Origin of the sequence: Dactylosporangium sp. NPDC050688 (assembly GCF_040654515.1) — a bacterium.
Lineage (GTDB): Bacteria > Actinomycetota > Actinomycetes > Mycobacteriales > Micromonosporaceae > Dactylosporangium.
Genome location: NZ_JBFAIC010000001.1, coordinates 168,735 through 216,028, shown reverse-complemented (window position 1 = coordinate 216,028; position 47,294 = coordinate 168,735). Strand labels below are relative to the sequence as shown.

The following is a 47,294-nucleotide window of genomic DNA, read 5'->3' as shown; positions in this document are numbered from 1 at the left end:
GCCAGGCAAGTCGGCCACGCCAGGCAAGTCGGCCACGCCAGGCAAGTCGGCCACGCCAGGCAAGTCGGCCACGCCAGGCAAGTCGGCCACGCCAGGCAAGTCGGCCACGCCAGGCGAGTCAGGCGCAGCGGGCGGGCCAGCCACGCCGGGCAGGTCAGGCGCGCCGGGCACGCCGGGCAGGGTCGCGACCAGGACCATCGCGTCGGGGGCGGTCAGCTTCTCGCGGATACGGGCCAGGCGTTCGGGGCTCGGCGGCAGGCCGCGGGCGATGTTCGCCGCCTGCCAGACCTCGACGGCGGCGGGCAGGTCGCGGGGCAGTGCGGGGCGCACGTCGAGCATGGCCACCATTGCAGCAGCCCGGCCCAGCCTGCGCAGCAACCAGTCACGGAACGGCAAGCACCCGGCCCAGCCGGCGCAGTAAACCAGCCGGCACAACAACCAGTCATGCAGCGGAAAAGCACCCCGGCCCAGCCGGCACAGAAAGCAGCCGCCGCAGAAAGCAGCCGGCACAGAAATCAGAAGCCGGCCGGCGCAGAAAGTAGAAACCAGCCGGCGCAGAACTCAGTCACGCAGCGGCCGCCGGCGCAAAGAAGCGCGTCACCACTGCAGGACCTGGCGGGTCATCGGCGTCAGTTGCTGGCACAGTGCCGGGCGGGGCCAGGTGACGTCGCGGATCTCGTCGTCGTACGTGCGCCAGTAGTGGCCGCTGCCGTCGTGGTCGAAGTACGCGTGGGACTCGTACGCGACGCGGTGCAGCGGGTCCTCGACCCAGGCGCGGGGGTGCATCAGGCCCCACGACGGCGGGCCCATCGGGATGTAGCCGCTGACGAGCAGGGCGCGGCGGTCGCCGGTGGCGCGGATCGCGTCGACGGACTGCTGGGCGGCGCGTTCCCAGAGCAGGGCGCCGGGGCGGCCGTCTGCGGCGAGGCGGGTCGGCTCGTTGAGCAGGCCGAGGCCGATGACGGCGGGGTCGTCGGCGGCGGGGGCCATCCGGCGCCAGAAGTCGGCGAGGGCGGTGGTCGGCAGGCCCGGGCTGCCGAGGCGCAGCAGGGTCTGCTGGTGCCGGCCGCCGCCGCGGGCGAAGTCGCCGTACCCGTGCAGGTCCAGCACGACGAGCAGGCCGGCGGCGCGGGCGTGGTCGAGGGCGGTCCGGACGCGGTCGACCTCGGCGGAGGACAGGGGGCCGAACGGGACCGGTTGGAGGCGTTCCCAGTTGACCGCGAGGCGGACCAGCCGGACGCCGCGCCCGGCGAGGAACTCGTAGCTCTGCGGGGTCTCGTACGTGTAGTCGTGGCCGTACCGGCCGGGGTTCGCGCTGCCGAAACCGCCGTTGACCTCGGAGGTGGCGAAGGAGCCGGCGGCCAGGTTGACGCCGCGCAGGTAGCCGGTGGTGCTGCCGTGGCGCTCGACGACCTTGGCCTGCGGGCCGGCGACGTCGACGTCCATGCCGTGCGCGACGGGACGGTAGACGGCCATCGGGTAGTTCGCGGGCCAGGTGCCGGCCGCCCAGGCCGTGACGGGCAGGCCGATCGCGTCGGCGGCGTCGTACCAGGCCTCGGCGACCCCGGACCAGCGCTGCGCGTCGCGGTCGGCGGGCCAGCCGATCTCGCCGATGAAGCCGGTCGCGTCGTTGCGGCGCAGCCACGCCGAGAAGTTGGCCAGCCCGGCGACGGCCCTGGCCTGCACGAGGTCGGTCGTGCACACCGTCTGTTCGGGTCTGGGCCACGTCACTGGTACGAGCAGCGCCGTCACGAGCAGCAGCACCATCGCCAGCGCCGGGGCTTTGTGCACCACCGCACGGCACTGCCCGGCCGGGGCCGGGTCATGCCTGCGTCGGGTCAGACCTTCCTGGCGACGCCCCCGTAGACGGAGACCTGCGTGTCGGTGACGTCGGGCGACACCTGCGCGTCGGGGCGCCACTTCGTGACCAGGGGCAGGCCGGGCTCGACGAGCTCCAGGCCGGTGAAGAACCGGGCGATGTCGCCGTGCGGGCGGACCTGCATCGTCACGCCCTGGCGGGCGTAGATCGCGGCGACGTGCTCCCAGGCGACCGGGTCGAAGTCGCCGGTCAGGTGCGACAGCGCGAGGTAGCTGCCCTTCGGCAGCGCGTCGACGAGCTCCTGGACGATCGCGTACGGCTCGTCGGCGTCACCCACGAAGTGCAGGATCGCGATCAGCAGCAGCCCCACCGGCTGGTCGAAGTCGATGACCTCGCGCAGCTGCGGGGAGTCGAGGATGCGGCGCACGTCGCGCAGGTCGGCGTCGATGTACTCGGTGCGGCCCTCGGGCTTGCTGGTGAGCAGGGCCCGGGCGTGGGCGAGCACGATCGGGTCGTTGTCGACGTAGACGATGCGGGCGTCGGGGGCGATCGACTGGGCGACCTCGTGCACGTTGGGTGACGTCGGGATGCCGGTGCCGATGTCGAGGAACTGCCGGACACCGGCCTCCGCGGTCAGGTACTCCACGGCGCGGCGCAGAAAGGCCCGGTTCTCCCTCGGGGGGATGCGGCTGTTGGGGTTGGCCCGCAGGCCGGCCTCGGCCGCGCCCCGGTCGGCGGGGAAGTTGTCCTTGCCGCCCAGCAGATAGTCATAGACCCGGGCGGGGTGCGGCCGGTCCGTCTGCAGGTCGACCGGTTGGTGGGTCTCGTCCGGCTTGGGCTTCATCCAGTCGGCGCCTGACATGTCCACTCTCCGCCATGTGTGATCCGCTTGGGCATCCCCGTCCGGCTCGGATCATATGCCCGGCATCACCCTGCGTCACTCCCGAACACGGTCAGCGTCGTGACCCGTACGGATGGTCACGAGGTCGCCGGCCCGGGTGCCGAGCAGGGACGCGGCGCTGCCGCCGTTGACCGCGACCGCGAGGTGCCCCGCCGAGTCGGTGAACACGACCAGCCCGCCGGGCGCGGCGTCGCCGAACGTGCCACCGGCGGTCGCCGGCCGGCCCTCGACGGTCACGGCGCCCGGCCCCGGCACCGCGTCCGCCGGCGCGGCGAGCTGCAGATTGCCGAACCGGTCGACGGTGAGCACCTCGGCCGTCACGCCGTCGGGCAGCCGGCGCAGTTGTGGTGGCGGCAGTCGTACCAGATCCGCAACGGCACTTCCGGCGGACGCCAGGTCGGCCCCCTGGGCGAGGCGGGCGGCCACCGGCGCGAAGATGTCGCGGCCGTGGAAGGTGCGTGACACGACCGGCGCGAACCACGCGCCGTCGGTGAGGTGCACGGCGCGGCGGATCCCGCCGAGGGCCTCGGCCGCCGGGACCAGCAGGCCGTTGTCGGGGCCGACGAGGAACCCGCCGCCGGCCGCCTCGATCGCGATCGGCCGGCGCTCGGTGCCGACCCCCGGGTCGACGACGGCGAGGTGGACCCCGCGCGGCAGCGACGGGACCGTCTGCGCGAGCACATGCGCGCCGCGGGCGACGTCGCCGGGCGGCACGAGGTGGGTCACGTCGATCACCCGCGCCTCGGGGGCCAGGCGGGCGATGACGCCGTGGCAGGCCGCGACGAACCCGTCCTCGAGCCCGTAGTCGGTGGTGAAGGAGATCCAGTGCCGGTCCATCAGGATAGTGTCGGGTCCATGCGGCTCTGCGTGTTCATCGAACCCCAGCTGGGCGCCACGTACGACGACCAACTGGCCGTCGCGCAGCGGGCCGAAGGGCTCGGCTTCGAGGGCTTCTTCCGCTCCGACCACTACACGGCCGCGCGCGGCGGGCCGCCGGGGCCGACCGACTCGTGGGTGACGCTCGGCGCCCTGGCCCGGGAGACGTCCACGATCCGGCTCGGCACGCTGGTGTCCTCGGCGACGTTCCGCCTCCCGGGGCCGCTCGCGGTCGCGGTCGCGCAGGTCGACCAGATGAGCGGCGGCCGGGTCGAGCTAGGGCTGGGCACCGGCTGGCACGAGCAGGAGCACAAGGCGTACGGGATCCCGTTCCCACCGGTCGCCGAGCGGTTCTCCCGGCTGGAGGAGCAGCTGGAGATCCTGACCGGGCTGTGGTCGACGCCGCAGGGCGCCACGTTCAGCTTCGAGGGCCGCTATTACGACCTCACCGACGCCCCGGCGCTGCCGAAGCCGGTGCAGCAGCCCGGACCGCCGGTCATCATCGGCGGCAAGGGGCCGAAGCGGACGCCGAGGCTGGCGGCGCGGTTCGCCGACGAGTTCAACGTGCCGTTCTCCTCGCTGGCCGACACCACCGCGTCGTACGACCGCGTCGTGGCCGCCATCGAGGCGGAGGGGCGCGACGGGCGGGCGCCGATCGTGTTCTCCTTCGCGCAGACGATCGTGTGCGGCGCGAACGACGCCGAGGTTCGCCGGCGGGCGGAGGCGGCGGGGCTCGACCCGAACGGCCCGTCCGCGGCCGGCGGGCAGCTCTACGGCACCCCGGCGCAGGTGGCGGAGCAGCTGTCCGACTTCGTGAAGGCCGGCGCGTCGCGGGCGTTCCTGCAGGTGCTGGACCTACGGGACCTGGAGCACCTGGAGCTGATCGCGGCCGAGGTGGCTCCCCTACTGCCCTGACGAAGACGGCGGCACGCCACACCCGCGCGGCGACGCGCGGGCCAGCGGCGACACGGGCCTCGCGGCCGGAGCGCGGTGCCGGTTCGGCGGCGGGCGGAGCGGGCAAGATGGGGTGGTGCCCGAAGGCGACACCGTCTGGAACACCGCCCGCGTGCTCGCCACCGCGATCGAGGGCAAGGTCCTCAGCCGCAGCGACTTCCGCGTGCCCAAGCTCGCCACCGTCGACCTCTCCGGCTGGCTGGTGGCCGCGTCCGCCAGCTACGGCAAGCACCTGCTGCTGCGGCTCACCAGCAGCCAGGAGCCGGTCCGGGCGATGACGCTGCATTCGCATCTGCGGATGGACGGGGCGTGGCGCACGTACCGGCCCGGCGAACGGTGGACCGGCCGCCCCGCGCACCTGGTCCGGGTCGCGCTGCACACCGCCGAGGCCGTCGCCGTCGGCTTCCACCTGCACGAGCTGGCGATCGTGCCGACCGCGGAGGAGCACCGGCTGATCGGGCACCTCGGGCCGGACCTCATGGGCGACGGCTGGAACCCCGCCGAGGCCGTCACGCGGCTCGCCGCGAGGCCCGACCGGCCCATCGCCGACGCCCTGCTCGACCAGCGCAACCTCGCCGGCATCGGCAACCTGTACAAGGCCGAGGTGCTGTTCCTGCGCGGAGTCAACCCGTGGACGCAGACGGGTGCGGTGCCGGACCTGCCGGCGATGGTGGACCTCGCGCACCGGCTGCTCAACTCCAACCGGGGCCGCTGGACGCAGACCACGACCGGGTCGCTGCGTCGGGGCGAGACGAACTGGGTGTTCGAGCGGGCCGGCCGGCCCTGCCGCCGCTGCGGCACGACGATCGAACGCTGGACCGGCGGCGACTACGAGCGGATCACGTACTGGTGTCCGCACTGCCAGCCGGTTGTCCCACCGCCACCTGGCCCTTAGGCTGCGAACCCGCTGGTCAGGCGAGGAGAGAGCGGACGTGCAAGGGGTACACCGGCTGGGGCGCACGGATCGGACGCTGCTGTGGGGCACGGCGGCACTGATCGCGTTCACGCTGGGTGCCGTCACCGCTGCCCGGACGCACGGCGGTGGGACGGTGACGGGCGCCGGCGATGACCGGCTCTGCTACAACTCCGCGGGCGTCGGCGCCGCGTGCCTGCCGCCTGGCCCGACCGGCTTCGACGGCGTGACGGCCGCGACGACCCCGGCCCAACCGTCACCCACTGCGCCCGAGCCGGCACCGGGAAGTCCGGCGAAAGCACCGGCGACGAGCGGGCCGGCCACCACGCCGCCACCCGTAAAGCCGTCAGTGCAGCCGTCAGTGCAGCCGTCCGCCTCCGCGAAGGTCGTCACGACGCCGGCGTGGGCCGTCGGGGTCGCCTACGCCGTCGGCGCGCGGATCTCGTACCAGGGCGGCGTCTATGTGTGCAGGCAGGCGCACACCTCGCAGGCGGACTGGCCACCGGACCTCACCCCCGCGCTCTGGGGGCGGGTGTCGTGAGGTTTACGCCCGGGCACTGATCATTGCGGACACGCGGTAGGGTCTTGGGCGTGACGCTGGGTGTGGTGTTGTATCGGTGGATCACCGGCTGAGCCGGCGGGGCCTGTTCGTCGGCTCGGCGGCGGCGCTTCTGGCGTCCGCGCTCGGCGGCTGCGACGGGTCCCCGCTCACCGCCCCGACAGGCGCCCCGACGCTGCGACCGCCCGACGGCACGCCGCTCGCCGTCTGGGAGCTGACCGGCGGGCTCGTCGGCACGGCGATGCTCGCGCTGCGCCCACCCCGCCTGGTCGTGTTCGGTGACGGCGACGCGATCGCCGACGCGACGTACCGGTCCCGCCTCGACGCCGACGAGCTGCAGAGTCTCGCCGCCGGGCTGCTCGCCGACCTGCGCTCCAGCGACGCGCAGAAGCCGCGCACCGCACCCTCGCCGATCGCCGACGCCGTGGTCACGAAGATCTCGACGTGGTCGCCGTCGGGGATGCTGACGTTCACCGCCGAAGGGCTCGACGAGTTCAAGACCGAGCACGTGTACGCCGACGTGTTCTACGACGCCCGCGACCGCCTCGCCGCGGTGCACAAGAAGGTGTCGGCGACGGCTCAGCCGTACCTGGCCGACCGGGTCCGGCTGGTCGCGATGCCGGTCGATGGCGAGCCCGCGACCGTGAACACGTGGCCCGCGGACGTGACGCTGCCGGCGCCGGACCGGGGCGCGCTGCGCAGGGCGGACCTGTCGGGTGACGCCGCCCGGGCGGTCGTGCGGACGCTGACCCGCGACCTGGACCAGCGCGGCGCCTGGCCGGCGTACCGCACCACGGCCGGCGACATCGTCCGCGCCAGCTGGCGTTATCTGCTCCCCAACGAATAACCCGACCGGATCCACCGACCGAATCACCGACCGGATCCACCGGCCGAGCAAGCTGGACCAGCAGGCCGGCCGAGCTGGCCGGCACCGGCCGGCGAGGAACGGCCCGGCGGAACGGTGGGTCAGGCCGGGCTCGGCCGCGGGTTGGTGGTGCGCAGGTCCGACAGCGCCTCCGCGACCCCCTTCAGGAACGCGGTGGCGTCGGCGAGGTTGCCGATCGTGGCGCTGTCCTCCGCGACGCAGCCCGCCGCCGCCGTGACGAACTGCTCGTACGCCGCCACGCCCTGCTCCAGCTGCGCGGCGAGGACGGCGTGCGCGGGGCGCAGTGACTCGCCGGCCGGGCCGAGCCCCATGGCCCGCTCGACGGAGGCGGTGCGCTGCGCCAGGTCACGCAGGGACTGCTCGGCCACGGTCGCGTCGAGCACGGCGGCCTCCGCGTGCGGGCCGAGCCGCCCGACCAGGCCGTGCAGCATGGCCGAGGCCCGGTCCAGGCGCCGCCACGGCTCGGCGACGGTAAGGCCGCGCAGCTTGAACGACTCCCGCTGCCGCCCGAACTCGGCGATCGCGGTGCGGCCCGCGGGCATGCGGGCGACGATGCCGACCAGCTTCTCCTTGGTCTGGGCGCCGATGACGGCCGGGTCGGGCTCGGGCGGGACGGGCAGGGCCTTGAAGGCCCGCAGGTCGATCCACCGCCAGATCGCCACGGCGATGGAGCCGCCGGCCCCGGCCGCCCAGAACGCGTCCGGCAGGCCGAGGCCGCTGTACGGCACGAGGACCGCCGTGGCGCCGGTCAGCAGGCCGGCCCGCACCGACCAGCCGCGCGCGGAGCGGTGCAGCCGCCGCAGTCGCTTGAGATGCTTCGTCCGCTCCGACGCCATGACCCGCTCTCCCCCACTGTCGACGACGTCAGCTCGCGCTGGCGGCGTCTCCCGCCTGCTTGTCCTTGTTCAGCCCGGCCCGGATCTCGTCGAGGCGGGCCACGCTGGCGTCCTTCGGTCCGGTCGACGCCGCGGCCGGCGTCGCGCCCGGCGTCGCGGGCGCGGCGGCGAGCTGGTCGCCGGCCATGCTCGCGCGGATCTGCTCGAGGCGGGAGCTGCCGGCCATGTCGAGCGTGGTGCGCTGGACCTCCAGCATGCGCCCCTCGACGGAGTTGGAGGCGAGCTCGGCGCGGCCCATCGCGTTCGCGTACCGCCGCTCGATCTTCTCCCGCACCTCGTCCAGCGACGGCGTGTTGCCGGGTGCGGCCAGGCCGCTCATCGACTCGAGGGACTTGGCGACGGTCTCCTGCATCTTGGCCTGCTCCAGCTGGCTGAGCAGCTTGGTGCGCTCGGCGAGCTTCTGCTGCAGCAGCATCGCGTTGCTCTCGACCGCCTTGCGGGCCTGCGCGGCCGCGTTGAGCGACTGGTCGTGCAGGGTCTTGAGGTCTTCCATGCCCTGCTCGGCCGCGACCAGCTGGGTCGCGAAGATCTGGGCGGTCTGCTCGTACTCGGTGGCCTTCGCCTCGTTGCCCTCGGCGCGCGCCTTGTCGGCGAGCACGAGCGCCTGCCGGGCGGAGCCCTGCAGCTTCTCCACCTCGCCCATCTGCCGGGACAGCCGCATCTCGAGCTGCCGCTGGTTGCCGATCACGGCCGCGGCCTGCTGCACCAGCGCCTGGTGCTGGCGCTGGGCATCCTCGATCGCCTGCTGGATCTGCACCTTGGGATCGGCGTGCTCGTCGATCTTGGCGCCGAAGAGCGCCATCAGGTAATTCCAGCCCTTAGCGAACGGATTCGCCATCTCGCGGTCCTCTCTCGGCCGGCACTACGAACGTGCGGCTTCCATCGTGTCAGGCGAGCGCTAGAGCGTCACGCCCAGCGTGCGGACAAACCGTAGGAGAAATCGGTCAAACGGCAACAAACCCCGCGCGACTCAGGGTGATCTCAGGGATGCGCACTACTGCGCCTGCCCGCCGGTCGGCGCCGAGCATGACAGCCGCTCGGCTCCGGCGAGACCGCGGCGCATGCCCCCGAGGTCGCTGGTCAGCTGCTGTCAATGATGCCCCGCCGCCGGTCGCGGCGCGCAGTGCGAGCAGCCCGGCCCGACCTGCGACGGCCTGTGACAAACCTGTGACGGCCGCGCGACGGCGGGGAGGTCGGCGCGGGCCACGCTCCGCCATCCGCGCGACGAGCCTTGCAGGCCGAGCCCGCAGGCCAAGCCCGCAGGCCCGAACGCCGGCGCCTGGATCCGCGCCAGCGACATCTCGCAGTCCTCCATCCAGCCGGCGCGCCACATCGAGCTGGCCGGTCACGGCACGCACCCGGCAGGGCGACGCGTCGCAGCCGCCCGGGGTCGACGTCGACGTGCCGATGGGCCGGGTCAAGCGGCGTAGACGACTTCCCGCGGGTTGCGGGTCGCGCGCAGCGTGGTGCGCAGCGGGCCGTCGTGGTGCACCGCGACCGACAGCTTCGCGTCCGCGCTGACCTTGGACCTCGGCGCGCCGCGCCCGATCCTGGCCTCGGCCGCTGGCGCCGCGGCCGGAGCGGCGGGCTCGGCGGCGGGTGCGGCCTCCGGGGCGGGCTCCGACCCGGGCGCACCGACCGGCACGAGGACGCGTGGCAGGTCCTCGGCGGTGGCGAGCGTGTCGCTCACATCACGCAGGACCTCGGACAACGCGGCCCCGAGCGCCTCACAGATGGCGGCCAGCAGCTCGCTGGACGCCTCCTTCTGCCCGCGCTCGATCTCGGACAGATAGCCGAGACTGACGTTGGCGGCGGTCGACACCTCGCGCAGGGTCCGGTGCTGGGCCTGCCGCCGCGCACGCAGCGCGTCACCGATCACTCGACGAAGCAGCACCTTGGCACCCCCTCTGAGGCAGTCCGCGAATGGCTTGCCGCGAAAACTGGTACCCGCCACGGTACCTGGTGCGGCGCCGATCGACACCCTGCCCCGCCGTTTATCGGGAGGTGATGGTGATCGCCAGCCGCTCGGCGAGGAGCGTGACGGCCGCGTCGACGGCGCCGGCGCGCACCGCGGCACGGTCACCCTGGAGGGTGAGCTCCCGGACCGCGGCGTGGTCGGGCAGCGGTCCGGCGACGGCCACGTAGACCCTGCCGACGGGCTGGCCGTCCTGCGGATCAGGGCCCGCGACGCCGGTGGTGGCGGCCGCCCAGTCGGCGGCGCAGCGGTCCCTGGCCCCGGCGGCCAGCGCGGCCGCGACGGAGGGATCCACGGGTCCGTGCGAGTTCAGCAGCGGCAGCGGTACGCCCGCCAGACTGGACTTCAGGTCGGTCGCATAGGCGACGAGCCCGCCACGGAAGACGACGCTGGCCCCTGGCACCGCGACGAACTCGGCGGCGAGCAGCCCGCCGGTCAGCGACTCGGCGACGGCGAGCGTCTCGCCCCGCTCCCGCAGCACCGACAGCACCTCGGCTGCGCTCATTGCCTGCACCTCCGCTTCCCGGGGCTCACCTCGTCACCTCCGCTGCGCTCCGGCGCCGCCGCGAGCCAAACACTGCGCCCATGGTTCGCGGCCCCTCCGCTACGCTCCGGACCGCTCACGCCGCCACCTCCGCTACGCTCCGGCACCGCCGCGAGCCAACACTGAGCCCATGGTTCGCGGCCCCTCCGCTACGCTCCGGACCGCTCACGCGACCGGCTCGTCGGCAACGGGCGCGACGGCGGGGGCGGCGGCCGGGGCGCTGAGCATCTGGTCCGGTAAGGACGTCCGCGCCGCGTCGCCGAAGCCGTCCGGCCCGCCGCCGCCCGGTTGCCCGCCGGCGCGGCGGCGCAGGGAGTCGCGGCGGACCCGGTACGCCCGCAGCACGTAGTCCAGGCCGGTGACCACCGTCACGATGACCGCGGCCGCCATCAGCCACGGGCCGACCGCGGCGAGCCCGTCCGGCAGCGGCGTCAGGTACCAGCCGATCGCGAGGATCTGCAGGGCCGTCTTCGCCTTGCCGCCCCGGCTCGCGGCGATGACGCCGTGGCGGAGCACCCAGAAGCGCAGGGCGGTGACGCCCCACTCGCGCACCAGGATGAGGACGGTGACCCACCAGGGCAGCCGGTCGTACAGCGACAGCAGCACCAGCGCAGTGCCGGTGAGGGCCTTGTCGGCGATCGGGTCCGCCACCTTGCCGAAGGAGGTGACCAGGTTGTGGGTCCGCGCGATCCACCCGTCGACGTAGTCGGTCGCCGACGCGACGACGAAGGTGATGCCCGCCGCGACCTGCCAGCCGGTCTCGGTCATCCGGCCCGCCACGACGAACACGACGAAGACCGGGACGAGCACCATCCGCACGACGGTCAGGACGTTGGCCGCGTTGAGCAGTGGGACGGGCTTCAACCCCGTCATGAGTCCGCCGGACTGATCATCTCGATCGGCACGGCGACCAGGTCGACGCCGACGCTGTCGACGACCTTGGCCCGGACGAGGTCACCGCGGCGCAGCGCGAACGGGTCGAGCCCGTCGCCGCCGACGAGCGTCGTCGAGCCGTCGACCTCGGGCGCCTGGTGGGCGGCGCGGCCCTCGACCGAGTCGTCGAGGATGTCGTCGACGAGGACGTCGACGTGCGAGCCGATCCGGTCGGCGGCCCGCTGCGCGCACAGCTCCTCGGCGAGGGCGCTCATCCAGTCGTACCGCTTCTTGATGTCGCTCTCGGAGACCTTGCCGGGCAGGTCGGCGGCCTCGGTGCCGTCCTCGTCGCTGTAGTCGAACACGCCGACGGCGTCGAGGCGGGCCTCGGTGAGGAAGCGGGCCAGCTCGTCGACGTCCTCGCGGGTCTCGCCGGGGAAACCGACGATCACGTTGCTGCGGGCGCCGGCGTCCGGGTCGAGCCGGCGGACCGACTCGAGCAGCTCCAGGAACCGCTCGGTCGAGCCGAAGCGGCGCATCCGCCGCAGCACGGGCTCGCTGGAGTGCTGGAACGACAGGTCGAAGTAGGGTGCGACGCCGGGGGTCGTGGCGATCGCCTCGACCAGGCCCGGGCGGGTCTCGGCGGGCTGCAGGTAGGACACCCGCACCCGGACGATCCCGGTGACCGCGGCGAGCTGCGGCAGGAGCCGCTCCAGCAGGCGCGGGTCGCCCAGGTCCTTGCCGTACGACGTCGAGTTCTCACTCACCAGCACCAGCTCGCGCACGCCGCTCGACGCGAGCCACTCGGCCTCGGCGAGGACCTCGTCGGGCGTCCTGGACACGAACGCGCCCCGGAACGACGGGATCGCGCAGAACGTGCACCGCCGGTCACAGCCGCTGGCCAGCTTCAGCGGCGCGACCGGGCCGGACTCGAGCCGCTGCCGCATCACGCCGCGCAGGTGCGCCGGCAGGTTGCCCGCGCCGTGACCGGGCACGACGACCTCGGCGGCCGCCTGCCGCGCGACCGGGGTCAGCGGCAGCAGCGTGCGCCGGTCGCGCGGCGCGTGCGACGCGATCGTCTCGCCGGCGAGGATCGCGTCGAGACGGGCCGCCATGTCCGGGTAGTGGTCGAAGCCGAGCACCGCGTCGGCCTCGGGCAGCTCACCGGCGAGCTGCTCGCCGTAGCGCTCGGCGAGGCAGCCGGTCGCGACGACCTTGGCGCCGGTGTCGGCCGCCGCGAGCAGCGTGTCGATCGAGTCCTGCTTGGCCTTGGCGACGAAGCCGCACGTGTTGACGACGACGACGTCGGCGTCGGTGCCGTCGGTGGTGACCGACCAGCCACCGGCCGCGAGGCGCGCCGCCAGCTCCTCGGAGTCCACCTCGTTGCGGGCGCAGCCGAGGGTGAGCAGGGCGACGCGACGCTCAGCGTTGGTGGGCATGCTCCGAGGGTACCGGGCCGACCGGGGCAGGGACTGCGGGGAAGGGGTCACGGAAGGTGAAGGCCTCGGGTGACGACCCGTTGCGGCGCAGCAGGTCAAGGCGCTCACCCGCCTCGCCGGACGTGGGGAGGTGACCGGCCGGAACCCACCACATGACGGTGTGCGCCTCGCCGAGTGGCACGAACCACTCGCGGCGCCTTCGCAGCACGTCCAGGTGGCCGCTGCGGAACGTGAAGTCGCGCAGCGACTCGAGGTCGTGCCAGACCGACAGGTTGACGATCAGGTCGTCGCCGAAGGGCCGCAGCGAGGTCGCGTCGGCGCCGTCCTCGTCCACGAGCCGCCACACGAAGCCCGGCCAGCCGTCGGCGAGGGCGTTGATCCGGTCGAGGTCGCCGTAGAAGCCCGCCATGCGGGGGTCGTCCTTCGGCCCGACGGTCCGGCCGATGTTCAGCTGCGCGAGGTGGAAGCTCATGCGCGGATTCTAAAACCTATCCACATTGTCTTTGGTACCGGCATCGCCGCGCCGGACCGTCACGCAGCATCCGTCCGGCCGCGGATCGATCGCGACCCGGGCGCCCAGCGCCCCCTCCAGCAGCGCGAGGTTCGCCCCGCAGACGAGTGCCGCGTGGGTGCGCGCCACGCCGTCGAACGGGCAGTTGCGCAGCCGCCACACCGGGCCGTCCTCGTACGGCTCGTAGCCCATCCGGCGCAGCAGGTCCTCCGCGGGCGTGTCGCCGTCCCGGCGGAGCCGGGCGCCCTGCCGGCGGGCCGCCTCGAACAGCACCGGCTCTACGCCCGCCTCCTCGACGGCGTCGGCGAAGACCGTGGCGAGGATCCGGTAGTCGCGCGGCGGCAGGCTCAGCTCGTGTTCGGTGGCGGTGCGCCGGTACAGCTTCGACGGCCGCCCCGAGCCCGGCCCGCTGCGCCCGTTGACCCGGGCGAACGACACCTCGAGCAGCCCGGCCTCGGCGAGCCTGTCCAGGTGGTGCGCGGCGAGCGTCCGCCCGATCCCCAGCCCGTCGGCGACGGCGTTGCGGCTGACCGGCACCCCGGCGGCGGCGACGTGCTCGTACACGGCCCGGCGCTGCGGCTCGGCGAGGGCGGCGATCGCTGCGGCATCCACCCCACCAACTATCCCAGCAGGGCCGCCGCCACCGTCAGGGTCACCATCGACGCCGCCGTCGAGGCAACGACGGCGTCCCTCGGGAAGCGCCCGTCCACCCCGTACGCCCTCGCGAAGACGAACGTGTTCTGCGCCGTCGGCAGCGCCGAGCACAGTACCGCCGCGAACAACGCATCCCCGTGCAGCCCGAACGCGAACCTGGCCAGCGCGAAGCACACCACCGGCTGCACGCACGACTTGAGCAGCACCGACAGCGCCACCTCCGCCGGCCGCCCGGGAACCTGGTCGCCGCCGCCGGTCGGCACCAGCGACAACCCCAGCGCCACCAGCGCCGACGGCACCGCCGCGTCCCCCAGCAGCGTGACGACCCCGGCCACCAGCGGCGGCAGGTGCACCCCCACCGCGCCGAGCACCACCCCGGCGACGCAGGCCAGCATGACCGGACTGCGCAGCGGCACCGTGGCCAGCCGCCGCCACCGCCGCTCGGTCCGCGCCTCCCGCGCCACGTCCAGCGCGCCCAGGATCACCGGCGTCAGCACCGTCGTCTGGATGAGCAGCACCACCGCGATGAACGACGCGTCGCCGAGCACCCGCACCGCCACCGGGATCCCGAGATTGCCGGCGTTGACGTACCCCGCGGCCATGGCGGCGATGGTCTGCTCCCCCAGCGGCCGCCGCGTCCCCCAGCGCGCCACCCCGAACGCGACCGCCCCCACGACCAGGGTCCCCCCGGCGAACGCCGCGACCCCTTCCCCGGCCAGCCCGGTGATCGGCTGCCGGGTCAGCGTGTCGAGCAGCGCGGCGGGCATCGCCACGTAGAACACGAACCGCCCGAGCACGTCAACGGCCCCGTGCCCGAGCACCCCGGTGCGACCGGCGACGAAGCCGACGAGGGTGAGCGCCCAGATCGGGACGAACGCCGCCAGCACCGCCGCTTTCGCTCCCGCCCCGGCCTCGACCCCAACCGCTCAGGTCACCCTGCCGACCTCACCCTCTGGCGTCAACTCGACCACCCCGCCGCTGCTCGGAGCGCCGGGCCGAGCCGACAATCCGCCGTCACAGCGCATCAAGCCAGCATGCGACCTGCCAACCAGTCAGTCGTCGTCCTCGGCGGCTCGCAGGGCGCCGAGGACCTCGGGGAGCTCGTCGGGCTTGATGAGCACGTCGCGGGCCTTGGAGCCCTCGGAGGGGCCGACGATGCCGCGGGTCTCCATGAGGTCCATGAGGCGGCCGGCCTTGGCGAAGCCGACCCGCAGCTTGCGCTGCAGCATGCTGGTCGAGCCGAACTGGCTGGTGACGACGAGCTCGATCGCCTGGAGCAGCAGCTCCATGTCGTCGCCGATCTCCTCGTCGACCTTCTTCTTGGTGTCCTCGGGTTTGGTGGTGACGCCGTCGCGGAACTCGGGCTCGCGCTGGTCCTTGCAGAACTTGACGATGTCGTTGATCTCGGTCTCGCTGACCCAGGCGCCCTGGATACGGACCGGCTTGGAGGCGCCCATGGGCAGGAACAGCCCGTCGCCGCGGCCGATCAGCTTCTCGGCGCCGGGCTGGTCGAGGATGACCCGCGAGTCGGCGAGGCTGGAGGTGGCGAACGCGAGCCGCGACGGCACGTTGGCCTTGATCAGGCCGGTGACCACGTCGACGCTGGGCCGCTGCGTGGCGAGCACCAGGTGGATGCCGGCCGCGCGGGCCAGCTGCGTGATGCGCACCACCGAGTCCTCGACGTCGCGCGGGGCGACCATCATCAGGTCGGCCAGCTCGTCGACCACGACCAGCAGGTACGGATACGGCCGGATCACCCGCTCGCTGCCCGGCGGCGCGACGATCTGCCCGGCCCGGACCTTGCGGTTGTAGTCGTCGATGTGCCGGACCCCGGCGGCGGCCAGGTCGTCATAGCGCATGTCCATCTCGCGCACGACCCAGTCAAGGGCGTCCGCGGCCCGCTTCGGGTTGGTGACGATCGGCGTCACCAGGTGCGGGATGCCCTCGTAGCTGGTCAGCTCCACCCGCTTCGGGTCGACCAGCAGCAGCCGCACCTCGTCGGGCGTGGTGCGGGTCAGCAGCGACACCAGCAGCGAGTTGAGGCAGCTGGACTTGCCCGCCCCGGTCGCGCCGGCGATCAGGATGTGCGGCATCTTCGCCAGGTTGGCCACCACGTAGCCACCCTCGATGTCCTTGCCGAGCGCCACGATGAGCGGGTGGTGGTCGCTGGTCGCCGCGCGCGAGCGCAGCACGTCGCCGAGCGCCACGTTTTCCCGGTCGGGGTTGGGGATCTCCACACCGACCGCGCTCTTGCCCGGGATCGGGCTCTGGATCCGCACGTCGGGCGACTTCACCGCATAGGCGATGTTGCGCGACAGTGCCGTGATCCGCTCGACCTTGACGCCGTGGCCGACCTCGACCTCGTAACGGGTCACCGTCGGGCCCCGGGTGAAGCCGGTGACCAGCGCGTCGACGCCGAACTGCTCGAACACGCCCTGCAGCGCGCTCATCACCTCGTCGTTGGCGCGGGTGCGTCCGCGCGGCGCGTCGCCGGTGCCCAGCAGGTCCGGCGGCGGCAGCTTGTAGTCGGCGTCGGTGAGCGCCAGCTGCTCCGCCCTGGTCGGCAGCGGCGAGTGCTCCGGCGGCTCCTTCTCCCGCTCCTTCGCCTTCTTCCGCGTCCCGGCGGCGGCCGGCGGGCGCGGCAGCACCACCGTGTCGTGGACGATCGGGTCGTCGCCGAGGCCCGGGCCGAGGTCGGGCGGCGAGGCGTCATAGCCGTCGAGCGGCCCGTCAGGGTCGTCGAGCGGGTGCGGCAGCGCGGCGGCCTGCCGGCGGCGGGCCGGGGACCGGCGCGCCGGGCGCGGCTCCGGCTCGTCGTAGAGCTCCTCGAACTCCTCGTCGACGTCGAGGGTCGGGTCCTCGACCCGGCCGAGAGCCAGGTCACGCAGCTGCCGCCAGCGTTGCGGGATCCGGCTGATCGGGGTGGCGGTGACGACCAGCAGGCCGAACCCTCCGAGCAGGAGCAGCAGCGGCACCGCGACCCACGCGGTCACGCCCTTCTCCAGCAGGCCGCCGCCGGCCCGGCCGAGCAGGCCGCCGGCCTCGTCCATCAGGTCGGGCTTCTCGGGGCTGCCGGCGGCGAGGTGCATCAGGCCGGTGCCGCCGAGGAACAGCGCGGTCCAGCCGACGAGGCCGCGGCCGCGGTGGTCGTCGTCGGGGTCGGAGCGCATGACGCGGATGCCGCCGATGAGCAGCAGCACCGGCAGCACGGCCGCGGCACTGCCGATGAACGTGTGGCAGATCCCGGCGAGCCAGTGCCCGACCGGCCCGGCCGACTGGAACCACACCGCGGCGGTGAGCAGCACGGCGAGGCCGATGAGGGCCAGGCCGGCGCCGTCGCGGCGGTGCGCGGGATCCAGCTCGCGGGCGCCGGCGGCCTGGCGGCCCACGGCGCGGGCGGCCCAGCCGACGCCGTGCGCGACGCCCATCCACAGCGCGATCATGCCCCGGCCGAGCAGCCCCAGCGGCGTGGCGACCACCGCGCCGCCGCGGCGCCGTGCCGTGGTGGTGCGGCGCGCGGTGGGCCGCGCCACCGGGGTGGCGCGCTTGGCCGGGGTCGTGCGCCGCGCCGGGGTCGCCGCCGGGGTCGCCCGTTTCGCGGGAGTTGTCCGCTTGGACGGCGTGCTCGATCCGCCGCGGGCGCCGGGGGTGCCGCTACCGCGGCCGGCCTGAGAGGTGCGGCCCGCCATGGTCACACCGTAGCGGTAGGCTCCGACATTTCTTCGGAGCCACGGGTCGTGTTCCGGCGCTTTCTGGAGCGCACATAGATCCCGGCATAGGACACCGCGACCAGTACCCCCACCAACACCTGCAACAGGTGCGTGTACCGCTCCGGGTAGAGCACGCCTTCGATGTACTGGTCGATGAAGCCCCGCCCGACGCCGGTCTCGCCGGCCTTGCGGCGGGCCCAGTGTTCGACCAGCGTCAACGGGCAGGTGAGCGGGATGCTCACCACGGCGAGCCCCCAGGCGGCGGCCGCGAGATGCGGCCACAACGCCCTGGGCCATCGCCAGGCGAGGAACCCGCCCAGCACCACGTACGCGAGGAAGCAGAAGTGCAGGACAAGCACGGTGGACGCCAGCACCTCGTACATCTCGCTACACCTCCACCACCGTAGGCACGATCATGGGCCGGCGGCGGTAGGCCTCGTTGACCCAGCGCCCGACGGTCCGCCGCACGATCTGCTGCAGCTGGTGCGGGTCGGTGATCCCCTCGGCCGCGGCCTTGTTGAGCGACTCCGTGACCAGCGGCAGCACCGCGGCGAACACCGCGGGGTCGTCGGAGAAGCCCTTCGCCGAGACCGTCGGGCCCGCGACGACCTTGCCGGTCACCGAGTCGATGACCACGGTCGCCGCGATGAACCCGCCGTCGCCGAGGATGCGCCGCTCGGTGAGCAGCGACTCGCCGACGTCACCGATCGCGAGGCCGTCGACGTAGACATACCGGGACCGGATGTGGCCGACCAGGGACGCCTTGCCGTCGACGAGGTCGACCACGTCGCCGTCCTCGCAGAGCACGACCCGCTCAGCGGGCACTCCGGCGTCGCGGGCGAGCTGCGCGTGCGCCCGCAGGTGCCGCCACTCGCCGTGCACCGGCATGAAGTTGGCCGGCTTGACCACGTTGAGCAGGTAGAGCAGCTCGCCGGCCGGCGAGTGGCCCGAGACGTGGACCTTGGCGACGTCCTTGTGCACGACGATGGCGCCGGCCCGCGAGAGCTGGTTGATCACCCGGTACACGGCGGTCTCGTTGCCCGGCACCAGCGACGAGGCGAGCACGATCGTGTCGCCCTCACCGATCTGTACGTGCCGGTGGTCGCCGTTGGCCATGCGGCCCAGCGCGCTCATCGGCTCGCCCTGCGAACCGGTCGACATGAGCACGACCCGGTCCTCGGGCAGCCCCAGCGCCTCGTCGATCGGCACCAGCAGCCCCGCCGGGATCTGCAGCAGCCCCAGGTCGCGGGCGATGCCCATGTTGCGCACCATCGACCGGCCGATCAGCGCGACCTTCCGCCCGTGCGCGTGCGCGGCGTCGAACACCTGCTGGACCCGGTGCACGTGCGACGCGAACGACGCCACGATGATCCGCCCGGTCGCCCGGCCGAAGATCCCCTCCAGGACCGGGCCGATCTCCCGCTCGGGGGTGACGAAGCCGGGGATCTCCGCGTTGGTCGAGTCCGACAGCAGCAGGTCGACGCCCTTGGCCCCGATCCGGGCGAATCCGGCGAGGTCGGTGACGCGGCCGTCCAGCGGCAGCTGGTCCATCTTGAAGTCGCCGGTGTGCAGGACGATGCCGGCGCTGGTGGTGACCGCGACGGCGAGCGCGTCGGGGATCGAGTGGTTGACCGCGAAGAACTCGCACTCGAACGGCCCGAGCCGCTCGACCTGGCCCTCCTTGACCGTCAGCGTGTACGGCTCGATACGCCGCTCGGCGAGCTTCGCCTCGACCAGCGCGAGGGTGAACTTGGACCCGACGAGCGGGATGTCCGGCTTGTGGGCCAGCAGGTAGGGCACGGCGCCGATGTGGTCCTCGTGGCCGTGGGTGAGCACGATCGCCTGAACCTGGTCGAGCCGGTCGAGGATCGACGAGAAGTCGGGCAGGATCAGGTCGACGCCGGGCTGCTCGACGTCGGGGAAGAGCACCCCGCAGTCGATGATGAGCAGCTTGCCGTCGTGCTCGAACACCGTCATGTTGCGCCCGATGGCGCCCAGGCCGCCCAGCGGCGTGACCCGCAGGGCTCCCGGAGACAGCGGTGGCGGTGGTTCGAGCTCGATGTGTGCCACCGTCATAGGGCCACTCCGAGGTCGTTGTGATGGGCCATCTGGTCCGCGGTGCCGATCGTGCGGCCCGCCTCAGCGCAATCCTCCCGCAACCGGCCGAGCTCTGCCGCGTTCGCCGGCACCAGCGGCGGGCGCACGGGCCCGGCGGGCAGGCCGAGCAGAGTCAGGGCGGCCTTGGTGAGGATGACTCCCTGCGTGCGGAAGAACCCGCAGAACGCCGGGAGCAGTTGCAGGTGCAGCGCGCGGGCCCGGGCGACGTCGCCCTTCTCGTGCGCCAGGATCATCCGCTTGGTCTCCAGGCCGAAGACGTGCGTCGGCACGCCGACGACCCCGACGGCGCCGACCGAAAGCAGCGGCAGGGTCAGCTTGTCCTCACCCGAGTAGTACGCCAGGTCGGTGCGCTTGATCACCCAGGCGCTCTCGCCGAGGTCGCCCTTGGCGTCCTTCACGGCGACGACCCGCTCGTGCTCGGCGATGCGGCACATGGTCTCGGTCTCGATCGCCACGCCGGTGCGGCCGGGGATGTCATAGACCATCACCGGCAGGGCCGAGGCGTCGGCGATCGACCGGAAGTGCTGCAGGATCCCGGCCTGCGGGGGTTTGTTGTAGTACGGCGTGACGACGAGCAGCCCGTCGGCGCCCGCCTTCTCCGCGGCGCGGGCCAGCTCGATCGTGTGGTGCGTGTCGTTGGTGCCGACGCCGGCGATCACCGTGGCCCGGTCGCCGACCGCCTCGATGACGGCCCGCAACACCTGGTCCTTCTCGGCGTCGCTGGTCGTCGCCGACTCGCCGGTGGTCCCGTTGACCACCAGGCCGTCGTGCTCCTGGTCGTCGACCAGGTGAGCGGCCAGCCGCGCCGCACCGTCGACGTCGAGCGAACCGTCAGCGCGAAATGGCGTCACCATCGCGCTGAGCAGCCGGCCGAACGGCCGGCCGGGGTCGGAACCGGTGCGTGTCATACGCACAACCTAGCGGACGCGTTCAGGTCGCTCAGCTCAAGATTCCCAGCTGTACTGAGCGGCCGCAACCTCGGTGCCGTCAGCCAGGGTACTGATGGTGAAATCGGCGAATACGTTGGGCGCCACGCGCTGCAACTCCCGCAGGCAGGCGATCGCCACCTCGCGGATCTCCACATCGGCGGCCTCCGTCGCCCGCATCGCCACGAAGTGCCGCCAGGCCCGGTAGTTGCCCGTCACGACGACCTTCGTCTCGGCCGCGTTGGGCAGCACCGCCCGTGCCGCCTGCCGGGCCTGCTTGCGCCGGCTCGTGCCGTTCTCGACGTCGCTGAACTTGGCCTCGAGGCCTTCGAGCAGTTCGTTGTACGCCCGCAGCGCCGCCTCCGAGGCCTCCACGAACACCTTGTGCAGCGCGGGGTCCTCGGCGATCACGTCGGGCTCGACCATCGGCGCTTCGCGCCCCGGCACGTACCGCTGCGACAACTGCGAATACGAGAAGTGCCGGTGCCGGACCAGCTCGTGCGTGAACGACCGGGACACGCCGGTCAGGTAGAACGTCACGGTCCCGTGCTCGAGGACCGACAGGTGCCCGACCTCGAGGATGTGCCGCAGGTAGCCCTCGTTGGTCGCGGTCGCCGGGTTCGGCTTCTTCCACGACTGGTAACACGCCCGGCCGGCAAACTCGGCCAGCGCCTGACCGCCGTCCGCATCCGTCTCCCACGGCACGTCGGCGGGAGGTTCGAAGTGCGTCCAGGCGATGGCTTTGGCGGAGAGCATCCGAAAAGCCTAGACGAACAGCCAGTCGAACGGTGCCCAGGGCAGATTCCGTGCGACGGAAAACACGAGCCACGCCACCAGGAAGCCGATGAGCGCACCGTTGGACAGCCGCATCGTCGGCAGCACCTTGCGGTTGGCGAGCCGGTTGACGGTCCAGCTCACGTACAGGTACACGAGGAACGGCGTGGCGAACACCAGCATCGCGTGGTGGTGCGCGGCCGCCGGCACGTCACCGTGCAGCAGATACCAGGCCGCCCGCGTGCCGCCGCACCCCGGGCAGTCGAAGCCGGTGAAGAGCTTCATCACGCAGGTCGGCGCGGCCGTCGCGCTGGACTCCGTCGGCCGCATCAGCAACGTGTACGCCACGCCGCCGGACAGCAGCGCCGTCACCCCGAGCGGCGACACCCACCGCGGCGTCCGCTCGACCAGCCGGCCGATCCGCCCTTTCGGCCGGGCGACGTAGGTGTACTGGTAGCCACCCTGCGGGGGCAGCTCGTGACCGGCCGCGGCGGGCTGCTCAGCGCCGGCGCCGGCCAGCAGGTGTGCCGCCAGCCCGTCACTGGCGGGCGCGGCCTGAAGGGGTGACGTCACGCTCTTCACGCTACACGGTGCATGCCGCACTGCCACCGTGCCGCCGGACCGCACCGAGCACCCGGACGGCCCACCCCCGCGCCGCGACGGACCAGGCCACCTTCGGCTCAGGCCGTCATCGCCTTGGCCAGGTCGGCGGCGAAGTCCCCCGCGACCGGCAGATCCACCCGCTCCAGGCCCAGCCACCCGGCGAACCGCTGCAGCTCCACCCACAGCGCCGCCGCCACCTCGCCCTGGGACGGCGCGCCGCGGCCGGTCAGGGGCTCGACCCACGCGGCCGGGACCAGCAGCGTCCCCGAGCGGCGGTCGGCCTTGAGGTCGACCCGGGCGACGAGCCGGTCGCCGAGCAGGAAGGGCAGGACGTAGTAGCCGTAGAGCCGCTGCAGGGGCGGCACGTAGATCTCGATGCGGTAGCTGAACCCGAACAGCCGCGCCACCCTGGCCCGCTCCCACATCAGCGGGTCGAACGGGCTGACGAGGGTGGCGGCGCCGATGCGGCGCGGGTTGGGCGCCTCGTGGTGCAGGTAGGCCCGCGGCTGCCAGCCCTCGACCTCGGTGGGGATCAGCTCGCCGGCCTCGACCAGCTCGGCGATCGCGGTGCGGGCCCCGGCGAGCGGCAGCCGGAAGTAGTCGCGCAGCTCGGCCTCGGCGGCGATGCCCATGGACCTGGCCGCGACGCGGACGAGGTCGCGGTAGGCGTCGGCGGGCTCGGGCGTCGGCGCGGCGAGGACCTCGGCGGGCAGGATGCGCTCGGGCACGTCATACACCCGGGCGAAGGAGGCGTTGCGGCCGGCCACGCTCACCTCGCCGGTGTAAAAGAGCCACTCGATCGCGGTCTTCGTGTCCGACCAGTTCCACCCCCAGTGGTCCTTGCGGCGGGGGCCGGCCAGGTCGCCCTCGATCTCGTTGGCGGTGACCGGGCCGTGGGCGCGGATGTCCTCGAGCACCCGGCGGATCAGCTCGGGCTGCTCGCGGGCCATGCGGACCATCCGGCCCCAGGCGGCGCCGGACTGCATCCGCCAGCGCAGCGCCGGGTGCAGGTGGACCGGCACCAGGGACGCTTCGTGCGCCCAGTATTCGAACAGCTCGCGGGGCCGCCGGTAGGCCATCCGGTCCAGCAGCTGCGTCGGGTAGGGCCCCAGGCGGCTGTAGGCGGGCAGGTAGTGCGCGCGCTGGACGACGTTGACCGAGTCGATCTGCAGCAGACCGGTGCGGCCGAGGACCCGCTTCAGGTGACGCCGCTCGGGGACGCCGGTCGGGGCACGGTCGGCGAAACCCTGAGCGGCGAGCGCGATGCGCCGTGCCTGCGTGAGTGTCAGCACCCCGCGAGGCTAACCCCGGGGTATGACAAAAAACGGCCCGGCAGCACGGTGGCCCCGCGCGAATCGCGCGGGGCCACCGGAAGCAGGGGGTGGGAAACGGGTCAGGCGCCGACCAGTGGTCGCTCCGCCGTGCCCGCCTCCTTCGCGTCGAACGCCGCGCTCACCCGCCGGTCGATCTCCACGAGGTCCGGCACGTCCTCGGCGACGGGCCCGGTGGAGGTGGCCGGGTTGGCCGAGCGGGCCGGGCCGGAGGTCGCGTCGGCCGGCTCCCGGATCGGCAGCGCGATCAGCAGGGCACTCATCAGCAGCACGTACGCGTTGCCGCCGAGCAGGCCGAGACCATCGAACTTCATGTGGAACGCCCACGGCGTGCGGCTGCACAGCAGCAGGTACGAGAACACCCCGAAGATCACGAGGTGGCGCCGGCGGCGTGCGTCGTAGGACCGATCGGTGGCGTGGTCCAGCAGGACCGCCATCGAGGGCAGCACCCACACCAGGTGATGGATCCAGCTGATCGGGCTGACCATGCAGCCGACAAGCCCGGTGAGCGCCAGCCCGGCCAGTTCGTCGCCGGCCCGGACCGCCTTGCGGACCCGCCAGGCCCAGACGGCGAGCGCGCCGAGCACGAGCAGCAGCCACAGCGGCTTCATCGGGTCCGGGTTGAACAGGCGGGCGACGAGGCCGCTGAGCGCCTGGTTGGACACGAACGTGGCGGAGCCGACGCGGTCGGTGTTCCACATCGCGTCGGTCCAGAAGACCCGCGAGGCGTCCGGGGCGAAGGTCGCCGCCGCCCAGGTCGCGGCGGCCGCGGTGGCGGTGGAGACCGCGGCGGCGCGCCAGCGGCGGGTCACCACCAGGTACAGGATGAACACGCCGGGGGTGAGCTTGATGGCGGTGGCCAGGCCGACGCCGATGCCGCCGAGGCGGGACCCGCCGCGGACCAGCAGCATCAGGTCACCGACGACCATGAACAGCAGCAGGATGTTGACCTGGCCGAAGTTGACGGTCTCACGCACCGGCTCGAAGGCCGCGACGATGCCGAACGCGATGGCCAGGGAGAACCAGAACTGCCAGCCCTGCCGCTTGATGACGGGGCCGATGAGCCAGGTGATGATGAAACCCAGCGCCACCACGTTCATCGTCAGGCTGATCGCGATCGCGGTGTGCCAGCCGATGAGCGCCATGGGCGACATCAGGGCAGCGGCGAACGGTGGGTAGGTGAAGCCGTAGGGCGTGCCGGGCACCAGGTAGTCGTAGATGTCGCCACCCTTGTTCACCCAGTAGTCCATGGCGCCGTAGTAGACCTTGAGATCGAAATACCCGTTTCGCGCCGCGGCCACGTACAAGAAGGCCCACACGGCGGCCCAGACGGCCGCCACGATGAGCACCTGCTTGACCCGGGGCCGAAGCTTGGGCCGGACGGCCGTCAACACGGCGACTCGTCCTCGCTCCGCCACTTGTGCTGCCCTCCACTCGCTCGTTGCCGGCTACCTGCTGCCTGTCCCAACGGTTACTCGGGTCCAACTGTGACGAGCCGGCGCTACCCCGCCACGTGGCTCTTCACACAAAATCCGTAGGCTGCTGCATCATGACGCTCGGCTTCGTCCGACCTGCGCGTCTCGACGACGTCGTCGAGATCACGCGCATCCAACTCACGACTTGGCGGGTCGCCTACCGGCGACTGCTGCCCCAACATGTCCTCGACCAACTGGACGAGGACTGGATTACCCGCAGGTGGCGGGACGCAATCGCGGATCCCCCGACCCCAGAGCACCGGGTCCTGGTCGCGGTGGAGCAACAGGAGTCGCCCGGCGCCGGACCGACCTCAGCATACGTCGTGGGTTTTGCCGCGTCAGGTCCGGCAGACGACACCGCGCTCGCCCCGGAGGAAGATCACACCGTCCTGGCAGGGGCCGCGGCGATCACCGATGTCCTGGTCGAACCCCGCTGGGGACGCCGCGGCCACGGCAGCCGATTGCTGGCGGCTAGTGTCGATTTGTGGCGTACTGACGGATTCACGACAGCTCTTGCATGGACGTTCGCTGACGACCGTGTTACGCGCCGATTTCTGGAGAGCTCCGGCTGGGCCCCGGACTGGGTCAGCCGGTCACTCGACGTGGATGATCTGCTCGTCCCGCAGATCCGGTGGCATGTGTCACTGGAGACCGAAGAAGCCCCCGCCGTTACCGCGATGTGACCCTGTTGCGCCCGAATTGGGGCCGCCGGATCCCAGTATCTGGAAACGTCAGACTGAACGCGAAACGGTTACACAACGTGACGCTAGCCGAGGAGCGGCCCGAGCCCGACGGTCAGCCCGGGCCTCGACACGACGGCGCGGACCGCCAGGAGCACCCCGGGCATGAAGGACTTCCGGTCGTACGAATCGTGCCGGATCGTCAGCGTCTCGCCCGTGGCGCCGAAGAGGACCTCCTGGTGCGCCACGAGTCCCCGGGCGCGCAGGGAGTGCACGCGGACGCCCTCGACGCCGGTGCCGCGGGCCCCGGCCAACTCCTGCGTGGTCGCGTCCGGCACCGGCCCCAGACCGGCCTCGGCGCGCGCCTCGGCGATCAGCTGGGCGGTGCGCAGGGCGGTGCCGCTGGGCGCGTCGATCTTCTGCGGGTGGTGCATCTCGACGACCTCGACCGACTCGAAGAACCGGGCCGCGCGGGCCGCGAACTCCATCATCAGCACGGCGCCGACCGCGAAGTTGGGGGCGATGACGACCCCGACGCCCGGCTTGTCCGACAGCCACGACCGCACCTCGTCGAGCCGCTGCGTGGTGAAGCCCGAGGTGCCCACGACCGCGTGCACGCCGTGCTCGACGCACCAGCGCAGGTTGTCCATCACCACGTCCGGGGTGGTGAAGTCGACCAGGACGCGGGCGCCGGCGCCGGTGGCGGAGGACAGCTCGTCGCCGACGTCGAGCCTCGCCACCAGCTCGAGATCGGCACTGTCGGCGACGGCCTGGCAGGCTTCGGTGCCCATGCGGCCGTGCGCGCCGAGCACGCCGACCCGGATGGGTTCTCCCTGTGAGTTCACGCCGGACAATCTAACCCAGCGTCAGTCGAGGGCACCCGCAAAGGCCTGGTCGTCGAAGTCGCCGATCACCGCGAGCGACATGGGCCGGGACAGCAGCTCCCCCGCGACCTGCCGCACCATCTCGGGCGTGACGAGGTCGACCCGGCGCAGCACCTCGTCGACGGACAGCAGCTCGTCGTACAGGAGCTCGCCCTTGCCGAGCCGGCTCATCCGCGACCCGGTGTCCTCCAGGCCCAGCACGACGGCGCCCTTGAGCATGCCCTTGCCGCGCTCGACCTCGGCGTCGCTGATACCGTCCTGCGCCACCCGGGCCAGCTCCTCCCGGGTGATGGCGAGGACCTCCTCGACCTTGCCGGGCGCGCAGCCGGCGTAGACGCCGAAGAGCCCCGTGTCGCTGTACTGCGAGGTGAACGAGTACACCGAGTACGCCAGCCCCCGCTGCTCGCGGATCTGCTGGAACAGCCGGCTCGACATGCCGCCGCCGAGGATGTTGTTGAGCGCCCCGAGCGTGAAGCGGTTGTCGTGCTGGCGCGGGTACCCCACGCAGCCGAGCACGACGTGCGCCTGCTCGGTGTCCTTGTTGCGCACCACGACCTGCCCGGAGCGGGCGGGCACCCTCGTGGTGCGGGAGCGCCGCGTCGCCGGCTCGGCCGCGGCGGACAGCCCGGCGAACGCCGCCCGGACCGCCTTGACGACCTTCGCGTGGTCGAGGTTGCCGGCCGCCGCGATCACCATCTGCGAGGGCTGGTAGCGCCGGCGGTAGAACCCGTCGATCTGCTTGCGGCTCAGCGCGGAGATGCTCGCCACGGTGCCGGAGATCTGCCGGCCGAGCGGGTGGTTACCGAAGATCGCCTCGGTGAAGACGTCGTGCACCTCGTCGCCGGGCTCGTCGTCGTGCATGGCGATCTCCTCGAGGATCACGCCGCGCTCGGTCTCGACGTCCGCATCGGTCAGCACCGAGTCGATGACCAGGTCGCACACCACGTCGATGGCGAGCGGCAGGTCGGCGTCGAGGACCCGTGCGTAATAGCACGTGTACTCCTTCGCGGTGAACGCGTTGGTCTCCCCGCCGACCGCTTCGATCTGCGAGGAGATCTCCAGCGCGCTGCGCCGCTTGGTGCCCTTGAACAGCAGGTGCTCGAGGAAGTGGGAGACCCCGGACAGCGCCGGGGTCTCGTCCCGCGAGCCGATGCCGACCCAGACGCCGAACGACACGCTGCGCATCGACGGTATCGCCTCGGTCAGGATGCGCAGCCCGTTGGGCAGCACGGTGCGGCGCACCGTGCCACCCAGCGGGTCCTCTGCCAGCGTCTGGGTCAGCGTCCGGCTCGCCATGTCTCAGCTGTGCCGGTTCCGCCGGCGACGGAACTCGCCGCCGTCCTCGCCGCCTTCGCCGCCCTCGGGCGCGCCGCCGTCCTCGCCCTCCGGGGAGGACGCCTGGCGCGGGCCGCGGTCACCACGGTCGCTGCGCTCGCGGGAGCGCGGGCCACGGTCGCCACGGTCCCGGCCGGAGGGCCGGTCACCCGAGCCGCCCGCCGGGGCGCCGCCACCGGCCGCCGCCGCCTCGGCCGCCGCGGCGGCCTCGGCCTCGGACAGCACCTTGTCGAGGTAGATCTTGCCGCGGTTGTCGATGTCCGCGATCTGCACCTCGACCTTGTCGCCGACGTTGAGGAAGTCCTCGACCCGGTCGACGCGCTTGCCGTTGCCCACCTTGGAGATGTGCAGCAGGCCGTCGCGGCCCGGCAGCAGCGAGATGAAGGCGCCGAACGCGGCCGTCTTCACCACGGTGCCGAGGAACTTGTCGCCGACCTTCGGCATCGTCGGGTTGGCGATGGCGTTGATCCGCTCGACCGCGGCCTCGGCCGACGGGCCGTTGGTCGCGCCGACGTAGATCGTGCCGTCGTCCTCGATGCTGATCTCGGCGCCGGTCTCGTCCTGGATGGCGTTGATGGTCTGGCCCTTGGGCCCGATCACCATGCCGATCTTGTCGACGGGGATGCGGACCGTGGTCACGCGGGGCGCGTACTGGCTCATGCCGGCCGGCGACTCGATCGCCTCGGCCATCACGTCGAGGATGACGTGCCGCGCGTCGTGGGCCTGCTGCAGGGCGCCCGCGAGGACGTCCGACGGGATGCCGTCGAGCTTGGTGTCCAGCTGCAGCGCGGTCACGAAGTCACGGGTGCCGGCGACCTTGAAGTCCATGTCGCCGAACGCGTCCTCGGCACCGAGGATGTCGGTGAGCGTGACGTACTCCGTCTTGCCGTCGACCTCGTCGGAGATCAGGCCCATCGCGATGCCGGCGACCGGCGCCTTCAGCGGCACACCGGCGGACAGCAGCGCCATGGTGGAGGCGCAGACCGAGCCCATCGACGTCGAGCCGTTGGAGCCGAGGGCCTCGGAGACCTGGCGGATCGCGTAGGGGAACTCCTCGCGGGCCGGCAGCACCGGGATCAGGGCCCGCTCGGCGAGCGCGCCGTGGCCGATCTCGCGCCGCTTGGGCGAGCCCACCCGGCCGGTCTCACCGGTCGAGTAGGGCGGGAAGTTGTAGTTGTGCATGTAGCGCTTGGACTTCTCCGGCGCCAGGGTGTCCAGCGTCTGCTCCATGCGCAGCATGTTCAGCGTGGTGACGCCCAGGATCTGGGTCTCGCCGCGCTCGAACAGGGCCGAGCCGTGCACCCGCGGGAGCACCTGGACCTCGGCGGTCAGCGGACGGATGTCGCGCGGGCCGCGGCCGTCGATGCGGACCTGCTCGCGCAGGACGCGGGCGCGGACCTCGTTCTTGGTCAGCGACCGCAGCGCGGCGCCGATCTCCTTCTCGCGACCCTCGAAGTCGGTGGCGAGGCGCTGGAAGGCGGCCTCCTTGATCCGGTCGAGGGCCTCCTCGCGCTCCGCCTTGGCGGAGATGCGCAGCGCCTCGGACACCTCCTCGCGGACCGCACCGGCCACGGCCTCGTAGGCGTCGGGCTGGTAGTCCAGGAAGGTCGGGAACTCCTGGACCGGCTTCGCGGCGACCGCCGCGAGCTCGGACTGGGCCCGGCACAGCTCGCGGATGGCGGGCTTGGCGGCCTCGAGGCCACCGGCCACGACCTCCTCGGTCGGGGCGGGCGCGCCGCCGGCGACCAGCGCCACGGTGTGCTCCGTCGCCTCGGCCTCGACCATCATGATCGCGACGTCGCCGTCGGGCAGGGTCCGGCCGGCGACGACCATGTCGAACGTGGCGCGGCCGAGCTCCTCGAGCGTCGGGAACGCGATCCACTGCCCGTCGACGTGCGCCATGCGGGTGGCGCCGATCGGGCCGGAGAACGGCAGGCCGGACAGCTTGGTCGACATCGAGGCGGCGTTGATCGCCACGACGTCGTAGGGGTGGGCCGGGTCGAGGGCGAGGATCGTCTCGACGACCTGGACCTCGTTGCGCAGGCCCTTGACGAAGCTGGGGCGCAGGGGCCGGTCGATCAGGCGGCAGGTGAGGATCGCGTCCTCGCTGGGGCGGCCCTCACGGCGGAAGAACGAGCCGGGGATGCGGCCCGCGGCGTACATCCGCTCCTCGACGTCGACGGTCAGCGGGAAGAAGTCGAACTGGTCCTTCGGCGTCTTGCCGGCGGTGGTCGCGGACAGCACGACGGTCTCGCCCAGCTGGGCGAGGGCCGAACCGGCGGCCTGACGCGCCAGGCGGCCCGTGGAGAACGTGATCTCCCGGGTGCCGAACGTGCCGTTGTCGATGACCGCGGTGCTGGAGTGCGTACCGAGAGTGCTCTGCTCGGTCATGTGGTGTGATGCTCCTTTGGGTTGTGGTGCGCCCAGGGCGGAGCCGTCTGCGGCCGGTCTTCGATCGAAGCTCACGGGGCTGATCTGCCCGGAAGCCACTACCGAGGACCGGTGCGCCGACACGCTCGGCGGGGCGACTGTTCCATACCAGTGTGTCACTACACGAAGGGGAGCGACGCTTGGACGCCGCTCCCCAACGCATCAGTCGTTATCGCCGCAGGCCGAGCCGCTCGATCAACGAGCGGTAGCGGGCGATGTCGCTGCGCTGCAGGTAGTTGAGCAGGCGACGGCGACGGCCGACCAGCAGCAGCAGGCCGCGCCGGCTGTGGTGGTCGTGCTTGTGCTTCTTGAGGTGTTCGGTGAGGTCCGCGATCCGCTTGGTCAGCATCGCGACCTGGACCTCCGGCGAGCCGGTGTCCCCTTCGACGGTCGCGTACTTACCGATGATCTCGGTCTTCTGCGCAGAGTCGAGCGCCATATTCTCCCTTAAAGGTTGGATCTTCCAAGGGCCGGCCCCGCGGCGTCGTGCAGGCAGCCTGGCCCCCGCCGGTCACCCGGCGTCGATACAAGGCTAACAGACGGGACGGTCCAGCACCCGTCTGGCCTGTGCGACGTCGTCGTGGATCTGCGTGACCAGCGGCTCGACCCCCGAGTAGGTGCGCTGCTCACGGAGGCGTTCGACGAAGTCGACGGCGATCCGCTCGCCGTAGATGTCGCCGGTGAAGTCGAGGATGAACGACTCGACCCGCCGCTCCTTGCCGGAGAACGTCGGGTTGGTGCCGACCGACACCGCCGCCGGGTACGCCACCCGGTCCCGGTCGCGGATGACCCACGCCGCATAGATGCCGTCCGCCGGGATCGCGGCGTTGGCCGAGGTCAGCAGGTTGGCCGTGGGGAAGCCCAGCTCGCGGCCGCGTTGGTCGCCGCGCACGACGACGCCCTCGACACGGTGCGGCCGGCCCAGCGCGCGGGCCGCGGCGACCACGTCACCGGCGTCGACGCAGGCCCTGATGTAGGTCGAGGAGAACACCGTGCCCTCGTCGGCGACCAGCGGCGCGCCCTCGACCCCGAAGCCGAACGTGCGACCGAGGCGGTGCAGCAGTTGCAGGTCACCGGCGGCCTTGTGGCCGAAGCGGAAGTTCTCCCCCACCACGACCAGCGCCGTGTGCAGGTGCTCGACGAGCGCGTCATGGACGAACGCCTCCGGCGACAGGCGCGAATACTCGACCGTGAACGGGATGACGCACAGCACGTCGACCCCGAGCGCCTCGATCAGCTCCGCCTTGCGCGACGGCTCGCTGAGCACCGCCGGGTGCGACCCTGGCCGCACCACCTCCGACGGGTGGGGGTCGAACGTCAGCACCACCGACTGCACGCCCAGCTCGCCGGCCCGCTTCACGACGTGCCCGATCACCTGCTGGTGACCGCGGTGCACGCCGTCGAAGACGCCGATCGTGGTGACCGCGCGGCCCCAGCCACCCGGCGCCGCCTGTGTTCCCCGCCACCGCTGCATGCGTCCGAGCCTAACTCTTGCAGTCATTGCGGCAGGTGTACGGGTGGCCGCCCGGCCCCCCGGTGCACGTCAGGGCACGAGCACGATCTCCGGTCGCGCCCGGCCGTCCTTCTCCCGGACGATCGCCAGGACCGTGCCGTCGGGGGCGAACACCGCGTAGGGCTCGGCGATGCCCACCGGGGCGAGCGAGCCGCCGTGCGACAGCGTCTTCGCCTCGACCTCGTCGGCGTCCCGGCGCGGGAAGCAGCGGTCGGCGGCGGCCGGCAGGGGCATCGTCACCGGGTCCTCCCGCTCGGCGAGCTCGTCCAGGGTCGCCGCCTCGGCGAGGGTGAACGCGCCGACTGCCGTGCGGCGCAGCGCGGTCAGGTGCCCGCCGACGCCGAGCGTGGCGCCCAGGTCCCTGGCGAGCGCGCGGATGTACGTACCGGACGAGCAGGCGACATCGACGTCGACGTCGACGCACCCCGTCGAGCGGCGCACGGCCAGCACGTCGAGGCGGGACACAGTGACGGGCCGGGGCTGCAGCGCGACCTCCTCGCCGGAGCGGACCCGGTGGTAGGAGCGGACCCCGTTGACCTTGATCGCCGACACCGCGCTCGGCACCTGCAGGATCTCCCCGCGCAGCGGCTCGAGCCCCGCGTGCACGTCGCCGTCGGTGACCGCGCTCGCGTCCACTGTGGACACGACCTCGCCCTCGGCGTCGTCGGTGACGGTCGCCTGCCCGAGCCGGATCGTCGCGCGGTACTCCTTGGTGCTGCCGATCACGTACGTGAGCAGGCGGGTCGCCTTCTCCACGCCGACGATGAGCACCCCGGTCGCCATCGGGTCGAGCGTGCCGCCGTGCCCGACCCGGCGGGTACGGGCCAGCCGCCGCATCCGCGCCACCACGTCGTGCGAGGTCATCCCGCCGGCCTTGTCGACGACCACGAGTCCGCCCGCCGTTGCTGCCTTCTGCGCCACAGCGGGACAGCCTAGTAGGTGCGTCAGCGCACGGCGCCGGTCACGGCCCAGCGGTCACCGGCGAGGCGCCACAACAGGCCGGCCAGGCGCAGGCCGATGAACAGGCACAGGGCGATCCACACGCCGCGCAGGCCGCCGTCGAGCAGGTACGCCAGCCAGATGCCGGGCAGGAAGCCGCCGAGGGCCGACAGGAGGGTCAGGTTGCGCAGGTACCGGATGTCGCCGGCGCCCAGGAAGACGCCGTCGAGGGCGAAGACGACGCCGGCGGCGGGCATCATGCCGGCGAAGAACCACCAGGCGGTCCTGGCCTCGGCGTACACCTGCGGATCCGCGCCGAACCAGGGGCGCACGGTGGCCAGGGCGGCCGCGACCAGGAACGCGAACACCACGCCGGAGATCAGGCCGGCGGTGGTGATCCGGCGGGCGAGCAGCTTCGCCTCGTCGGCGCGGTCGCCGCCGAGGGCCGCCCCGACCAGGGACTGCGCGGCGATCGCGACCGCGTCGAGGGCCAGGGCGGTGAAGAAGAACAGCTGGATCGCGATGAGGTGGGCGGCGAGGCTGGCGGTGCCGAAGCGGGCCGCGACCGCCGAGGCGGACAGGAAGCACGCCTGGAACGCGGCGCCGCGCAGCAGCAGGTCGCGGCCGAGGGTCAGCTGGTGGCGGATCACGTCGAGGTGCGGGCGCAGCGGGACGTGCTCGGACAGCAGCGCGCGGACGAAGAGCAGCCCGACGGCCGTCTGCGCGACGACGTTCGCGACGGCGGAGCCCTCCAGGCCGAGCCCGAGCGGGTAGACCAGCAGCGGGCAGAGCACCGCGGACAGCGCGTTGGCGCCGAGGACGTAGTACAGCGGCCGGCGGGTGTCCTGGACACCGCGCATCCAGCCGTTGCCGGCGGTGCCGAGCATCAGCCCGGGCGCGCCGAGCGCGGCGATGCGCAGCCAGGCGGCCGCGCCGTCGGCGACCGGGCCCGGCGACCCGGCGATGGCGCGGGTGAGCGGCCCGGCGGCCAGTTCGAGGGTCACCATGATGGCGACGCCGCCGGCGAGGGCCAGCCAGGACGCCTGGACGCCCTCCTGTACCGCGGCCTCGCGCTGGCCGGCGCCGAAGCGGCGCGCGGAGCGGCCGGTGGTGCCGTAGGCGAGCACGGTGCCGAGCCAGACGGCCAGCGCCATGATCTGCCCGCCGATCGCCAGCGAGCCGAGTTCCTCGCGGCCGAGGTGCCCGACGACCGCGGTGTCGACCAGCACGTAGAGCGGCTCGGCGGCCAGCACCACGAGCGCCGGCAGGGCGAGGGCGGCGACACGACGCATCACGGTCACCGCGACAGCGTAAGGAGTTGCCTCCCGTCGCGCTACTTACGGATGCGGGGTCAGCCCCGGCGGTCCATCGACATCTGCAGGGCGGCGCGGGCGCGCTCGCGCGTGTCGGGGGTCGACTCCTGCGGCTTGGGCTGGGGCTTCGGCTGCTCGGCCATGACGATCTCCTGACTGGTGACGCGGCTGATGACGCGATTGGTGTGTTGACGGTCCGATCGCAGAGGCGCCGGGGTCACCGGCGGCCACGCCAACGCACGACCAGGAGACCGACGATGGGTGGTGTCGGCCTGCAACGTGGATCGGTGGGTCTGTCGCATCTGATTCCTCGCTGACGGCGGCTGCTGTGTGACTGGGCCGTGGACGCCCGCCGCCGGGTTCCGCTGTAAGCGGTCAGGCCCGGGACGGGCAGCGAAGAATTCGTACGATGCGCATGGCGACTAAGCTATCGTTCAGTTCCACGATGTGCGACGCCATCCCGCGATCTGGACGGGTTTCCCGGCCGTTCCGCCTGTCGGATGGACGTCAGCGGGCCAGGAAGTGCCAGCCCAGCCACCACCAGAAACCGAACATCGCGATCCGCCCGACCGGCAGCGGGCCGACCCGGTAGCGCATGACGACGCCGCAGACCTCGCCGAGCGTCGGCACCCTGGAGCCCTCCCGCCGGGCCGCGACCTCGACCGCCGCGAAGAGCCCCAGCGTCACGATGAACGCGGCCGCGATGCCCGCCTGGACGAGGGTCATCGCCGCACCAGCGCCCAGAACACCCACAGCCAGCCGAAGTAGGCGGCGGCGCGAGCCGGGTAGTGCTCCAGCAGCGGGTCCGCGAGCCGGGACAGCGTCGGGTACTCCCGCGAGCCGATCAGGAACGTGACGCCCTCCACGACCGCGAACAGCCCGATCGGCAGCAGCCACCACGCCGAGGACCGGGACAGCCGCGCCGGGGCGGGGCGCTTCGGCACCGCGGCGGACATGCCGAGCCACAGCAGCGCGCCCCCGGCACCGAGGACGAGCAGGTTGGCCCGCAGGGAGAACGACGGCAGCGCCCCGCCCACGAGGGCGGTCAGGGCGAAGACCGGTGCCAGCACGACCGGACGGGCCCAGGCCCGGTCGACCTCCGCAACCAGCTCAGGTCGGTCCATGCATCGATTGTCGCCGCAGGAGCAGCCCGCGTGCCAGCGCTGACGGCCCTGGTTCAACCCTGATCTACGAGGACGACCCGGTCGTCGAGCGCGGCGCGGATCGAGTCCATGACGCCCTCGACGGTGCCGGTGGCGCTGAACCCGGCCGCGAAGCGGTGCCCGCCGCCGCCCAGCCCGACCGCGATGCGGCTGACGTCGACGGCGCCCTTGCTGCGCAGCGAGACCGACCACTCGTCCGGGCCGACGGGCTTCACCACGCACGCCACGTCGGCCTCCGCGACGCAGCGCACCGAGTCGATGAGCGCCTCGACCGCGGCCGCGGGCTGGCCGAACTCGGCGAGATCGTCGAGCGTCACGTAGGTCCACGCGAGGCCGATCCCGCCGGCGGGCTCGAGGGCGGTGCGCGCCAGGGCGACGCCGAAGAGGCGGACCGCGCCGTAGGGGCGGGTGTCGAACAGGCGGCGGGAGATGTCGCCGACGGGGATGCCGGTGGCGATGAGCCGGGCCGCGAGCTCGTGCACGGCCGGGGTGGTCGAGCCGTGCTTGAACGAGCCGGTGTCGGTGGCCAGGGCCACGTACAGGCACTCGGCGATCTCCGCGTCCAGCGCCACGCCCAGGCGGCTGAGCAGGCCCTCGGCCACGACCGACGTCGCGGCGGCGGTCGGGTCGATGAGGTTGATCGCGCCGAAGCCGGCGTTGGACGCGTGGTGGTCCAGCACAATGCCGACGGGCGTGGTGGCGAGCGTCGCGGCGAGCGGGCCGAGCCGCTCGACGCTGGCCGCGTCGAACACCAGCATCGCGTCGGGCAGGGCCACCCCGCCGGCGGGCACGAGCATCGAGACGCCCGGCAGCTGGTCGAACGGGGGCGGGACGGTCATCGGGCCCGGGAACGTCGCCTCGACCACAGCGACGGGGCGAAACGGCGCAGGCCGAGCCCGAAGCCGAGCATGCTGCCCAGGGCGTCGCCGTCGGGGTTGACGTGACAGGCGAGCAGCACACGGGCGCCCGGGGGCAGGCCGCGCAGCGCGGAGACTGCGGCGGCCCACTCCCCGGGCGACGGTTGCTCCTGGGTCACCTGCGGTCCCGGCCGACGACGACCTCGTCATCGGCGCCTTCGGCCCCCGCCAGGTCGTCGTTGCCGATCTCCAGGGCGTCCTCGAGCCGGTAGGGCTGGGCGTCGCCCGCGTAGTGCGCCCCGGCGGCCCGGCGCTGGACCTCCGCGTCGGCGTTGCGGGCGGTGGCCAGCAGGTCGTCGATGTGCTTCACGTGCTCGGTCACGTCGTCGTGCACGAACGTGAGGCTCGGTGAGTGGCGCAGCCCCAGGGCCTTGCCGACGGTGGAGCGCAGCAGCCCTTTGGCGCTCTCCAGCGCCGCCGCCGTGCCCGACTGCGCGGTCGCGTCACCGAGCACCGTGTAGAACACGGTCGCCTCGCGCAGATCAGCAGTGATCCGCGCGTCGGTGATCGTGATCATGCCCAGGCGAGGGTCCTTGACCTGCGTCCGCACCACCGATGCGACGAGCTCCTTCACGCGCTCCGCGTGCCGGCGCACCTTTGCCGGATCCGTCATCTCGAACACCTCCGCAGCCAAAACGATCTGACCAACGCTCTGACAGTACCCGCGACGCGACCCTGCGGCCGCTCACGGAACCGATGACTACTCGTCATCGTCACCGTGCAGCCTGCGCCGCACGGAGAGCAACTCGATCTCAGGCCGGCCGGCGACCGCCCGCTCGATGGTGTCCAGGACCTCCCGCACGTGGGCGGCCTCGGAGGCGACCACCGCCACCCCGACCTGGGCGCGTCCGTGCAGGTCGAGGGCGCCGACCTCGGCGACGGACACCTCGAACTTGCGCAGATACGCCACCAGCGGCCGTACATAGGCGCGCTTGGCCTTCAGCGAACGGGAATCACCGGGAAGAAGCATGTCGAAGACCGCGGTTCCGGTATACACGGCCCAAGATCCTATCGATTCTACGAGAGCCTGGCCACCAATAACGGTGCCGGTGCGACCGGCAGCGGCGCGGCGTCGCCGGTGATCGGGCGGGGGGTGCGCCGGGGCAGCACCGCACCGGCGCTGCCGCCGCGGCCCGGGTAGACATACCGCGTGCGCGGGTCGACCGCGTCGAGCGCGGCGACGACCGCCGGCAGCTGCCGGAAGCGGTCCCAGTCGCCGTCCCCGGCGAAGCCGAGCTCCAGCACGACGCCGAACGGCTCGGCCTGCCAGCTGAAGTCGTGGGCGCCGTGCGTCACGGCGGCCTCGAGCAGCGACCGGGACCAGGCGTCGCGCCACTGCCACGCCGGATGCTCCCCGTCGCGGACCTCGATCGACCACCAGACGAGGTTCATGACGCATCGACGGTACGCCCGGACCAACATCAAAGAAAGGGCCGCCGCGGACGTCCGCGGCGGCCCTTCTCAGCTCGGCGGCATCAGCCGCGCGGCTTCTCCCGCAGCTCCCAGGTCTCGATGACGTCACCGAGCTGGATGTCGTTGAAGTTGCCGAGCGTGATACCGCACTCGAAGCCCTCACGGACCTCGGTGGCGTCGTCCTTGAAGCGGCGCAGGCCCGCGATGGTGAGGTTGTCGGAGATGACAGCCCCGTCGCGGAGCAGGCGCGCCTTGCTGTTGCGCCGGATGAGCCCGGTGCGGACGATGCAGCCGGCGATGTTGCCGAAGCGCGACGAGCGGAAGACCTCGCGGATCTCCGCCGTGCCGAGCTCGACCTCCTCGTAGATCGGCTTGAGCATGCCCTTGAGCGCGGTCTCGATCTCCTCGATGGCCTGGTAGATGACGGTGTAGTACCGGATCTCCACGCCCTCGCGGTCGGCCAGCTCGCGGATGCGACCCTCGGCCCGCACGTTGAACCCGATGACGATCGCGTCGGACGCGCTCGCCAGGTTGACGTCGTCCTGGGTGACGGCGCCCACGCCCCGGTGGATGATCCGGAGCTGGACCTCGTCGGCGACGACGATCTTGACCAGTGCGTCCTCGAGCGCCTCGACCGAACCCGAACCGTCACCCTTGAGGATGAGGTTGAGCGTGGTCTTCTCGCCCTCCTTGAGCTGGTCGAACAGGTTCTCGAGGGTGACCCGGCCGGTCCGCGAGGCCATCTCGGCCGCACGGCGGCGGGCCTGCCGCTGCTCGGCGATCTGGCGCGCGGTGCGGTCGTCGTCGGCGGCGAGGAACGTGTCGCCGGCGCCGGGCACCGAGGTCAGACCGAGCACCAGGACCGGACGGGCCGGACCGGCGGACGGCACGGGCTTGCCGTTCTCGTCGAGCATCGCCCGGACGCGCCCGTATGCCCGGCCGGCGACGATCGAGTCACCGACGTTGAGCGTGCCCTTCTCCACCAGCACGGTGGCGACCGGGCCACGACCGCGGTCGAGGTGCGACTCGATCGCGATACCCTGCGCCGGACCGTCGATCGGCGCCCGCAGGTCGAGCGCGGCGTCGGCGGTGAGCAGCACGGCCTCGAGGAGACCCTCGATGTTGATGCGGCTCTTCGCGGAGATGTCGACGAACATGGTCTCGCCGCCGTACTCCTCGGCGACCAGCCCGTACTGCGTCAGCTCCTGGCGGACCTTCGCCGGGTTGGCGTTCTCCTTGTCGATCTTGTTAACCGCGACCACGATCGGCACCTCGGCCGCCTGGGCGTGGTTCAACGCCTCGATCGTCTGAGGCATGACGCCGTCGTCGGCCGCGACCACCAGGACCACGATGTCCGTGGCCTGCGCACCACGGGCACGCATGGCGGTGAACGCCTCGTGACCCGGGGTGTCGATGAAGGTGATCGCGCGGTCCTCGCCGTCCTCGCCGTGCGGCACGTGCACCTGGTAGGCACCGATGTGCTGGGTGATGCCACCGGCCTCGCCGGCCACGACGTTGGTGGAGCGGATCGCGTCGAGCAGCTTCGTCTTACCGTGGTCGACGTGACCCATGACGGTCACCACCGGCGGCCGGATGACCAGGCGCTCCTCGTCGACGTCGGCGTCGAGGTCGATGTCGAAGCGCGCGAGCAGCTCGCGGTCCTCGTCCTCGGGGCTGACGATGCTGACGACGAAGCCCAGGTGCTCACCGAGCAGCTCCAAGGTCTCGTTGGTGCACGACTGGGTCGCGGTCACCATCTCGCCCAGGTTGAACATCTCCTGGACGAGCGAGCCCGGGTTGGCGTTGATCCGGTCCGCGAAGTCCGACAGCGAGGCACCCTGCGGCAGCCGGATCGTCTGACCCTGACCCCGGGGAGCGCCCGAGCCCATCGTCGGCGCGGACAGGTTGTCGAACTCTTGTCTGCGCTGCTTCTTGGACTTGCGGCCACGCGTCGGCCGGCCGCCGGGACGCCCGAAGGCACCCGCCGCACCGCCGCCGCGACCACGGCCACCGGCACCGCCGCCACCGGGACGACCGGCACCGCCGACGCCCGCGCCGGGCGCGCCGCCGCCACCACCGGGACCGCCGCGGAAACCGCCGCCGCCACCGGCACCGGCGCCGCCGCCGGGACGGAAGCCACCACCGCCGCCGCCGCCGGGACCGCCGCGGAAGCCACCGCCGCCGCCACCAGGACCGCCGGGACGACCGGCACCGCCGGCGCCGCCGGGACCGCCGCGGAAGCCACCACCGGCGCCGCCACCCGGGCGACCCGGACGGTCACCGGGGCCACCGGCCGGGCGACCCGGACGCTGGCTCGGCATCTGCGACGGGTTCGGCCGGGGGCCGCCCATCGAGGCGGGGTTGGGCCGCGGAGGCATCGCGGACGGGTTCGGCCGCGGGATGTTGCCGGCGGGCGACGGACGCGCGGGGGCGCCGCCGGACACGCCGAACGGGTTGTTGCCCGGGGAACGGGCCGGCGGACGGGCGCCGCCGGGACGTGGCCCCTGGCCGGGACGCGGGGCACCGGGGGTCGGCGCGGCACCCGGCTGGGGTGCCGGCGCGGCCGGGCCGGGACGCGGGCCGGGCGAGGGAACGCCACCGCTGGGCGGCGGCGTGGACTCACGCCGGGTGGTCTCCCGCTGGCGGGCCTCCTTGGCGGCCTTCATGGCCGCTTCCTGGTCCGCCTTCAGCGCGGCGGCACGCTGCTCGGCGGCCGCCACCTCGATGTCGTGCGCACTCGTCGGCTTGACCACGGGCGCCGGGCGCGGCGGGCCGGGCACGGGGCCTCGCCCGCCACCGGGTCCACCGCCCGCGGGCGGCTGCGGCCGCTTCGGGGGCGCGAAGGGCTTGGCTGCCGGGACGGCCGGGTTCGGACGCGGTGCCGAGGGCACCGGCGCGGCCGAAGGAGCCGACGATGCCGGCGCAGGAGACGCCGAGGGCGCTGGTGCGGACCCTCCGGATTCGAAGCTCGCTCGCAGCCGGCGCGCCACGGGCGCCTCTACCGTGCTGGATGCGGACTTCACGTACTCGCCAAGCTCCTGCAGCTTCGCGAGCACGGTCTTACTCTCGACCCCGAGCTCTTTTGCCAGCTCGTGTACGCGGGCCTTGCCTGCCACTACACTCCTCACCTCGAGGCCGGGCGGCATAGGTCCGCGCCGACCTCACTCGTGCACTTGAAGCCTGGTCATCTCAGGGACTTCATCGTGTGCTCATGTCCGTCGTCCTACCTTGCGTGTCCGGGTGGGGCATCTCGCGCCCACCATCGGCGGTTCCGATCACTGCGATTGCTCCGCTGCCGCCAGGGCGACCGCTTCTGCCAGCGGACCGGTGTCCAGGACTCCGGCGATACGTAAGGCTCGCCCGAAGGCTCGCCGACGTTCCGCTAGCGCCAGGCAAGCCGGATCAGGATGCAGGTGCGCTCCCCGACCCGGCCGTCTGCGGGCCGGATCGGGGACAGCCCTGAACTGGTCAGGGCCAGACTCGATCGCGACAAACCGCAGCAATTCGGAGGATGACGCACGCTTCCGGCAACCAACACAGGTGCGGACCGGGGGCATGCGACGTACCGACAAGAAGTCTACCCTGCGCTTTCGGCTTGTGCCGCGCCCGGTCCCGTGACGTGATCGACGTTGCCCCCCGAAGCGTTGTCCGGGCGGATGTCGATGCGCCATCCGGTGAGCCGCGCGGCGAGCCGCGCGTTCTGGCCCTCACGGCCGATGGCCAGGGAAAGTTGGAAGTCCGGGACGGTCACCCGGGCCGCCCGGTTGCCCGCGTCGACGACCTCGACATTGAGCGCCTTGGCCGGCGAGAGCGCGTTGCCGACGAACTGGGCCGGGTCGTCCGACCAGTCGATAATGTCGATCTTCTCACCGTGCAGCTCGCTCATGACCGCCCGGACCCGCTGGCCCATCGGCCCGATGCAGGCACCCTTGGCGTTCACCCCGGCGACGGTGGTGCGCACCGCGATCTTGGTGCGGTGGCCGGCCTCGCGGGCGATCGCGGCGATTTCGACGGTGCCGTCGGCGATCTCCGGCACCTCGAGCGCGAAGAGGCGCTTCACCAGGTTCGGGTGGGATCGCGACAGCGTCACCTGCGGGCCGCGGAAGCCCTTCACCACGTGCACGACGATGCACTTGATGCGCTGACCGTGCTCGTACCGCTCGCCCGGCACCTGCTCGGCGGCCGGCAGCAGCCCTTCGATCTTGCCGAGGTCGATCGAGACGATGCCCTTCTCGGTCCTCGCGTCGTGCGCCTGGATCACGCCGGTGACCAGGTCGCCGTCCCGGCCGACGTACTCGCCGAAGTGCGCCTCGTCCGTCGCCTCGCGCAGCCGCTGCAGGATGACCTGCTTGGCGGTCATCGCCGCGATCCGGCCGAAGTCGTGGGGGGTGTCCTCGTACTCCCGCACGATCGTGCCGTTGTCGTCGAGGTCCTGGGCGAGCACCGACGCCGCGCCGGTCCTGCGGTCGATCTCGACGCGGGCGTGCGGGTTGGCCCCCTCGGTGTGCCGGTACGCGGTCAGCAACGCGGTCTCGATCGCCGCGAGGATGGTCTCGAACGGGATCTCCCGCTCACGCTCCAGCGCGCGGAGCGCCGCCAGGTCGATGTTCACGCCTCGTCCTCCCCTTCCTCGTCGTCGTCGTCATCGAGGTCGTCGTCTTCATCTTCGTCAAGGTCGTCGGGCAGCTCGGCGAGCCGCTTCATCTCGACCTGTACCCGCCCGGGGCCCAGGTCCTCGAACGCGATCGTGCGAGCGGTGCCCTCCACGTCCAGGGTCACCCCGGTCCCGGTCACCGCCGTCACCCTGCCGGTCACCGGTTTGCCGGTGACGTCCACCTGCACCAGGCGGGTCCGGTTGCGCCGCCAGTGCCGGGGCTCGGTGAGCGGCCGGTCGACCCCGCGGGAGCCGACCTCCAGCTCGTACTCCCCCGCGATCAGCTCGTCGCCGGACGCCTCGGCCTCGTCCAGCGCGGCCGACACCGCCCGGGACACCTCGGCGACCGCGTCCAGGTCGACGCCGTTGTCGCTGTCGACCGCCACCCGCAGCAGGTGACGCCGCCCGACCCGGCTGACCTCGAGGTCCTCCAGGTCGTAGCCGGCGGCCACGACGACGGGCTCGACGACCTTCCGCAGCCGCTCGCGGTGCGCACCGGCGTCGCGGGCTCCAGCATCCCGCGAACCGCCGGCGCGGCGATCCCGCTGCTGAGCCATGATCGACACCTCTTTCTGCACCACCCGGCGGGCGCACGGCTCGACGCCGCCTGCGACGGCATGCGCGGGCGGCTCTCCGCAGAGCGTAACGCGCGGTGACCTCCGGCGTTCCGGCGGCGCTCCCACCGGGTGCCTACCGGCAATGCGAAGGTGGGTCGTGCGCACCGGAAAGGGCCCGGATAGTGTTCACTGTGCCCGTGTCCTCCCGTAGAGCCGTCCTCGCCGCCGCAGCCGCGGCAATGACGACCCTCACCGCCTGCGACGTGCCGAAGCGCGCGGCGGTCACCTGGCACCCGGCGCCCGACGTGCTCCTGCCGCTGCTGTCGCGCACCGTCGCGCTGCGGGACCGCTACGCCGAGGTGCTCACCGCGTTCCCCGCCCTGCAGGACCGCCTCGGCCCGCTCAAGGACAACCACGCCGCCCACGTCGTGGCCCTGGCCCGCGAGGTCGGGCTCGACGAGCACGGCCCGATGCCCGCGCAGAGCGCCTCCGCGGGCCCGGTCGTGCAGGACCAGGCGGCCGCGGTGAAGGAGCTCGCCGGCCTGGAGAAGGCGGGCCAGGAGGACGCGACCGGCGCCTGCCTGGCCGCGCCGGCGTACCGCGCGGCCCTGCTCGGCTCGATCGCCGCCTGCCGCGCCGCCCACCTGGAGGTGCTCACATGATCGCTACCCCGGCGGTCCGGCCGTCGCCTCCGCTCCGCGGGGGCGACGCAGCGGAGCTCACGTCGGGGGTGCCCGCATGACGACGCCCGCCGACGAGCGGCTGATCGCCGCGCTGCAGGCCGAGCACGCCGCGATCTACGCCTACGGCGCGGCCGGCGCCAAGCTCGACGGCGGCACCGTCGGCCTGGCCCGCGCCGCCGAGGCGGCCCACCGGACCCGCCGCGACGCCCTCGTGGTCCGGCTGTCCGGCGCCGGGGTCACGACGCCGCCCGCGGCGCCCGCGTACGCGCTGCCGTTCGCCGTCACCGACCGGGCCTCGGCCCTGAAGCTGCTCGCCATGGTGGAGGACCGCACCGCCGCGCAGTGGCGCCTGGCCCTGCCCCCGACCGCCGGCGAGGTGCGCAAGCTCGCCCTCGACGCACTCGTCGACTGCGCCGCGCGCGGCGCCGCCCTGCGCCGGGCCGCCGGCACGACGCCGGTGACCAGCGCGTTCCCCGGGAAGGTCTAGATGCTCGGCAGGATCCTGAAGCGGCTCGGGCACCGGCCGTGGTTCGCCGCGGCGGCCCGGCGGGTGGTGCGCCTCGACCGGTGGCTGCAGCGCCGCTCCAAGGGGCGGATCGTGCCGATCAACGCCGCCGGCGTCAACACGCTGCTGCTCACCACCACCGGGCGCAGGTCCGGGCAGCCCCGCTCGCAGCCGCTGCTGTTCGTCCGCGACGGCGAGGACTTCATCGTGATCGGCTCCAACTGGGGCCAGGCGCACCACCCGGCGTGGACCGCCAACCTGCTGGCCGACCCCCGCTGCTCGATCACCTGGAAGAACCGGGAGCTGCCGGCCACCGCCGAGCTGGTCTGCGACGGCGAGCGGGCCCGCCTGCTGGAGGTGCTGACCACGAGCTGGCCGGCGTACCGCACGTACCAGGAGCGGGCCGCGGGGCGAGAAATCCGGATATTCCGCCTGCGCGGGATCTGAAACCTCCAGTACTCCCGAAAGCGTGCCATCGCAAGGGCGCGAGACCCCATGGACGTGTCCGCTCCGCGACGATCGTTGCATCACGCCACGAGCGTCCGAACGAGAGGAGACCGACATGCGCCGCACCGCTTGGGCCGGTCCGACGATGCAGCCGCGTCGTTAAACGACACCCGTCTCGTGAGCCCTGCCGTCCGGGAAGACCACCACCTTCCCGGACGGGCCAGGTCACTCACACCCCGATGAGCCGACCGACCAGATACGTCGCCCCGGCCGCCGCCGCACCGAGCAGCAGCTGCCGCAGACCGGAGGCCCACCAGGGCCGCCGGGTGTACCGGGCGATCAACGCCCCCGCGACGAACAGCCCCGCACCGCCCGCGGCCAGCGCCGGCCACAGGGTGGTGGCGCCGAGCAGATACGGCATCAGGGGCACCAGCGCACCGATCGAGAAGCACACGAACGACGACCCGGCCGCGACCCACGGGCTGGGCGCGTCGTCCGGGTCGACGCCGAGCTCCTCCTGCGCGTGGACCCGGACCGCCTCGTCGATGTCCTGCCCCAGCGTCGAGGCGACCTGCATCGCCAGGTCCTCGGGCAGCCCGCGGGCCTGCCAGATCCGGGCGAGCTCCGCGGCCTCCTCCTGCGGGAAGCGGGTCAGCTCCCGGCGCTCCTTCGCGACCTCCGCGGCGATCTGCTCGTTCTGCGCGCGGACGCTCGTGAACTCGCCCAGCCCCATCGAGATCGCCCCGGCGACCAGCCCGGCCGTGCCGGTGAGCACGATCGTGCGCGGCGAGATCCCGCCGCCGCCGACCCCGGCGATCAGCGCGATGTTGGTGACGAGCCCGTCCATGGCGCCGAACACGGCGGCCCGCAGCCACCCACCCGACACGTCGGCATGATGATGCGCGTCCTCGGCGGCGGGGTGCGTCATGCCGCCACCGGGCCCGGTGCGCTCACGGGGCCGGTCACGGCAGGGTCAGGATCTCGTAGCCGTCATCGGTCACCACGATGGTGTGCTCGAACTGCGCCGTCCACTTGCGGTCCTTGGTGACGACCGTCCAGCCGTCCTTCCAGATGTTGTACTCGTGCGTGCCGTGCGTGATCATCGGCTCGATCGTGAACGTCATGCCGGGCTCCATGATCGTGGTGAGCCGCGGGTTGTCGTAGTGCGGCACGTAGAGCCCGGTGTGGAACACCTCGTTGATGCCGTGCCCGGTGAAGTCGCGCACCACGCCGTAGCCGAAACGTTTCGCATACGCCTCGATGACCCGCCCGATCGCGTTGAGCGGCCGCCCCGGCGCGACGGCGCGGATGCCCCGCATCATCGCCTCGCGGGTCCGCTCGACCAGCAGCCGGTCCTCCTCGGCGACGTCACCGACGCAGAAGGTCTGGTTGGTGTCGCCGTGCACCCCGCCGATGAACGCGGTCACGTCGACGTTGAGGATGTCGCCGTCCTCGATCACCGTCGAGTCGGGGATGCCGTGGCAGATCACCTCGTTGAGCGAGGTGCAGCACGACTTCGGGAACCCCTTGTAGCCCAGCGTCGAGGGGTAGGCGCCGTGGTCGCACAGGAACTCGTGCACGACCCGGTCGATCTCGTCCGTGGTCACGCCCGGCTTGGCGTGCTCGCCGGCCAGCACCGTCGCCTGCGCCGCGAGCCGGCTCGCGACCCGCATCCGATCGATGATCTCCGGCGTCTGCACGTCGGACCCGCGATGCTTGCTCGGCCCGCGTTTGCCCACGTATTCGGGGCGCGGGATGGAGGCTGGAACCTGGCGCCAGGGGGTTTGCGTGCCGGGGGCTAGCGGAGCGCGGACCGTCATGCCGAAAAGCCTAACGCGCATCAACCCGGCGTGGTCTGGGTAACCCCTGGGCATGATCGACGACGACCGCGTCACCAGCCGCGCCGAGGAGCTCCTGCCCGAGGAACTGGCCGCCGGCAGCGAGGACCCGCAGGCCCAGGCGGAGGCGCTCCTGCAGGACTCCGACGACCGCGAGCACTACCGCGAGTCGTCCCCCGATCTGCGCATCGACCACCGCACCTCAGCCGAGTCCGCCGCCACCGGCGAGTAGCTCCTCCAGCGGGACCTCGCGAAGGGGCACATATCGGTCCGCCCGCAGGGCGTTGACGCTGACCACTCCTCGGTCGACGATCCAGTAGTTCGGGATGCCGGCCCGTGCATAGACATGCGGCTTGACGAGCCGGTCCTCATCCGCGGAGGCCGGCTCGACGACTTCGACCACCATGTCCACCTTTTCAGGCTCCTGCAGCAGCGCATCCTGGTCGAATGCGACACCCGCGCGGAGGACAACCACGTCTGGGATGCGGTAACTGCGTTCACCCAGGCGGATCCCGATGCCGGGAAGCGCTGCGCGACCAAGTTGCCGGAAATGTCTCGTCACGGTGGTGGCCGTTTTCTGGCGCCACCAGAAGTGCGGCGGCGGAATCCGCAATGTTCCCTCATGTAATTCGACCGGGACCTCCCCGGTGCGCTTGAGGGACAGCACCGTCTCCACGGTCAGATCCCCGGACGGGACGACGATCCACATACGACGATCGTAGCGCCTTATGGCCGTATGGCCACAGAGGAGCGGCGGGCGCGGGCGGCCTCGATGAAGGCGGCGAAGACGCGGAAGTCCGTGGTGTCCTCGGGGTGCCACTGCACGCCCAGGGCGAAGGACTTCGACGGGTCCTCGACGACCTCGACGAGGTTGTCGTCGGGACACCAGCCGGTCGGCACGAGCGAGCCCGGGTCCGCACACCCCTGGTGGTGAAACGAGTTGACCGTGACCGCGGGGCCGAGGATCTTGGCGGCGAGGGTGCCGGCGGTCAGGACGACCGGGTGCTCGCCGAACTTCGGGCCGCTGACCGGCCGGTGGTCGTTGTGGCCCAGGACGTCGGGCAGGTGCTGGTGCAGCCGGCCGCCGTAGGCGACGCACATGAGCTGCATGCCCCGGCAGATGCCCAGCACCGGCAGGTCCTGGGCGAGGGCGGCGCGCATGAGCAGCAGCTCGGCGGCGTCGCGCTCGGGCTTGACCTTCGTGGTGGCGTGGGGCGGCTCACCGTACAGGTCGGGGTTCACGTCGGAGCCGCCGGTGAACATGATCCCGTCGAGCCCGTCCAGGA

The 47,294-nt window shown here is 72.5% G+C and carries 48 protein-coding genes and 3 pseudogenes (1 of these 51 only partly in view); 9 read left to right on the top strand and 42 right to left on the bottom strand.

Annotated elements, in window-relative coordinates; genetic code table 11:
- The 4 genes and pseudogenes from AB0H83_RS01075 to AB0H83_RS01060 all read right to left on the bottom strand — a co-directional run.
- A pseudogene (locus AB0H83_RS01075) lies at positions 1–339 on the bottom strand (hypothetical protein); the annotation flags it as partial.
- A gap of 258 nt (positions 340–597) precedes the next feature.
- The gene (locus AB0H83_RS01070) at positions 598–1,791 is read right to left on the bottom strand and encodes a cellulase family glycosylhydrolase (protein ID WP_360084787.1); all 1,194 of its coding nucleotides are present in this window, start codon (positions 1,789–1,791) and stop codon (positions 598–600) included.
- A 47-nt stretch (positions 1,792–1,838) separates the two neighbouring features.
- Entirely contained in the window at positions 1,839–2,681 is an 843-nt protein-coding gene (locus tag AB0H83_RS01065) for an SAM-dependent methyltransferase (protein WP_360084784.1), read from the bottom strand.
- Positions 2,682–2,756: 75 nt separating this feature from the next.
- On the bottom strand, positions 2,757–3,557 hold the full coding sequence (locus tag AB0H83_RS01060; RefSeq protein ID WP_360084781.1) for an SAM-dependent chlorinase/fluorinase: 801 nt from the start codon (positions 3,555–3,557) through the stop codon (positions 2,757–2,759).
- A gap of 18 nt (positions 3,558–3,575) precedes the next feature.
- On the opposite strand from AB0H83_RS01060, the gene AB0H83_RS01055 reads away from it, so the two are divergent.
- The 4 genes from AB0H83_RS01055 (at position 3,576) to AB0H83_RS01040 (ending at position 6,869) form a co-directional block, all read left to right on the top strand.
- On the top strand, positions 3,576–4,511 hold the full coding sequence (locus AB0H83_RS01055) for an LLM class F420-dependent oxidoreductase (protein ID WP_360084778.1): 936 nt from the start codon (positions 3,576–3,578) through the stop codon (positions 4,509–4,511).
- A gap of 115 nt (positions 4,512–4,626) precedes the next feature.
- Positions 4,627–5,445 carry a DNA-formamidopyrimidine glycosylase family protein gene (locus AB0H83_RS01050; RefSeq protein ID WP_360084774.1) on the top strand — a complete coding sequence of 273 codons (819 nt, stop codon included), beginning with the start codon at positions 4,627–4,629 and terminating at the stop codon, positions 5,443–5,445.
- Between the two features lie 37 nt (positions 5,446–5,482).
- Positions 5,483–6,004, top strand: coding sequence for a carbohydrate-binding protein (locus AB0H83_RS01045; protein ID WP_360084771.1), 522 nt, complete (start codon positions 5,483–5,485; stop codon positions 6,002–6,004).
- Positions 6,005–6,080: 76 nt separating this feature from the next.
- Positions 6,081–6,869: a hypothetical protein gene (locus tag AB0H83_RS01040; RefSeq protein WP_360084768.1), complete on the top strand. Its 789-nt coding sequence runs from the start codon at positions 6,081–6,083 to the stop codon at positions 6,867–6,869.
- Between the two features lie 119 nt (positions 6,870–6,988).
- On the opposite strand, the gene AB0H83_RS01035 is transcribed toward AB0H83_RS01040, so the two are convergent.
- The 17 genes and pseudogenes from AB0H83_RS01035 to AB0H83_RS00955 form a co-directional block, all read right to left on the bottom strand.
- Complete coding sequence (locus AB0H83_RS01035; RefSeq protein ID WP_360084765.1) at positions 6,989–7,744, bottom strand: hypothetical protein; 756 nt, start codon at positions 7,742–7,744, stop codon at positions 6,989–6,991.
- A gap of 28 nt (positions 7,745–7,772) precedes the next feature.
- A complete protein-coding gene (locus AB0H83_RS01030; RefSeq protein WP_360084762.1) occupies positions 7,773–8,642 on the bottom strand; it encodes a PspA/IM30 family protein in 870 nt (289 codons plus the stop codon).
- Positions 8,643–9,221: 579 nt separating this feature from the next.
- Positions 9,222–9,698: a helix-turn-helix transcriptional regulator gene (locus AB0H83_RS01025; RefSeq protein WP_360084759.1), complete on the bottom strand. Its 477-nt coding sequence runs from the start codon at positions 9,696–9,698 to the stop codon at positions 9,222–9,224.
- A 100-nt stretch (positions 9,699–9,798) separates the two neighbouring features.
- Positions 9,799–10,284 (bottom strand): CinA family protein, encoded by a 486-nt coding sequence (locus AB0H83_RS01020; protein WP_360084756.1) that lies wholly within the window; start codon positions 10,282–10,284, stop codon positions 9,799–9,801.
- Between the two features lie 351 nt (positions 10,285–10,635).
- Positions 10,636–11,196, bottom strand: a pseudogene (gene pgsA / locus AB0H83_RS01015) (CDP-diacylglycerol--glycerol-3-phosphate 3-phosphatidyltransferase); the annotation flags it as partial.
- Positions 11,193–12,635, bottom strand: a complete 1,443-nt coding sequence (gene rimO / locus AB0H83_RS01010) for a 30S ribosomal protein S12 methylthiotransferase RimO (protein ID WP_360084753.1) — start codon at positions 12,633–12,635, stop codon at positions 11,193–11,195. The gene rimO and the pseudogene pgsA, both read right to left, overlap by 4 nt.
- Positions 12,619–13,107 (bottom strand): DUF3291 domain-containing protein, encoded by a 489-nt coding sequence (locus AB0H83_RS01005; protein WP_360084750.1) that lies wholly within the window; start codon positions 13,105–13,107, stop codon positions 12,619–12,621. Before AB0H83_RS01005 ends, rimO begins: the two co-directional genes overlap by 17 nt.
- A 9-nt stretch (positions 13,108–13,116) precedes the next feature.
- Positions 13,117–13,758, bottom strand: a complete 642-nt coding sequence (locus tag AB0H83_RS01000; RefSeq protein ID WP_360084747.1) for a helix-turn-helix domain-containing protein — start codon at positions 13,756–13,758, stop codon at positions 13,117–13,119.
- Between the two features lie 8 nt (positions 13,759–13,766).
- A complete protein-coding gene (locus tag AB0H83_RS00995) occupies positions 13,767–14,687 on the bottom strand; it encodes an AEC family transporter (RefSeq protein ID WP_360084744.1) in 921 nt (306 codons plus the stop codon).
- A gap of 165 nt (positions 14,688–14,852) precedes the next feature.
- On the bottom strand, positions 14,853–17,489 hold the full coding sequence (locus tag AB0H83_RS00990; protein ID WP_360084741.1) for a DNA translocase FtsK 4TM domain-containing protein: 2,637 nt from the start codon (positions 17,487–17,489) through the stop codon (positions 14,853–14,855).
- A 2-nt stretch (positions 17,490–17,491) separates the two neighbouring features.
- Positions 17,492–17,893 (bottom strand): DUF2784 domain-containing protein, encoded by a 402-nt coding sequence (locus AB0H83_RS00985; RefSeq protein WP_360084738.1) that lies wholly within the window; start codon positions 17,891–17,893, stop codon positions 17,492–17,494.
- A gap of 4 nt (positions 17,894–17,897) precedes the next feature.
- Complete coding sequence (locus AB0H83_RS00980) at positions 17,898–19,586, bottom strand: ribonuclease J (RefSeq protein ID WP_360084735.1); 1,689 nt, start codon at positions 19,584–19,586, stop codon at positions 17,898–17,900.
- Positions 19,583–20,536: a 4-hydroxy-tetrahydrodipicolinate synthase gene (gene dapA / locus AB0H83_RS00975; protein ID WP_360084732.1), complete on the bottom strand. Its 954-nt coding sequence runs from the start codon at positions 20,534–20,536 to the stop codon at positions 19,583–19,585. Before dapA ends, AB0H83_RS00980 begins: the two co-directional genes overlap by 4 nt.
- A gap of 36 nt (positions 20,537–20,572) precedes the next feature.
- Positions 20,573–21,310 carry an FAD-dependent thymidylate synthase gene (thyX, locus tag AB0H83_RS00970; RefSeq protein WP_360084729.1) on the bottom strand — a complete coding sequence of 246 codons (738 nt, stop codon included), beginning with the start codon at positions 21,308–21,310 and terminating at the stop codon, positions 20,573–20,575.
- 9 nt (positions 21,311–21,319) lie between these two features.
- Positions 21,320–21,901 (bottom strand): DUF2752 domain-containing protein, encoded by a 582-nt coding sequence (locus AB0H83_RS00965; protein WP_360084726.1) that lies wholly within the window; start codon positions 21,899–21,901, stop codon positions 21,320–21,322.
- A gap of 107 nt (positions 21,902–22,008) precedes the next feature.
- The gene (locus AB0H83_RS00960; RefSeq protein ID WP_360084723.1) at positions 22,009–23,223 is read right to left on the bottom strand and encodes a crosslink repair DNA glycosylase YcaQ family protein; all 1,215 of its coding nucleotides are present in this window, start codon (positions 23,221–23,223) and stop codon (positions 22,009–22,011) included.
- Between the two features lie 101 nt (positions 23,224–23,324).
- Positions 23,325–24,656: a glycosyltransferase 87 family protein gene (locus tag AB0H83_RS00955; protein WP_360084720.1), complete on the bottom strand. Its 1,332-nt coding sequence runs from the start codon at positions 24,654–24,656 to the stop codon at positions 23,325–23,327.
- A gap of 155 nt (positions 24,657–24,811) precedes the next feature.
- On the opposite strand from AB0H83_RS00955, the gene AB0H83_RS00950 reads away from it, so the two are divergent.
- Positions 24,812–25,420, top strand: coding sequence for a GNAT family N-acetyltransferase (locus tag AB0H83_RS00950; RefSeq protein ID WP_360084717.1), 609 nt, complete (start codon positions 24,812–24,814; stop codon positions 25,418–25,420).
- A gap of 83 nt (positions 25,421–25,503) precedes the next feature.
- Here AB0H83_RS00950 and dapB read toward each other — a convergent pair whose 3' ends face one another.
- The 17 genes and pseudogenes from dapB to rimP all read right to left on the bottom strand — a co-directional run bounded on the left by dapB (position 25,504) and on the right by rimP (position 42,535).
- Positions 25,504–26,262 carry a 4-hydroxy-tetrahydrodipicolinate reductase gene (gene dapB, locus AB0H83_RS00945; RefSeq protein WP_360084714.1) on the bottom strand — a complete coding sequence of 253 codons (759 nt, stop codon included), beginning with the start codon at positions 26,260–26,262 and terminating at the stop codon, positions 25,504–25,506.
- 21 nt (positions 26,263–26,283) lie between these two features.
- Positions 26,284–27,597, bottom strand: coding sequence for a pitrilysin family protein (locus AB0H83_RS00940; RefSeq protein ID WP_360084711.1), 1,314 nt, complete (start codon positions 27,595–27,597; stop codon positions 26,284–26,286).
- A 3-nt stretch (positions 27,598–27,600) separates the two neighbouring features.
- On the bottom strand, positions 27,601–30,027 hold the full coding sequence (locus AB0H83_RS00935; RefSeq protein WP_360084708.1) for a polyribonucleotide nucleotidyltransferase: 2,427 nt from the start codon (positions 30,025–30,027) through the stop codon (positions 27,601–27,603).
- 208 nt (positions 30,028–30,235) lie between these two features.
- Positions 30,236–30,505: a 30S ribosomal protein S15 gene (gene rpsO, locus AB0H83_RS00930; RefSeq protein ID WP_360084705.1), complete on the bottom strand. Its 270-nt coding sequence runs from the start codon at positions 30,503–30,505 to the stop codon at positions 30,236–30,238.
- Positions 30,506–30,598: 93 nt separating this feature from the next.
- Positions 30,599–31,540 (bottom strand): bifunctional riboflavin kinase/FAD synthetase, encoded by a 942-nt coding sequence (locus AB0H83_RS00925; protein WP_360084702.1) that lies wholly within the window; start codon positions 31,538–31,540, stop codon positions 30,599–30,601.
- A gap of 69 nt (positions 31,541–31,609) precedes the next feature.
- Entirely contained in the window at positions 31,610–32,500 is an 891-nt protein-coding gene (gene truB / locus AB0H83_RS00920; RefSeq protein ID WP_360084699.1) for a tRNA pseudouridine(55) synthase TruB, read from the bottom strand.
- 23 nt (positions 32,501–32,523) lie between these two features.
- Positions 32,524–33,810: an MATE family efflux transporter gene (locus AB0H83_RS00915; RefSeq protein ID WP_360085542.1), complete on the bottom strand. Its 1,287-nt coding sequence runs from the start codon at positions 33,808–33,810 to the stop codon at positions 32,524–32,526.
- 528 nt (positions 33,811–34,338) lie between these two features.
- Positions 34,339–34,557: a DUF6186 family protein gene (locus tag AB0H83_RS00910; RefSeq protein ID WP_360084696.1), complete on the bottom strand. Its 219-nt coding sequence runs from the start codon at positions 34,555–34,557 to the stop codon at positions 34,339–34,341.
- Positions 34,554–34,955 carry a hypothetical protein gene (locus tag AB0H83_RS00905; protein ID WP_360084693.1) on the bottom strand — a complete coding sequence of 134 codons (402 nt, stop codon included), beginning with the start codon at positions 34,953–34,955 and terminating at the stop codon, positions 34,554–34,556. The genes AB0H83_RS00910 and AB0H83_RS00905 overlap by 4 nt, the downstream gene beginning before the upstream one ends.
- A 53-nt stretch (positions 34,956–35,008) precedes the next feature.
- Positions 35,009–36,030, bottom strand: a pseudogene (locus AB0H83_RS00900) (bifunctional oligoribonuclease/PAP phosphatase NrnA).
- Positions 36,027–36,524: a 30S ribosome-binding factor RbfA gene (rbfA, locus tag AB0H83_RS00895; RefSeq protein ID WP_360084690.1), complete on the bottom strand. Its 498-nt coding sequence runs from the start codon at positions 36,522–36,524 to the stop codon at positions 36,027–36,029. The pseudogene AB0H83_RS00900 and the gene rbfA overlap by 4 nt, the downstream one beginning before the upstream one ends.
- A gap of 87 nt (positions 36,525–36,611) precedes the next feature.
- Positions 36,612–36,908, bottom strand: a complete 297-nt coding sequence (locus AB0H83_RS00890) for a DUF503 domain-containing protein (RefSeq protein WP_360084686.1) — start codon at positions 36,906–36,908, stop codon at positions 36,612–36,614.
- A gap of 20 nt (positions 36,909–36,928) precedes the next feature.
- Positions 36,929–37,303 (bottom strand): hypothetical protein, encoded by a 375-nt coding sequence (locus AB0H83_RS00885; RefSeq protein ID WP_360084683.1) that lies wholly within the window; start codon positions 37,301–37,303, stop codon positions 36,929–36,931.
- Between the two features lie 83 nt (positions 37,304–37,386).
- On the bottom strand, positions 37,387–40,440 hold the full coding sequence (gene infB, locus AB0H83_RS00880; protein WP_360084678.1) for a translation initiation factor IF-2: 3,054 nt from the start codon (positions 40,438–40,440) through the stop codon (positions 37,387–37,389).
- A 159-nt stretch (positions 40,441–40,599) separates the two neighbouring features.
- Positions 40,600–40,881 carry a YlxR family protein gene (locus tag AB0H83_RS00875; protein ID WP_360085539.1) on the bottom strand — a complete coding sequence of 94 codons (282 nt, stop codon included), beginning with the start codon at positions 40,879–40,881 and terminating at the stop codon, positions 40,600–40,602.
- A 20-nt stretch (positions 40,882–40,901) separates the two neighbouring features.
- Positions 40,902–41,936: a transcription termination factor NusA gene (gene nusA, locus AB0H83_RS00870; protein WP_360084675.1), complete on the bottom strand. Its 1,035-nt coding sequence runs from the start codon at positions 41,934–41,936 to the stop codon at positions 40,902–40,904.
- Positions 41,933–42,535, bottom strand: a complete 603-nt coding sequence (rimP, locus tag AB0H83_RS00865) for a ribosome maturation factor RimP (RefSeq protein ID WP_360084672.1) — start codon at positions 42,533–42,535, stop codon at positions 41,933–41,935. The genes nusA and rimP overlap by 4 nt, the downstream gene beginning before the upstream one ends.
- 197 nt (positions 42,536–42,732) lie before the next feature.
- Here rimP and AB0H83_RS00860 point away from each other — a divergent pair, with 197 nt between their 5' ends.
- The 3 genes from AB0H83_RS00860 to AB0H83_RS00850 all read left to right on the top strand — a co-directional run bounded on the left by AB0H83_RS00860 (position 42,733) and on the right by AB0H83_RS00850 (position 44,170).
- On the top strand, positions 42,733–43,197 hold the full coding sequence (locus AB0H83_RS00860; RefSeq protein WP_360084669.1) for a hypothetical protein: 465 nt from the start codon (positions 42,733–42,735) through the stop codon (positions 43,195–43,197).
- A gap of 76 nt (positions 43,198–43,273) precedes the next feature.
- Positions 43,274–43,705 carry a DUF4439 domain-containing protein gene (locus AB0H83_RS00855; protein WP_360084666.1) on the top strand — a complete coding sequence of 144 codons (432 nt, stop codon included), beginning with the start codon at positions 43,274–43,276 and terminating at the stop codon, positions 43,703–43,705.
- Entirely contained in the window at positions 43,706–44,170 is a 465-nt protein-coding gene (locus tag AB0H83_RS00850) for a nitroreductase/quinone reductase family protein (protein ID WP_360084663.1), read from the top strand. It begins immediately after the preceding gene.
- 229 nt (positions 44,171–44,399) lie between these two features.
- On the opposite strand, the gene AB0H83_RS00845 is transcribed toward AB0H83_RS00850, so the two are convergent.
- Both AB0H83_RS00845 and map read right to left on the bottom strand, forming a co-directional pair.
- A complete protein-coding gene (locus AB0H83_RS00845; RefSeq protein ID WP_360084660.1) occupies positions 44,400–45,098 on the bottom strand; it encodes a VIT1/CCC1 transporter family protein in 699 nt (232 codons plus the stop codon).
- Positions 45,099–45,132: 34 nt separating this feature from the next.
- Positions 45,133–45,990: a type I methionyl aminopeptidase gene (gene map / locus AB0H83_RS00840; RefSeq protein ID WP_360084657.1), complete on the bottom strand. Its 858-nt coding sequence runs from the start codon at positions 45,988–45,990 to the stop codon at positions 45,133–45,135.
- Positions 45,991–46,042: 52 nt separating this feature from the next.
- Between map and AB0H83_RS00835 the strand changes: the two genes are divergently transcribed.
- Positions 46,043–46,240, top strand: a complete 198-nt coding sequence (locus tag AB0H83_RS00835; protein WP_360084654.1) for a hypothetical protein — start codon at positions 46,043–46,045, stop codon at positions 46,238–46,240.
- On the opposite strand, the gene AB0H83_RS00830 is transcribed toward AB0H83_RS00835, so the two are convergent.
- Both AB0H83_RS00830 and AB0H83_RS00825 read right to left on the bottom strand, forming a co-directional pair.
- On the bottom strand, positions 46,211–46,717 hold the full coding sequence (locus tag AB0H83_RS00830) for a Uma2 family endonuclease (protein WP_360084651.1): 507 nt from the start codon (positions 46,715–46,717) through the stop codon (positions 46,211–46,213). The genes AB0H83_RS00835 and AB0H83_RS00830 overlap by 30 nt on opposite strands.
- A 17-nt stretch (positions 46,718–46,734) precedes the next feature.
- Positions 46,735–47,294, bottom strand: partial view of a gamma-glutamyl-gamma-aminobutyrate hydrolase family protein gene (locus tag AB0H83_RS00825; RefSeq protein ID WP_360084648.1) — the 3' portion only. The gene runs 160 nt beyond the window's last position; 560 of the gene's 720 nt are visible here — the last part of the coding sequence; the start codon falls outside the window, past its right edge; its stop codon occupies positions 46,735–46,737.

Bases quoted from the DNA above. Each gene is read 5' to 3' on its own strand.
- AB0H83_RS01065 (WP_360084784.1), bottom strand. From the start codon at position 2,681: ATGTCAGGCGCCGACTGGATGAAGCCCAAGCCGGACGAGACCCACCAA.
- AB0H83_RS01060 (WP_360084781.1), bottom strand. From the start codon at position 3,557: ATGGACCGGCACTGGATCTCCTTCACCACCGACTACGGGCTCGAGGAC.
- AB0H83_RS01055 (WP_360084778.1), top strand. From the start codon at position 3,576: ATGCGGCTCTGCGTGTTCATCGAACCCCAGCTGGGCGCCACGTACGAC.
- AB0H83_RS01035 (WP_360084765.1), bottom strand. From the start codon at position 7,744: ATGGCGTCGGAGCGGACGAAGCATCTCAAGCGACTGCGGCGGCTGCAC.
- AB0H83_RS01030 (WP_360084762.1), bottom strand. From the start codon at position 8,642: ATGGCGAATCCGTTCGCTAAGGGCTGGAATTACCTGATGGCGCTCTTC.
- AB0H83_RS01020 (WP_360084756.1), bottom strand. From the start codon at position 10,284: ATGAGCGCAGCCGAGGTGCTGTCGGTGCTGCGGGAGCGGGGCGAGACG.
- rimO (WP_360084753.1), bottom strand. From the start codon at position 12,635: ATGCCCACCAACGCTGAGCGTCGCGTCGCCCTGCTCACCCTCGGCTGC.
- AB0H83_RS01005 (WP_360084750.1), bottom strand. From the start codon at position 13,107: ATGAGCTTCCACCTCGCGCAGCTGAACATCGGCCGGACCGTCGGGCCG.
- AB0H83_RS00990 (WP_360084741.1), bottom strand. From the start codon at position 17,489: ATGGCGGGCCGCACCTCTCAGGCCGGCCGCGGTAGCGGCACCCCCGGC.
- AB0H83_RS00985 (WP_360084738.1), bottom strand. From the start codon at position 17,893: ATGTACGAGGTGCTGGCGTCCACCGTGCTTGTCCTGCACTTCTGCTTC.
- AB0H83_RS00980 (WP_360084735.1), bottom strand. From the start codon at position 19,586: ATGACGGTGGCACACATCGAGCTCGAACCACCGCCACCGCTGTCTCCG.
- dapA (WP_360084732.1), bottom strand. From the start codon at position 20,536: ATGACACGCACCGGTTCCGACCCCGGCCGGCCGTTCGGCCGGCTGCTC.
- thyX (WP_360084729.1), bottom strand. From the start codon at position 21,310: ATGCTCTCCGCCAAAGCCATCGCCTGGACGCACTTCGAACCTCCCGCC.
- AB0H83_RS00950 (WP_360084717.1), top strand. From the start codon at position 24,812: ATGACGCTCGGCTTCGTCCGACCTGCGCGTCTCGACGACGTCGTCGAG.
- AB0H83_RS00940 (WP_360084711.1), bottom strand. From the start codon at position 27,597: ATGGCGAGCCGGACGCTGACCCAGACGCTGGCAGAGGACCCGCTGGGT.
- AB0H83_RS00935 (WP_360084708.1), bottom strand. From the start codon at position 30,027: ATGACCGAGCAGAGCACTCTCGGTACGCACTCCAGCACCGCGGTCATC.
- rpsO (WP_360084705.1), bottom strand. From the start codon at position 30,505: ATGGCGCTCGACTCTGCGCAGAAGACCGAGATCATCGGTAAGTACGCG.
- AB0H83_RS00925 (WP_360084702.1), bottom strand. From the start codon at position 31,540: ATGCAGCGGTGGCGGGGAACACAGGCGGCGCCGGGTGGCTGGGGCCGC.
- AB0H83_RS00915 (WP_360085542.1), bottom strand. From the start codon at position 33,810: ATGCGTCGTGTCGCCGCCCTCGCCCTGCCGGCGCTCGTGGTGCTGGCC.
- AB0H83_RS00910 (WP_360084696.1), bottom strand. From the start codon at position 34,557: ATGACCCTCGTCCAGGCGGGCATCGCGGCCGCGTTCATCGTGACGCTG.
- AB0H83_RS00905 (WP_360084693.1), bottom strand. From the start codon at position 34,955: ATGGACCGACCTGAGCTGGTTGCGGAGGTCGACCGGGCCTGGGCCCGT.
- rbfA (WP_360084690.1), bottom strand. From the start codon at position 36,524: ATGACGGATCCGGCAAAGGTGCGCCGGCACGCGGAGCGCGTGAAGGAG.
- AB0H83_RS00885 (WP_360084683.1), bottom strand. From the start codon at position 37,303: ATGAACCTCGTCTGGTGGTCGATCGAGGTCCGCGACGGGGAGCATCCG.
- AB0H83_RS00875 (WP_360085539.1), bottom strand. From the start codon at position 40,881: ATGCCCCCGGTCCGCACCTGTGTTGGTTGCCGGAAGCGTGCGTCATCC.
- rimP (WP_360084672.1), bottom strand. From the start codon at position 42,535: ATGGCTCAGCAGCGGGATCGCCGCGCCGGCGGTTCGCGGGATGCTGGA.
- AB0H83_RS00855 (WP_360084666.1), top strand. From the start codon at position 43,274: ATGACGACGCCCGCCGACGAGCGGCTGATCGCCGCGCTGCAGGCCGAG.
- AB0H83_RS00850 (WP_360084663.1), top strand. From the start codon at position 43,706: ATGCTCGGCAGGATCCTGAAGCGGCTCGGGCACCGGCCGTGGTTCGCC.
- AB0H83_RS00845 (WP_360084660.1), bottom strand. From the start codon at position 45,098: ATGACGCACCCCGCCGCCGAGGACGCGCATCATCATGCCGACGTGTCG.
- map (WP_360084657.1), bottom strand. From the start codon at position 45,990: ATGACGGTCCGCGCTCCGCTAGCCCCCGGCACGCAAACCCCCTGGCGC.
- AB0H83_RS00835 (WP_360084654.1), top strand. From the start codon at position 46,043: ATGATCGACGACGACCGCGTCACCAGCCGCGCCGAGGAGCTCCTGCCC.
- AB0H83_RS00830 (WP_360084651.1), bottom strand. From the start codon at position 46,717: ATGTGGATCGTCGTCCCGTCCGGGGATCTGACCGTGGAGACGGTGCTG.